Genomic DNA, 55966 nt, shown 5'->3' with positions numbered 1-55966 from the left:
AGCCGGGCGTCATCAGCGTGGGAACGAAGCTCGCCGCGCGCTTGGACGTTTCGTCCGCGTCCACGGCCACGACGGGCCGTAGGTAGGGCCCAGGAGCCCGCCGGTTGGCGATGAGCACGGGCAGGTCTCCGCCGCGGATGACGTTCTCCGCCGTGGAGCCCAGGAACATGTTGCGCAGCGGCTTGTCGCCATGCCGGCCCAGGACGATGAGCTCCGCGCCAAAGGCCCGGGCCCGGCGCAGGATGGCCTCGACGGGCTTGCCGCGAGCGATGTGCGTGTCGACCGTGGCGGAGCTGCCCTCGGCGCGCAGCATCTTGCGCAGCCGGCCGGCGACCCGCTCCAGCTCGCGCGCGGTGGCCTGGAGCGCTCGGGCGCCCACCTCCGCGGGCATGCGGCTGGGGAGGACGTGTGTCACCAGCACCTTCGCGCCGTCCGCGAGTGGCAGGTGTCCAGCCCTGCCCACCGCGTGGGTGCTCGCCTCCGAGAAATCAGTGGCGACGAGCACTCTGCGAAGTCGCCTCGGGAACGCCTGCTTTCGTGGTTTCACACACGAGAGTCTAGGAGGCCCAGACGCAGCAGGCACGGCAAACCCGCCTGAATGTCCTCAGGCGGATGTGCCGTGCCCGGATGAATCAGGCGCTCGCGGCGCCAGCCACGGCCGGAGTCTCACCCTCTGGCGGCACGTGGTTCTCCGCGGCGTCCGCGGCGGCGATGCGCTCATCCAGGTCCGCCGTCAGCCGTGCGAAGGCCTCCTTGCCAATGGTGGCGGACTGGTAGGCCTTGAGCAGCGCCGCCTTCTCCACGATGAGCACGCGGCGGACCGCTTCCTGGTGCTCCTCCTCGTGGAAGCGCATCGACTGCTGCTTCAGCGCCGTCAGCTCCTTCTCCGCGACGACTTCCTTCTCCTGGTAGTCCTTCTCCAGCTGCGTCACCACATCCCCGGGAATCTCCCGGGCGCGGCGCATGCCCTCCAGCGCGGCCTGCGCAGCGTGGATGGCGCCCAGGCGGCCGCGGGCCAGCTCGTACTGCTCCTGGAACGCGTCCTTGAGGCCGGTGATGCGCAGCTTGCGCAGCAGCGGCGCCATGGTGAGGCCCTGGAAGATGATGGAGAGGACCACCACGCCGAACGTCATGTTCACCAGCAGCTCGCGGTGCGGGAAGTCCGTGGGAAGACCGAGCACCAGCACCATAGAGATGGCGCCACGCAGGCCGCTCCAGGTGAGCACCGCGCTCCAGGTCCACGGCATCTTCTCCTTGGTGAAGCGGAGCAGCGCGGACACGCCGTAGACGACCACGGCGCGGGCCACCATCACCGCCACATAGGCCGCGAGGATGGGCTTCCACGAGGCCAGCAGCGAAGAGAGCTGCACCTCCAGGCCGATGAGGAGGAACACCACGGAGTTGAGCGCGAACGCCAGGTACTCCCAGAAGCTCTCCACCGCGATGCGGGTGGCGGGGCTCATGCCCTCGTGCGTGGCCCAGTTGCCGCACAGCATGCCGGCCACCACCGACGCGATGACGCCCGAGTAGTGGAAGTGCTCGGCGAGCACGAACGAGCCGTACGCCGCGATGACCGTGAGGGTGATTTCCACCATGGCGTCGTCCACGCGCTTGATGACCTGCGCGACGGCGAAGCCCACCGCGCTGCCCAGCAGCACGCCCATGCCGAAGACCTTGATGAAGTCGAACAGGGCGCCGCCCACCGTGAACTGGCCACCCGTGGCGACCGCGACGATGAGCGTGAAGAGCACGACGGCGGAACCGTCGTTCAGCAGGCTCTCTCCCTCCACCAGGATGAGCAGCCGCTTGGGCGCGCCCAGTGACTTGAAGAGCGCCACCACGGCGATGGGGTCCGTGGACACGATGACGGACGCGAACACCAGCGCGGACAGCATCCCGAAGCCATGGACGAAGTCCAACCCATCCACCACGCGCGTGAGGATGAAGGCCGTGAGCCCCGCGGAGGCCAGGAGCCCTGGAATGGCCAGGGCATGGATGGCCATCTTGTTCTTCCAGAACTTGCGGAACTCGACGTGGAAGGCCGCTTCGAAGAGCAGACCTGGGAGGATGATGGCGAAGAGCAGCTCCTTCGTGAGGTGCGGCGGCTCGAACGCCTTGAACGTACCCAACAGCAGACCCGCGACGACCAGGGCAACCGTATAGGGGATTTTGAAGTACCGCGCGGCGATGGCCACAGCGGTCGCGATGGCGAAAATCAGTACGAAGGCCAACTCGAAATGCATTCGTCCTTACCTGTCTTGACTTAAAGCGCGGGACGATAGCGCAGTTGAGCTGGACAGAGACGCACTCGATGTTGGTCTTGCTCGTACGGAGGGCATCGCAAATTGCCAGGGTGAGGCGGAATGCAAGGTGTCATCGCTCGCCTGGCTGCTCTTGCCTTCCCGCGTGGGGCTTCCCAGCTTTGAGCCATGTCCAAGCACCCTCGCTCCAAGGGAGGACGGCTGAGCGCGGGCCTCAAGCTCATCGGACCGCTCTGCATCTCCGTCGGCTTGCTCGTGGGGCTGCGGCTGCTGGGGCCGCAATACCTGGATCAGCAAACGCTGTCGGGCTGGCTGAGGCCCCTGGGCGCGTTGGCGCCCTTGGCCTTCATCCTGCTCCTCGCGGTGCGCCCGGTGACGCTGCTTCCCGGGCAGCTCTTCACGGCGGTGGGCGGCATCCTCTTCGGCATGGCCGCGGGCACGGCCTACGCGCTCGTCGGGACGCTGCTGGCCTCGGGCCTCATCCACTTGCTGGCGCGCAGGCTGGGCCGCAAGCCCATGCGGCGGCTGGCCGGGGACAAGCACCCGGTGTTCGAGCGCGCGGCGCGCGAGCATGGCTTCCAACTCGGCTTCCTGGCCTGCATCAATTCAGTGATTCCGGCGGATGTGATGCTGGCGACGGCGTCCGCGTCAGGCGCCCGCTACGTCCCGCTGGCGCTGGGCGCGGTGGTGGGCACCCTCCCCGGGACGCTGCTGACGGCGCTCTTCGGCAGCTCGCTGGGGCAGGGGAAGACGTGGATGACGGCCGTGTCCGCCACCGGCATGGGGGTGAGCCTGCTGCTGGGGCTCGTCCTGGGACGCAAGCTGATGCGGGAGTTGCTCGCGAAGGATGCGGCCGTTGCGAGCGGGGGGCCTGGACGCGTGCGCCCAGGCCCCAGGGACGCGCGGCCTACGGGTAGCAGGCGGCCTGGCGCAGCGCCGTGTCTTCCGGCAGCCCCAGCGCGACGTTGAAGTTCTGCACCGCCTGGCCGGCCATGCCCTTCACCAGGTTGTCGAGCGCCGCCATGACGGCCACCGAGCGGCCCTTGGTGGCCACTGCGATGTCGCAGAAGTTGCTGCCGGCCACCGCGGCGATGCGCGGCGTGCCCTCGACGATGCGCACGAACTTCGAGCCCTCGTAGTAGCGGCGGTAGCGCTCCATCAGCGACGCCGTCACCACGGCGCCGCCGTGCTCCGGCCACTCGAACTGCACGGTGGCGAAGATGCCGCGCACCATGGGCGCCGAGTGCGGGACGAAGGCCAGCCGGTGCCGCTGCGCGCCGTGGGCCACCAGCATGACCTCCACCTCGGCCTCGTGCTGGTGCTCCAGCGGCTTGTACGCGCGGAAGTCTTGCGCGCGCGTCGGGTGGTGCGTGCCCTCACCGGGCAGCGAGCCGGAGCCGGACGAGCCCGTGACGCCGGACACCGCGAGCAGCCCCAGGCCCGGCGTGGAGGCGATGGGCAGGAGCGCCAGCTGCACCGCCGTGGCGAAGCAGCCCGGGTTGGCGATGCGCTTGGCCGTCTTCACCGCGTCGCGCTTCCACTCGGTGAGGCCGTAGGTGAAGGTGCCCAGCAGCTCCGGGGACGGGTGGGGCCGACCGTACGCGCCCGCGTAGCGGCCCGGGTGGTCCAGCCGGAAGTCGGAGGACAGGTCCACCAGCAGCAGGCGCTCGGCGATGCCGACCTCCGCCCACTGCTTCTCCAGGCCCGCGAACTGCTTGGCCAGGTCGCCGTGGCCCAGCGCGCTGAAGACGACGGGCTGCTCGCAGTCCGCCAGCCACTTCCAGTCGGGCTCGCCCTCGAAGCGGCCCTCCACCAGTCCGCGCAGGTGCGGGTGCACCTTGTGGATGGGCTCGCCGGCGTGGTGCCGCGACACCGCGCGGATGCTGCCCACCGCGGGGTGGCCGGAGAGGATGCGCAAGAGCTCGCCGCCGCCGAAGCCGGAGGCACCCAGGATGTAGATGTTGACCTGCGTCATGACTTCCTCCCCGCGCCCAGCTTGGGGGCGATTTTTTCCAGGATGAGTCCGCCCAGCGCCGCCGCGTCCGCGCGGGCGTTGCGAGCGGGGATGCCCACCACCTGCTCCACGAAGCGCACGCCCACGGCGTTGTCCGTGGCCGGTCCGGCCACCACGTCCACTTCGATGCCGTACGCCTCGCGCAGGTGCCGCACGCCGCCGGATGCGCCCACCGGGTCGTTGGCGCACAGCACCCACGCCCCCGCCAGGCTCTTGAGCTCCGGGTCCGCGAGGATGCCCTGTACGCCGTACTCGCCCATGATGCCGTCGCCCGTCTCCGCGACGATGACGTCCACGTTCTCCGCCGCCAGCTCGGAGAAGAGCACCCGCGCCACGCGCGCGCCCGTGCGAGGGCCCGTGCAGACGATGCCCGCGTCCGTGAAGTCCATCACCACGTCCGCGCCGGAGTCCTGCATGCTCAGCGTGTCGCGCATCAGCGACACCCCCGTCAGCTTGGCGCCGCCCACGCGGAAGCCCGCCTGTGCCAGCTTGCGCACCATGGCCGCCGCGGCGAACGTCTTGCCCGAGTTCATGCAGGTGCCCACCACGTAGACGACGGGGCACTTCACCGGCGACGACGTGCCCTTCAGCGCGCCGGAGGACACGTGCGCTGGCTGCCCGGTGCGCGACATCAGCTCCGGGAACTCCAGCACCTGGCCCAGCACCTCCGCCTCGAAGGGCAGGCCCACGCCGTGGTTGTGCGACGTGCACTTGCCGATGACGCCGCCCATGTTGAGCACGTGCAGCCGCTCGCCCACGGTGACGGACGCCGGCACCACGCCTTCATAGCCGTGCAGCGCGTTGCGGTGACCCAGCGCGCCCACGACGATGTCACCGGCGTGCAGCGTCACCAGGCGCCCGTGCACGTCCTCGAGCTGGTTGTACGTGCTCTTCTCTCCGTGGATGCGCACGGCCACCACCGCGCCCTCCTCGGCCTTCACCTCGGACGCGAGGTGGACGGTACGGCCCAGGCCGAGGTTGCGGGTGACACTGCCTACCTTGTCGACGAAAACCTTCATGGCACCCTCACTTCGCGCGATGCGAGAGCATCTGCGCGACGCCGTACAGCTTGGCGAAGCCCGCGGCTTCCGAGCCGTTCCACAACACGTTGGCCTCTCCGTACGTCGCCACCTTCGCGTCCATCAGCGAGTGCGGCGAACGCACGCCTTCCACCACCTGCGTGCGCGGGTGCAGCACCAGCCGCACGTCACCCGTCACGCGCTCCTGCGACGAGGTGAGGAACGCCTCCAGGTCCTTCACCAGCGGGTCGAAGAAGTGCCCCTCGTGCAGCAGCGAGCCGTAGAGGTTGCCCATCGACTCCTTCCAGAAGAGCTGCTTGCCGGAGAGCACCAGCTTCTCCAGCTCGCGGTGCGCGGTGACGAGCAGGTGCGCCGCCGGCGCCTCGAAGCCCACGCGGCCCTTGATGCCCAGAATCGTGTCACCCAGGTGCACGCCCCGGCCGATGCCGTAGGTGCGCCCCAGCGCGTTGAGCGCCTCCACCAGCTTCACGGGGCCCAGCTTCTCGCCGTCCAGCGCCACCGGGACGCCCTTCTCGAAGGAGACCGTGAGGGGATGGGGCTTGAGGTCCTGCGACAGCTCGCCGCCGGGGAAGGCCGCCTCGGGCAGCGCCTTCCAGGAGTCCAGCGTCTCGGCGCCGCCCACGGAGGTGCCCCACATGCCCTCGTTGACGGAGTAGGAGCCCAGCTTCGGCGGCATGTGCACGCCGCGCTCGGCCAGGTAGGACAGCTCCTGCTGCCGGCTCAGGGACAGCGTGCGGATGGGCGTGAGCAGCTCCAGCTCCGGCGCCAGCGAGCGGAAGGCCACGTCGAAGCGCACCTGGTCATTGCCCGCGCCCGTGCTGCCGTGCGCCAGCGCCTGGGTGCCCTTCTCGCGCGCCACGCGGACGACCTCCGCCGCCTGGCAGGCCCGCTCCGCGGACACGCTCAGGGGGTAGACCTGGCCGCGCAGCACGTTGCCCGCGATGAGGTAGCGCAGGTAGCCCTGGAAGAGCGTCTCGCGCGCGTCCACCGTCACGTGCTCCACCGCGCCCAGCTGCTTGGACAGCGCGGCGATGCGCTCCAACTGCTCGGGCGGGAAGCCGCCGGTGTCCACCGTGACGGTGGTGACGTCGTAGCCCTGCTCGCGCAGGTAGACGGCGCAGAATGCGGTATCGAGTCCGCCGGAGAAGGCCAGCACCACGTTCTTCTTGTTGCTCATGATTCGCTCCTCACGGGGATGCGGTTCAAACCGTCCAGACGCGCCCGGCGGCATCGGCCACCAGGCGGTGCGTCTCATCGAGCCAGGCGCGCGAGGCGGCCAGCTCTTCCCGGGCCTGGGGCAGGCCCAGGTTTCCGGCGCCACCCAGATGGGTGGCCGTCAGGGCGCCGCGGTCTGGACGGAACGTTCCTTCCACCAGCTCGCGGCCCACCTGCTTGTAGGCGTCACGGAAGGCCTGTCCCTGGGCCACCAGCGCATAGGCGTGGTGCGCTGCGTACAGCGTGTCGTCGCTGGCACGCGCCGCCGCGTCCGCCTTCACCTGGAGCGCGGGCACCAGCCGGGTGAGCACGTCCAGCAGCTCCCGCGTGGAGCCCAGCGCCGTCAGGGTGGGGGACTTCAGCAGTTGGAAGTCGCGGTGGTAGCTGGAGGGCAGTCCGCCCGCGACGGCTTCCACCTGATGCGCCAGCCCGCGCAGCTCGCGGCAGCGGCCCCGGGCCAGCTCCACGACGTCCGGGTTCTTCTTCTGCGGCATGATGGACGAGCCCGTGGTGTACGCGTCCGGCAGCCCGAGGAAGCCGAACTCGTCCATGCTGTAGAGCTGCACGTCCCACAGCCACTTCTCCAGCGTGCCCGCCACCGAGCAGGCCCAGCCCAGCACCGCAGACTCGTGGCGGCCGCGTCCGTTCTGCACGTCGATGGGGCTGCGCTGCACGCGCGAGAAACCCAGCAGCGCCGCCACGTACTCCCGGTCGATGGGCAGCGGCACGCCGAAGCCCGCCGCCGCGCCCAGCGGGCAGCGGTCCAGCCGAGCCCACACGCCGCGCAGCGCCTCGAACTCCTCCAGCAGCCCTTCCGCGAACGCCATGCCCCACAGACCGAAGGTGGAAGGCATGGCCCGGCGCAGGTGCGTGTAGCCCGGCAGCGCCACGTCCTTGTGCGCCTGCGCGAAGTCCAGGAAGGCCCCCGCCAGCTCCGCCGCCCGCGCGCCCAGCGTGAGCACTTCTTCACGCAGCAGCAGGCGCAGGGCCAGTTGCACCTGGTCGTTGCGAGAACGCCCCAGGTGGATGCGCTTGCCCGGCTCGCCCACGCGCTCCACCAGCGCCGCCTCCAGGGCGGTGTGGCCGTCCTCCTGCTCGGGACGGATGACGAACGTGCCCGCGCGGGCCTCGTCGTGCAGCGCCTTGAGCGCCGTCACCAGGGCCTTGGCCTCCGCGTCCTTCAGCAGGCCCACGCGCGCCAGCATCCGCGCGTGCGCGGCCGAGCCGAGCGCGTCATGCGGCGCCAGCGCCAGGTCCACCACCGGGTCGTTGCCCACCGTGAAGCGGTGGATGGCCGCGTCCAGGGGAAGGCCCTTGCCCCACAGCGTGTCAGCCACGAGCCACCTCCTCGAAGTAACCCCGAACCAGTTGCGTGTAGAAGGCGGCGCCGGCTTCCAGCTCCGCCCGGGTGATGAATTCGTCCGCCAGGTGGCTGCGCAGCGTGTCGCCAGGGCCCACCTTCACCGCGGGGATGTCCCCCAGGAAGGCCCAGTCCGACGCCGTGCTGGAGCCCACCGGCTGCGCGCCCGACGCGGCCACCGCCGCGCGGACAATGGGCTGCTCCGCCGACGTCGCCTTCGGCAGGTAGCGCTCCGAATGGACCTTCACTTCGCTCCTCAACGCGCCCGCCACCTGCCGGGCCACCAGCGCGTGCTCCATGCCCGGCGTGGTGCGCAGGTCCACGAAGAACTCGCACTGGTCCGGCACCTGGTTGCGCGCCAGGCCCCCCGACACCTGCGTCACCTGCGCCCGGGCCTCGCCCAGGAGCGGGTGGGGCGGAAAGCGCAGCTCGGCCAGTACCGCGATGTCCGTCGCTGCCAGGTGGATGGCGTTGACGGCCCCCGTGGCGTGCGCGTGCGCGACGTGCGCGCTCTTGCCGTGCGCGGTGCAGCGAAGCAGCAACATGCCGCGCTGGGCGGTGCAGGGCTTGAGGCTGGTGGGCTCGCCGACGATGGCGGCGTCCAGCGGGCCCAGCTTGGGCAACAGCGTTCCCAGTCCCTGGCCTCCCGTTTCTTCCTCCGCGGTGAACGCGAACACGACTTCCGCGCCCGTGGGCGCGCCTTCGGCCAGCAGGGTCCGCGCGGCGAGCAGCATGCCCGTCACGCACCCCTTGGCGTCATTGCTGCCCAGGCCGTACAGGCGGTCCTCGCGCCACACGGGCGCGTGGGGCTCGTACGTCCACCCGGCGCACGGCTTCACCGTGTCCAGGTGCGAGTTGACGAGCAGCCGGCGCGGCCCGCTCCCCACGGAGAACCACACGTTGTGGCCCTGCCGCTGGACGCGCGCGCCCCAGCCTTCCGCCCACCCGGACACGGTGTCCGCGATGCGGCCCTCGTCACCTGACACGCTGGGGATGGCCACCAGCGCCTGGAGCAGCTCCGCCGCCGTCATCCCACCGCCCCCGCGGGCTTCTGCGCGTTCTCCCGCACGACCATGGTCCCGCTGCCCTCGTTGGTGAAGACCTCCTCCAGGAGCGCGTTGGGCTGCACGCCGCTGACCAGGTGCACGCTGCCCACGCCGCCCACGAGCGCGTGGCGGATGGCGTGCGCCTTGGGCTTCATGCCGCCCGCGATGGCGCCAGTGCTCTCCATGGTGGCCAGGTCCGTGAGGTTGGCCAGCGTGACGAGCGACGACGGGTCGCTCACGTTCTTCAGCAGGCCCGGAACCTGGACCAGGAAGAAGAGCTTCTCGGCGGACAGCGCCACCGCCAGCGCCGCGGCCACGGTGTCCGCGTTGGTGTTGTACACGGCGCCGTCCGTGCCACCCGACAGGGGGGCGATGACGGGCACGTAGTCGGCCGAGCGCAGGTGCTCCACCACGCGGGTGTCCACCTGCTCGATGTCGCCCACCAGGCCGTAGTCCACCAGCTTGCCCTCGGTGGCACCGGCTTCCGTCACCATGACGGGCGGGCGCTTGCGCGCCTTGATGAGGCCGGCGTCCACGCCGCTCAGGCCCACCGCGGGCACGCCCGCCGCCTGGAGGTCCGCCAGCAGGTCCGTGTGCAGCTTGCCCGCGAGCACCATCTTCGCCGCGTCCAGCACGGGCGCGGAGGTGACGCGGCGGCCGGCCACCTTCTCCACCGGCAGGTGGAGGGCGTCACACAGCGTGTCCAGCTCCGGACCGCCGCCGTGTACCACGACGGGGCGGATGGAGAAGGTCCACAGCAGGGCAATCTGCTCGCAGGCGGCGCGGCGCAGACGCGGGTCGCTGAGCATGGCGCCGCCGAGCTTCACCACGAACGTCTTGCGGCGGAACTGCTGCACGTACTTCGCCGCGTGGCGAAGCGCGGAGTAGGGGTCGGGCGAAAGGGGCACGTGAGTCCTCGAAGAAGTCAGAAAAGGAAGAATGCGGAGGGGCCGCTCAGCGCGAACGCATCCAGTGCAGCAGCGCCCGCTGGACGTGGTAGCGATTGCCGGCTTCGTCTACGACGCGGCTGCTCGGGTGGTCCAGAACCTCATCGGCCACTTCCACGTTCCGGCGCACGGGCAGGCAGTGGAGGAAGGCCGCGTCCTTCTGCGCGCGCGACATCGTCAGGCGGGTGGGCATCCAACCGGAATAGGACGCGAGCAGCGCGGAGACGTCATTGGGCGAAAACGCCGCAGCGGCCGTGGGGCCCCACGACTTGGCGTAGACGGCGCGGCTGCCGGCTAGGGCCTCGTCCTGGTCGTGCGTATAGGTGACGCTGCCGCCCGTGGCCTTGGCGTACGCCTCCGCCTCGGCGCGGACGGCCGGGTGCAGGTCGAACCCGGGAGGGTGCGCCACGCGAATCTCGCAGCCCGCCGCCGCCGCGCTCAGCAGGAAGGAGTTGGGCACGGCCTTGGGCAGCGGCTTGATGTGCGGCGCCCACGTCAGCGTCACCGGCAGCTTCTTCGTGCTGCCGAACGTCTCACGCAGCGTCAGCATGTCCGCCAGACCCTGGCAGGGGTGCTCGCGCGCGGACTCCATGCTCACCACCGGCACGGTGGACCACTTGCGGAACGCGTTGATGACGGGGTCGAGCTCGTCCTCCTCGTCACCGCCACCCTGCGAGAAGGTGCGCACGCCGAGCATGTCCACGAAGCGCGACAGGACGGGCGCGGCCTCCTTGAGGTGCTCGGCCCGGTCCGCGTTCATCACCGCGCCCTCGCGGTGCTCCAGCTTCCAGACGCCAGCGCCCACGTCCAGGATGATGGCGTTGCCACCGCCGCGCAGCATGACGGCCTCGAACGAGGTGCGCGTGCGCAGCGACGGGTTGAAGAACACCATCCCCAGCAGCGTGTTGGCGAAGAGCGCGTGCTCCGGGCCCTTCTGCTTCCACGCAAACGCCTGCGCGAGCACCGCCTCCACGCCTTCGGGCCCCAGATCCTTGATGTGCGTGACGTGCTTCATGGGCCTGTCCTCCCCGGCAGCGGCTACCTGCATATTCGTGATGAATATGCGTGAAAATGCGTGCATTGCCGCGAAAAGGCGGCGGATATTATGCAGAAAGACGCGCCGCGCAAGCGGATTATTCGCAACAGGCGCATGCATGTTCTTGCATGAATATTCACGGGGATGCATGTTGGTGGGAATGAATCTGGACGAGGCCATCCTGCGGCTCATCGCCGAGCGGGAGATCGGCGATCAGGCCGTGCTGCAACAGCTACTGGAGGCCGAAGGCCAAGCGCCGAGCCAGTCGACGCTGTCGCGGCGCCTGAAGAAGCTGGGCATCTTGAAGGTGGGTGGGCGCTATCAGCGCGCGCCGACCACGCCCGCGGTGATGCCGGAGCGGCCCCGCGTCACCATCCTGGAAGCGCCGCCCAACCTGCTGGTGATTCGAACGGCGCCGGGGTTCGCGCCGGTGCTCGCGCTGGCGTTGGACAAGGAGCGGGAGCTGCCGGGGCTCGCGGGGACGGTGGCGGGGGATGACACCATCTTCGTTGCGGTGACGGACCCGGCGCTGCTGCGCGACGTGCGCGCGGCGGTGGAGCGGCTCCTGTCGCTGGGGGCGTGAGAGGCGCGCCCCGTCAGGGGACGCTCGTCATGGGGCTGCGTCCCTGGCGCAGGCGCCGTCTACACGGCCTTCGTTGCCGGCGACCGTTGGACCGCGCCGGGCATCACTTGGAATCACCTGTTCGACGCGTCGAAGCGCCCCGGAGCGCGAGAGCTCACTGGATGGCGAAGACGTAGTTCTGCCCGTGGCGCGAGTCCCACTGCTGGCAGCCCTTGCGGTCCTGGGAGGAGAACCACAGCTCCAGCGTCGCCGGGCCGGGCGGCAGCGGAATGAAGGCGGGGATCTGCCTCCAGAACTCGGCGTCCCATTCACCCCAGCTCGCCGTCAGGCTGAGCATCGTCACCGGGCCGCCGTTGATGCGGTAGTACGCCGTGGTGCCCCAGGCCTTGTAGTTCAGGTACTGCGCCCGGCACTGGGCGATGCGGCCGATGTCGTAGTCCACCATCAGCGTGGTGCCGCCCTGGAGCGTGCCGTGGACCGTGTACGTCCACGCCGGCGCGGGGTGGAACGAAATCGTCGGGTTCTGCGTCACCCACGTGTGGAAGTTGTACTGGAGGTTCGAATCCCAGTGGGAGCAGCCGGTGGCGTCCGTGTTCTGGAACCACAGCTCCAACGTGCCGCCCTGGGCCAGGGCCAGCTGCGTCTGCGCGATGGCGTCCACCGTGGTGGCATCCGCCACGGGGAAGCTCTGCACCGGGCCCCGGTTCGACATGGCGAAGCCGGTGACGGTCCACCCGGTGCCCCGGCACAGCGGCAGGCGCGAGGTGTCATAGGCGATGTCCAGCGCGCCGCCCGCCTCCGGCTGGCCACTGAGCGTGACGCTCCAGTCCGCGGCGAAGGTCAGCGTGGGCGGTCCGGACAGGAAGGCCAGGTCGGACTGCACGGCGACGGGCGCTTGCGGCGCTGCGGAGGCGGAGGAGGCAAGGCACAGCAACGGCAGCAGGGCGGACAGCAGCGGCTTCATGGCGACTCCCGGGCTCGGAGGGTGGTGGCGCCCGGACGGAGGGTGTGGCCCGCCGGACGCGAGCGGCTCGCTAGCACGACCCGGGGAAATACCGGAATGCCCTGCTTCCGCCGTGCCTGCGGGTGCGCCTCGGCCTGACGTCAGCGGGTGAACGCCTCCCACTGTAGGACACTGTCGTTTCCCAGCCCCTCCGGACGGGGGAATCGTTGCACCGTGAGGGGTATCCGCCCCAGTTTTCCAAGATTTCTCGTTGAGAGCGTAGTTTCTGTGAGGGCGGCGAACCCGTCTGGCCTGGAGGTGAATGTGGGCATGTCGGAGCTGACAGAGCTGCTGGACCACGCGCGCAAGGGCGAGCAGGGCGCGCGGGATGCGTTGACGGCGGCGGCCTACCGGGAGCTGCGGGACATGGCGCAGCGGGCCATGTCCGATGCGGCGTCGACGCCGTCACTGCAACCCGCGGTGTTGGTGAAGGAGGCGTGGCTGCGTCTGTTCAGCGCGGGGGCCCCAGTGGAGGCGCGGCGTCACTTCTTCAGCGCCGCGGCGCAGGCCATGCGGCGGGTGATGGTGGACCGGGCGCGGCTGCGCAGGGCGCAGCTCCGCGAGGCCCGGCTGGAGCGGGTGAGCCTGGGGGACGTGGCGGCGGATGTCCCGGCGGGTTTGAGCATGGAGGTGCTGGAGCTGGACCGCGCGCTCTCGGAGCTGGACACGTTCCAGCCGCGGCTCGCGCGCATGCTGGAGCTGCGCTACTTCGTGGGCCTGGACCTGCTGGACACCGCCGCGGTGCTGAGCGTGTCGCCCGTCACGGTCAAACGCGACTGGGCCTACGTCCGGGAGTGGCTGCTGACGCGGCTGGGCAACTGACGGCCCGCGCGTCCACGCGGGCCGGGTTGGAATCAGGGTGCGTCGGGCTCAGCGCTTGCGGCGGGCTCGGCCCATCAGTGCCAGCACCGCCAGCCCCAGTGCCTGGGCGCCCGCGCCGCCGCCGCTGCAACCACAGCCGCTGGGCGCGTCGCCCTTGTCGTCAATTGGAGGAGGCGGGGGCGCGATCTGCAGCGACACGCTCCGCGCCGCCGTCTGGTTCGCCGAGTCCGTCACCCGCACCGTCAGCGGGAAGGTGCCGCTGGCGGTCGGAATCCCGCTCAGCACGTAGGCGCCGTCGCGCTGCTGAATCGTCAAGCCTCCGGGCACGGTGCCGCCGTCCAGGCTCCACGTATACGGCGCCCGGCCGCCCTGGACGGTGAAGCGCGCCTCATACGCGGTGCCCTGGGTCGCGGACGCAATCGCGCCGCTGGAGATGCTCAGGGTGCCCACCACGTCCACGCTGTACGTGCGCGCCGCCACACCGCCGCGCGCGTCGCGAACCCGGACGGTGACGGCGCTGCTGCCGGACTGCGCGGGCGTGCCGGTGAAGGTACCCGTCGTGGGGGAGAACGTCAGGCCCGAGGGCAGCGTGCCCTCCAGCTCGAACGTCAGGGTGCCCGAGCCGCGCGTGCTCAGTTCCACGTTGGCGGCCGAGCCCAGCCGGAACGGGGGCAGCGTCTCCGTGAGGAGCTCCGGCAGCGGCCAGGGCCGGCGCGAGGCCACCAGCAGACGCCGCTGGCTCACCGCGACCACGGAGGTGTCGCCCGTGGCGAAGGCCGTGGACGCATAGTTGCCGCCCGCGCCCGTCGGGTGCGCCGTCCATTCCTTGCCATCCGCCGACACCTGCAGCTCGAACGAGGGCAGCACTCCCACGACTTGCGGGTCGACGGCCGTCCAACTGACGACGAAGCTCTGGTCCACGAACGTCATGAGCGGGGTGGGGAGCGGAGCGTCGGCGGGGAGCCGGAGGCTCTCCACGCGCGTCCAGGTGCCGCCGAGGTCCTCGGAGAGGAAGAATCCGCTCGTCGGGTCCACCGCCTGGGGCGCCAGAGGGGGCAACTGGTTGGGCCGGGCGAAGGCGAGGAAGCGACCATTGCCGGCGACGAGCTGGGCGATGGTGAGCCCGGACAGCGTGGCGGGCTGGAACACCTCCCAGGCGGCGCCAGCGCCCTGGGGCCGCACGAGGACAGGATGCTGGGAGGGCGCGCCCGCCATCGGGTTGGCCACGGCGAGGAAGCTGCTCTGACCGGCCACCAGCGTCACGACGTCATAGGCGCTGTTGATGCTCTCATCGGTCCATCGCTGGCCGTCCGTGGAGCTGGCGATGAGGCCCGCGGTGCCCACCGCGACCATCCGGTTTCCGCTGAGCGCGAGCTCCAGGAAGCGCCGGCTCCCGGGCGCCGGGTCCTGGTAGGCGGGGGCCCAGGTATGCGCGTTGTCGGACGAGACGACGATGCGCCCGTTCGACAGGCCGAACCACTTGCGCTGGGAGTAGACCAGCCGCTCCAGCGGGAGGGGCGACGTGGTCCCCTCCGCCACGGGAACGAAGCCCGTCCACTGGCGACCGTCCGAGGAGCGAAGCAGCTCCGGGTTGCCGGTGGCCGCCGCCAGGAACGTCCCGTTGCCATGCCAGGCGCGCGTCACGGACGGCGTCACCAGGATGCCGGTGGCGACGCCTGCTTGCCAGTCGTCGAAGGTGGTGGCGGGCGCCACGTTGACGTGGAGCAGGCGCTCCAGGCGTCCCGAGAAGTCCGTGGGCTGGTAGGTCGGAGCCTGCCCCCCTCCGACTGGAGGCGTCATCTCGCGGAACCCGCTCTGGTACCGCACCCGGTAGGCCCCCTGGGCCGCCGCGGGCACGGGGAGCGTGAGCTGCGCGGTCGTTTGGACCTCCTGGTTCGTCGTGGTCACGTTTTCCGACACCAGGCAGTGCCAGGTGGCGCCGTCGACGGGCCAGGCGGACTGGGCCTCGGCGGAGAGCGCCGCGGCGCCCGGCTGCGCGGCGGTGGCCGCCGAGCCGGCATGCGTGTAGCTGCCGCCCGGCGCTTGCCAGCCCACGGGCAGGGCGATGCAGGCCACCAGCTGACCGGTGCGCGCGGAGGTCTGGCCAGGCCCGGAGGAGACCTGGAGGCTCAGCGAGACGGAGGTTCCACTGCGGACCGTGCCTTCGTGACTGACGATGGCCTCGGACTGGAAGCCGGAGACGACCCACCACAGCGAAGCCCCCAGCAGGGCTCGCAGGGAACGATTGCGATTGAGCAAGGGGGACATCCTGTCGCGATGCGAGAGGAGCCCTGTCTACGGTTTCGCATTCCCCCGAGTCAAATCAGCGTGGGCGTCTCGCGAACCCCGCCGCCGAACAGGTGCCGGCCCGGGGGCAAGGCGCTGCGCGCTCCCCGGCCATCACGGCTTGTCGAGCAGCTCCAGGGCGGCGGTGGTCAGCGTGGTGACGCCCGTGCGCAGCGTGCGCTCGCGGTCCGGCGCGAAGAGGGGCGAATGCATCGACGGCAGCGCGGTCCCCGCGGACATGGCCTGGGCGTATTGCCGCGGCTCGGTGGAGCCGAGCCAGAGCATCACGGCGGGAACGCCCGCGCGCCCGTACTCGGAGAAGTCCTCGCCGCCCATGACGGGAGGCGCCTCCTGGAGGTTCTTCTCGCCCAGGACGCGGGACACCGCGCCCACCAGCCGCTTGGTGAGTGCCGGGTCGTTGAAGGTGGAGGGCGTGCCCTCGGTGATGGCGATGTCGGGTGGACGGGGCGCGCCGGAGGCCATGGCCTCCGCCTTGGCGATGCGCTCGATGCCGTCCAGCAGGGCCTTGCGGACCTCGGGCTTGTACGAGCGCACGGAGAGGTGGAGCTTCACGTCATCGGGGATGATGTTGTGCTTGGCGCCGCCATGAATGGAGCCGACCGTCACCACCGCGGGCTCCAGTGGGTTCTTCTCGCGGCTGACGAGCGTCTGGAGCGACAGCACGACGCGCGCCGCCATCACCACCGGGTCCACGGTGGTGTGGGGATAGGCGCCATGTCCCCCCTTGCCATGCAGGGTGATTTCAACGCTGTCCACGCTCGCCATCGCATACCCGGGTGTGAACTCCACCGTGCCCGCCGCGGCGGTGTTGACGTGGAGCGCCACCGCGAAGTCCGGCTTGGGGAAGCGCTTGAAGAGGCCGTCCTGGAGCATCTGCCGGGCGCCCGCGCCCACCTCTTCCGCCGGCTGGCCCACCAGCAGCAGTGTGCCTCGCCACCGGTCCTTCGAGCGGGCCAGCAGCGTGGCCGTCCCCAACAACGACGTCATGTGCACGTCATGGCCACACGCGTGCATGACCGGGTGGGTCGCGCCCGCGGCGTCCTTCGCCTTCTGCTTGCTCGCATAGGGCAGGCCCGTCTTCTCCTCCACGGGCAGCGCGTCCATGTCCGCGCGCAGCATCACCGTGGGGCCCTGGCCGTTGCGGAGCAGGGCCACGACGCCGTGCCCGCCCACCTTGGACGTCACCTGGAAGCCGAGCTTACGCAGCCGGTCGGCCAGCTTCGCCGCCGTCTTGGCTTCCTGGTTGGACAGCTCCGGCGTCTGGTGCAGGTCGCGGTAGAGCGCGTCGAGCTCTGGGTAGATGGCATCGAGCCCACCCAGGACGGGCGGCGTCTCCGCGGCGAGCGCGAGGCCGCCGGGCGCGGCCAGGGAGATGAGCAGCAGGGAAAGCAGAGGGGAAATCTTCACGGGGCGGACTCCTGTCCGTCGGGGAGCGGGGTGCCACTACAGCACACCCGCCGTGTCAGGAGGGGTAAGCCCGCATGTCCCGCCACCCTCGAAGGGGCGGGATTGACGGCCAGGAGGCAGAGCGCGTCTGCTTCACGCATGTCCCAATCTGGTTCTCCCGTGGCGGACGACCTGCCCATGGCGCGTCCGGTGGATGCCTCCGAGCGAGTCGTCTTGCTGGACGCCCTCCGTGGCTTCGCGCTCTGGGGCGTCTTCGTGTCCAACAGCCTCATGTGGCTGAGTGGACGGGCCTTCATGCCCCGTGAGGCTGCGACCGCGCTGGATGCGCACCTGCTGGAGCAGGTGATTGGCGCCATCTATCAGCTCTTCGTGACGCAGAAGTTCATCACCATCTTCTCGTTCCTCTTCGGCCTGGGCTTCGCACTCCAGTTCTCGCGGGCCGAGGCACGTGGCGTCTCCGGCGCGCCGCTCTACCGCCGGCGGCTGCTGATGCTCTTCGGCATCGGCCTGGCGCACGCCCTTCTGTTGTGGACGGGCGACATCCTCCACACCTACGCGATGGTGGGCTTCCTGCTGATGGCCTTCCGGGCCCGCTCCAACCGCACGGTGCTGTTCTGGGCGCTGGGGCTCGTCACCGTGATGCCGTTCCTGGTGCCCGCCGCCATGCGCTACACGCCCATCCTGCTGCACGGCGCGGAGGCCGCGGCCGAGGCCGCGAAGGCCAGTCAGGCCAGGGATATGGCCTTGAGAGCCGACACCCTGGTGGCGTTGTCGAGCGAGTCGTTCTGGACGGCACAGGTGGGCAACGCACGCTTCTTCCTGGAGAACCTCGGCGGCGGCTTCCGGCGCGTGCTCTGGATGAGCCTCATCCTGGGGCGCTTCCTGCTGGGGTTGCTGGCGGGGCGTCTGCTCCTGTTGCAGGACGTGGAGCGTCACCGGGCGTTGCTGCGCCGGATTCTCGGCTGGGGGCTGAGCGTGGGCCTCGTCCTCAATGGCGGTGGGTTGCTGCTGTTCCGCCTGCGCAAAGCCGGCGTGCTGGAGTGGGACCCGAAGGGGCCCTGGATGATGATCGTCAACGGCTTCCAGGAGCCCGGCTTCATCGCCATGGGCGCGGCATATGTGGCGGCCTTCGCGCTGCTCTTCCAGCGGGAGCGCTGGAGCCGCTGGCTTGGCGTGCTGACGCCCGTGGGACGCATGGCCCTGACGAACTACCTGATGCAGTCCGCGGTGAGCATCTGGATTTATAGCGGTTGGGGCCTGGGCTTCATCGGCAAGCTGCCGGCGTCGCGCATCGTCGTCATCTGCTGCGTCATCTTCGCGGCGCAGGTGGTGTTCAGCCGTCTGTGGTTGGCGCGCTTCCGCTTCGGTCCCGCGGAGTGGCTGTGGCGCTCGCTCACGTATGGAAGGGTCCAGCCCATGCGGCGGCTCGCTGGCGACGGAGGCGTCTCCGGCGTCAGCGCTTCTTGAGTGGGTGAGGGCTCAGAGTGAGTTGAGGAACGCGAGCAGTGCCTGCCGGTCCACGAGCGGCAGGCGCGTGTAGCGCTCCTGGGCCGGCGCGGCCTCGCCGCCATGCCACAGCACGGCCTCTTCCAGGTCGCGAGCCCGCCCGTCATGCAGGAAGCGGGTGTGCCCGTTCACCGCTTTCACCAGGCCCACGCCCCACAGCGGCGGGGTGCGCCACTCGGTGCCGGTGGCGAGCCCGTCCGGACGGGCATCCGCGAGCCCTTCGCCCATGTCGTGGAGCAGCAGGTCCGTGTAGGGGCGGATGCGCTGGCCGGACAGTTCGGGGAAGCCGGGCACGCCTTCCGTCTCGAAGACGGTGGCCACGTGGCACCCCGCGCAGCCGATGGCGCCGAACACCGCCTTGCCGCGCAGGACGTCGGCGGCTTCCCAGTTCCGGCGCTTGGGCACGGCGACCAATCGCGCGTAGATGAGCAGCGCGTCCAGTTCCTGGGGGCTGACCTCGGGTGGGGCGGCCTCGCCGGCCTCGCGTCCCTGCTCGCGGGGATACAGCTCCGTCGTCAGTCCCATGTCGGTGACGAGCGCGTGTGCCACCTGCTGGTGCAGCGTGGGTTGGTTGGCCTTCCAGCCGAAGCGCCCCAGCCGCGTCTGTCCCGTCGCCGCGTCCCGCACACGGTTGGCCCGGCCGGAGATGCCATCCTGGTCACGGTCCTCCGAATCCTCGTGGGCCAGGACCGCCGCCTCGGGGATGGCCTCGAGCAGGCCGAGGCCGAAGTTCGCGGGCGCGACACGAGGAGAGAAGCGGGTCTCTTCTCCGAGGGGCCCCTTCGACAGTTGGGTGAATCGGTAGCGGGGCCGGTGGAGGACGTAGGTCTCGCCCGAGGCGAACCGGCCGGTGACTTCTTCGTACGTCACCTCGACGCTGCCTTCCGCGCCGGTTCCGTCGACATGGCGAACGTCGAGCTGCGCGCCATACACCGGATGCGGCCCACGGCCGTCTGGCCCGCTCAGTTGGAACGCGAGGGAGATGGGCGTCTCGCTCGGGGAGGCGGGGGGCTGACCGCGTCCATCCTTTACGTGGCAGGTCATGCACGAGGGGGCGTTGAACAGCGGCCCCACTTGGATGGGGCCGTCCACGTCCGTCCAGTCGCGGCCGAAGACGCGCTTGCCCGCGTGGAAGTCCTCCCAGCGCGTCCGCGGCATGTTCATGGGGGCGCGGCCGAAGGCATTGCGTCCCGGGTCCGGCACGGAGCCCTGTCCGCCAGACAGCTCCTCTCCAGGCTCCGTCGTGGCGGGCAGTGCGCCCAGTTCGAGAGGCCGGGGCAGCCGGGGCGTGCTCGCCCAGACAGCGGCGATGGCGATGGCTCCGACGGGAATGCCTAGAAGGTACAGCCGCCTGCGCATCAGAACGTCTCCCGAGGGAAAGCCTACTCGCTTCCCGTGACGCGCTTCGAGGCGAAGCGCCATCCGCGGCCGTGAGGTGTGCACCCATCGCGCCACGGGGCGCGCAGCCATGCTGCTGCTGGGAGAAGCGGCGTTCGCGAGGACGAGGCGCGTGGCCGTGTAGCGCGTTCCGCTACAGGGCGGAGGCGTGTGTGTCGTTCAATGCTACAGACGCGGTGTTTCACGCTCCTCCTGGGAGGAGGGCGCGAGCGGTGCTTCAGGCCGGCTGCGCCGCTTCTGCCTCGGCGAGTCGCTGGTGCGCCTGCGCAGTCAGCTCGAAGGAGCGCAGCCGCGCGGCGTGGTCGTAGACCATTCCCGTCACCATCAGCTCATTGACTCCCGTGAGTCGAATGAACGCCGCCAGGCCCTGCTGAACGGTGTCGGGCGCGCCGATGATGGAGTACTTCAACGCGTGGTCGGCGCTCGCGCGGTCCAAGGGCGAAGCCACGGAGTCGATGTCATCAACCGGGGGCGGGAGCTGACCGGGCGTGCCGCGGCGCAGGCGGATGAACTGCTGCTGCACGGACGTGAAGAGGCGCTGCGCCTCCGCATCCGTATCCGCCGCGAAGACATTCACACAGGCCATGGCGTAGGGCCGCTCGAGCGACTCGGACGGCTTGAAGCGCTCCCGGTAGATGTCCAGGGCCTGAAGCAGGGCATCGGGCGCGAAGTGGGAGGCGAAGGCGAACGGCATGCCCAGCATCGCCGCGAGCTGCGCGCTGAACAGGCTGGAGCCGAGCAGCCAGATGGGCACCTTCAAACCCGCGCCCGGCACCGCCTGGATGAGCTGCCCCGGCTCGGTGGGCTCGAAGTACGACTTCAGCTCCACGACGTCCTGGGGAAAGGTGTCCGCGCTCGCCGCCAGGTCCCGCCGCAGGGCGCGCGCCGTCAGCATGTCCGTGCCCGGCGCCCGGCCGAGCCCCAGGTCGATGCGCCCCGGGTAGAGCGTCTCCAGCGTGCCGAACTGCTCCGCGATGATCAGCGGCGCGTGGTTCGGCAGCATGACGCCGCCCGAACCCACCCGGATGCGCTTCGTCCCCCCGGCCACGTAGCCGATGACCACGGACGTCGCCGCGCTGGCGATACCCGTCATGTTGTGGTGCTCGGCCAGCCAGAAGCGCTTGAAGCCCCAGTCCTCCGCGTGCCGTGCCAGGTCCAGCGTGTTCCGGAGCGCGTCGGCCGCGGTGGAGCCCTGCGTGACGGGCGAGAGGTCGAGGACGGAGAAAGGAATCATGGGGCCCCTACTAACGCCGTCCCTGGGGCCTCCGCTTGCCCATGAACAGGGTATGCCGCGTCCCCTTGGTGCCATGCGCCGCCGGGTGCAGCACCTGGACGGTGAAGCCCGCTTGCTCCATGCGGCGTTCGAAGGCGGGGGAGGGCCCGGCGCTCCACACGCCCAGTACGCCTCCTGGCCGCAGCGCCTGGACGGCGTGCGCCAGCCCCACGCGCCCATAGAGGCCGTGGTTGTCGGGGTGGGTGAGGGCGGTGGGGCCGTTGTCCACGTCGAGCAGGATGGCGTCATAGGTCCCGGACTGCCGGGCCATGTGCTTGCCCACGTCGAGCTCCACCACGGTGACGCGCGGGTCCTCCAGTGGCGCTCCGGCCAGCGGCGCGAGCAGCCCCCGGTTCCACGTCACCACGACGGGGAGCAGCTCCGCCACCGTGACACGCGCGTCGGGACCCAGCCGGTCCAGCACCGCGCGGGCGGTGTAGCCAAAGCCCAGCCCGCCCACGAGCACCCGGACGCCGCTTCGGCCCGCCAGCCCTTCACAGCCGGCCTCCGCCAGCGCTTCCTCGGAGCCGTGCTGCCGGCTGGACATCAGCGTCTGGCCCCGTACGCGGAAGACGTACTCGTCCCCGCGCCGGGCCAGGGTGACTTCCCCCACGTCCGGGACTTCTGCGCGCTCCAGCGTCTCCCAGGGCTTCATGGCCGGGCTCTTCGCGCGGAGGCGGCCCGGCGTCAAGCCATGACGCCGGGCCGGGGCACATCCGTGGACGCCCGGGCTAGGCCGAGCGCTTCACGTCCTTCGAGGTGTCCACCAGCACCTTGGCGAAGGTGAGCCCGTCCGGGCCCGCATCCGCCTGGATGTGGTCGCCCGGGACGAACTCGCCGCCCAGGACCTTGAGGGCCAGCGGGTCCAACAGGTTCTTCTGCACCGCGCGCTTCAGGGGCCGCGCGCCGTACGTCGGGTCGTAGCCGCGCTCGGCGAGCAGCTCGCGCGCCTTCTCCGTCAGCTCCAGCGTCAGCCGCTTGTCGGCCAGCAGCTTGGACAGCCGCGCCAGCTGCAGGTCCACGATGCGGTAGATGTCCTTCTTCCGCAGCGGCTCGAAGATGACGACCTCGTCCACGCGGTTGAGGAACTCCGGCCGGAAGTGCGCGCGCAGCGCGTCCATCACCTCGTTGCGCGTGCGCTCGTCCAGCTCCTCCTTGCCCGCCATACCGGCCTGGATGTCCTGCGAGCCGATGTTGGACGTCAGGATGAGCACCGTGTTCTTGAAGTCCACCGTGCGGCCCTGGCTGTCCGTCAGCCGGCCCTCGTCGAGAATCTGGAGCAGCACGTTGAAGACGTCGTGGTGCGCCTTTTCGATTTCGTCGAAGAGGACCACCGTGTACGGCCGCCGGCGCACCGCCTCGGTGAGCTGGCCGCCTTCCTCGTAGCCGACGTACCCCGGAGGCGCGCCCACCAGCCGGGCCACGGAGTGCTTCTCCATGTACTCGGACATGTCGATGCGGACCATGGCCGAGTCGTCATCGAAGAGGAACTCCGCCAGCGCCTTGGCCGTCTCCGTCTTGCCCACGCCCGTGGGGCCCAGGAAGATGAACGAACCGATGGGGCGGTTGGGGTCCTGCAGTCCGCTGCGCGCGCGGCGCACGGCGTTGGACACCGCCTCGATGGCGCTGCGCTGGCCAATCACCCGGTTCGCCAGCCGGTCCTCCATGTGGACCAGCTTCTGGACCTCGCCCTCCATCAGCCGCGAGACGGGGATGCCCGTCCACTTGGCCACCACCTGGGCGATGTCCTCCGCGTCGACTTCCTCCTTGAGGAACTTCTGGTTCTTCTGCAGCTCGGCCAGCTTCTCGTTCTGCGCCTTCAGCTCCTTGTCGAGCGAGGGGATGACGCCGAACTTCAGCTCCGCCGCGCGGTTCAGGTCGCCCTGACGCTCGGCCGTGGCCTGGTCGTTCTTCGCCTTCTCCTGCTTCTCCTTCAGGCTGCGGATGGCGCCAATGGCCGTCTTCTCCGCGTCCCAGTGCACCTTGAGCGCGTTGAACTTCTCGCTCAGGTTGGCCAGCTCCTTCTCAATCTGGCCCAGGCGCTCCTGCGAGTGCGGGTCCGTCTCCTTGCGCAAGCCCTCCCGCTCAATCTGGAGCTGCGTCATCTTCCGGCGCACGTCGTCCAGCTCCGTGGGCATGGAGTCGATTTCGATGCGCAGGCGGCTGGAGGCCTCGTCGACCAGGTCGATGGCCTTGTCCGGCAGGAACCGGTCCGCGATGTAGCGGTGGCTCAGCGTGGCGGCGGCCACCAGGGCGTTGTCCTGGATGCGCACGCCGTGGTGCACCTCGTAGCGCTCCTTCAGGCCGCGGAGGATGCTGATGGTGTCGTGCACGCTCGGCTCGCCCACCAGGACGGGCTGGAAGCGCCGCTCCAGCGCGGCGTCCTTCTCGATGTGCTTGCGGTACTCGTCCAGCGTGGTGGCGCCGATGCAGTGCAGCTCGCCGCGCGCCAGCGCCGGCTTGAGCATGTTGCCCGCGTCCATGGCCCCTTCGGCCTTGCCCGCGCCCACCAGCGTGTGGAGCTCGTCGATGAAGAGGATGACCTCGCCCGCGGCGTCGGCAATCTCCTTGAGGACGGCCTTGAGGCGCTCCTCGAACTCGCCGCGGTACTTCGCGCCGGCCACCATGGCGCCCAAATCCAGGGACACCAGGCGCTTGTTCTTCAGGCCCTCCGGCACGTCGCCATCGACGATGCGCCGCGCCAGTCCTTCCGCGATGGCCGTCTTGCCCACGCCGGGCTCGCCGATGAGCACCGGGTTGTTCTTGGTGCGCCGGCTCAACACCTGGACGCACCGGCGGATCTCCTCGTCACGGCCGATGACGGGGTCGAGCTTGCCGGAGCGCGCCGCCTCGGTGAGGTCGCGGCCGTACTTCTCCAGCGCCTGGTAGGTCGACTCGGCGTCCTGGCTCGTCACGCGCCCGGAGCCCCGGACGTCCTTGAGTCCGGACAGCACGCGCTCCCGCGTGACGCCCGAGGACTTCATCACCTCGCCCACCGCGCCCTTGTCGTGCGTGAGCGCGAGCAGCAGGTGCTCCGAGGAGATGAACTCGTCCTTGAGGGACTTGGCCTCGTCCTCGGCCTTGTCGAAAGTCTTGAGCAGCCGCTGGCCGAGCATCGCGCTCTCGCCCCCCTGCATGCGGGGCAGCTTCTGGAGCGCTTCGCCAAGCCGCGCGGCGAACAGCTTCACGTCGGCCCCGATCTTCCGGAGCAGGGGGTCGACGATGCCGTCCTTCTGGCCGAGCAGCGCAGCGGCCAGGTGCTCGGGTTCGTACTGCGGATTGTCCGCCCGACGGGCCAGGGCCTGACCCTCGTGGATCGCCTCCTGCGCCTTCACTGTGTACTTGTCGAGTCGCATGCCTCCAACGTAAGAGTCGGCCACCCCTTGGCAAGCAGCGCACGTGGCGCGACGTTTCCGTTTGCCTGAAATTGTTTGGACTCCTGGTAGCCACCTGCTTTTCAGGGTGCCGGAGTTGCCAGCGGGTATGATGCCGGGTATAGGCGGCGCCCAATCCCCTGGGGGGCTGAAACTGAAAGCACACGGCGGATATCTCCTACGACTCGAAAGCTTCGGCGGCCTGGAGCTGCTCCGGTTGGCGCGTGAAGCGCTGGCGCTGGACGGTGCGATGGGCGCGACGGGGCTGAAGGTGTCCGTCAACCGGCGCCGCAAGGTGGTCCGTCTGGCGTACGTGGCTCCCTTCACGGAGGGACGGCAGGGCGCACACTGGTATGCGGCCCACCATGCGCTCCCCCGGCTGCTCTCCCGGGCGACGAACGCCGCCGTCCAGGCCTACGTCTATGATCCAGACGAAGGCGAGCAGGTCATCGCGTACGGCAATGGCCGGCGCGTGGGCGGTGAGCGGGTCGTCTACGAGGACGTGGAGCTCCCGGTGCCGCTGGACCAGATGGACGACGCGGCCTTCAAGCACATGCAGGAGCGCTGGCCGGTGGGCCACCTGGCGTACGTGTTCGGCCTGACGCGCAAGGAGCTGCTGCGGCTGCCGCGCGTGGCTCCGGGCCAGGAGCTGGCGCTGGAGGGGCGTGACGCAGAAGGGGCCGCCATCTTGGAGGCCCTCCTACCGACCTGCCAGGTGACGCTGCCGGAGTCCGACGCCCTCTGAGGAGGGCTACTCCGCCTGCGGCCCGTCCAGCACGGCCATGGCCTCGCGGACGCGCTGGCTGCGGAAGTACTGCCCCAGAATCGCGAAGGTGCCCGCCACCACCACGGTGCCGAAGATGGCGCTCCCCACGCCCATCGCGCTGAGGATTTCGCGAGAGGCATCGACGGTGATGTCCGGTGGGAACTCGGGCATCTTGCTCATCGGCTCCGCCAGCGCCGCGAAGAGGCGCTGCTTGGCCACGGACATCTGCGCGCCGTCGATGGTGCGCAGCCCGGCGGCGATGATGGCCGCGCGGCTCAGGACCCGGCTCATGGCGTCACGGTGCAGGTTCTCCGGACGCAGCATGCGCGCCGCGGACACGCTGACAAAGGCGCAGGCAACGGCTAGCAAGCCGAGCAGCACCGCGCGCGGCTCCCGCATGGGCTCCAGCGCCGCGTAGTAGACCTCGAGAATCTTCGGGTCGAGTGCCGGGGCGCCGGGAATCCGAGGCAGCTCCTGCTCCATCCGGAGCGAGCGCGCTTCGTAGAAGTTCGCCATCTCGACGGCTTCCATCAGCGCTGCCCAGCCCGTGAAGATGGAGAGCACCAGGCCCACGATGGCGGCGAAGCGGATGCCGCCGGGCAGGCCCTTCCTACTGGAGTGCTTCACCGCTTGGTCGCCTCCACGTAGCGCAGGCGGAGGTCCGCGAGCAGCCCGTCGAAGAGCTTCTCTTCCTCGGCCGTCAGGTTGCCCCGCGTCTTCGCGCGCAGCATGGACAAGAGGTCCAGGTTCTGCCGGGCCAGCGGCAGGTCCTTCTCCGTCTGACCCGTTTCAGGATTGGGCGCACCTCCCAGGTGGATGAGCACCGCGGTGCCCAGCCCCACGATGAAGGTGCTGAAGGAAATCGACTCCTCGGACGCGGAGCGCGCTTCCCCCCGCATCACGAAGGTCTCGCCGCGCTTCTCGTCCCCGGAGCTCATGCGGAGACCGGCCCCTCGTCGTCGGAGGTCTCGTTCGAAGCGGTGGCGGCCTCGTCGTCGCTCCCGGCCTCGTCGGCCTCGGCGGCGTCACCATCCGTCGACTCGGCGGCGGCGGAGGTCTCGGCCTCATCGCTGTCGTCGGACGTATCGTCGCCCTCGTCCTCGTCCTCGAAGTCATCCTCTTCGTCGTCGAAGTCGTCGGCGTCGTCGAGCATGAGCGTCTCAACGGGGACGGACTTCTCCGCCACGTCGGGCAGGCCCTGGAGGTGGCGCTCGTACTCCGCCTCGTCGAGCTGGCCTGAGCGCACGTACCGCTCCGCGGTGCGCTTATCGAGGTACTTCGGGTCCGCCGAATCCGCCATGGTTCAAATCCTCAGAATTGCTTGGAAAACAGCGCGGCACCTTATAGCAGGGTGGCCATCTGTCAACGCCGCCGTCCCGCCTTCCAGAGCCGATGAACGCACCGTCCCGCCCGTACCTTCCCCGCGGTCCCTACCTGCTGTGCGACGACTCCGTCCTGCCGGAGATTTCACTGGTGGACAAGGCGGCTCGCCTGGTGGCCGGCGGGGCCCGGGTGGTGCAACTGCGCATGAAGCGCACCCCGGTCCGTGAGGCGCTGGCCGCCACGCGGCAGGTGGTGGCGCTGTGCCGCCGGGAAGGCGCGCTGTGCCTGGTGAACGACCGGGTGGACCTGGCGCTGTTGGCGGACGCGGACGGTGTGCACGTGGGTGACGAGGACGTGCCCGCCGAGGATGCGCGCGCGCTGCTGGGGCCTGGCCGTCTGGTGGGCGTCACGGTGCGAGACGTGGTGGGCGCGCGGGCGGCGCAAGCGGCGGGGGCGGACTATGTGGGGCTGGGGCCTGTCTTCCCCACGTCGACGAAGCAGGTGCCCGCGCCAGTGCTGGGTCTGGAGGCCTTCGCGTCCGTGGTGCGTGACAGCCCGCTGCCCGTGGTGGGCATTGGTGGGGTGGGGCTGGTGAACATCGCGAGCGTGGCGGCGGCCGGGGCGCACTGCGCGGCGGTGGTGTCCGACGCGCTGCTCGCCGCGGATATCACCGAGCGTGTGAGGCGGCTGGTGGCCGCGTTTGAACAGGGGCGCCCCGGGGCATAGCCTCGAAGCCAGGAGCTTCCATGAACAACCATTCGCGTCACCATGGGCCGGCGCCGCGCCGCCCCAACATCGGCATCACCCCGGACTGGAGTCCGGCCGGAGAGCAGCCCTTTGCCCGCTATGAGCTGAAGGTTCCGTACGCGGACGCCGTCCTCCGCGCGGGCGGGCTGCCCTTCGTGTTGCCGTATTCGGACGAGCCGGCCTGCGTGGAGTCCTATCTGGACCGCATCTCCGGGGTGCTCGTCACGGGCGGCGCGTTCGACATTCCTCCGTCGGCCTACGGCGAGGAGGCGCGCGAGGGCTTGGGGGCGCTGAAGGAAGGGCGTACGGCTTTCGAGGCGGCGCTCATGCGCGGCGCGCTCAAGCGCAACATGCCGGTGCTGGGCATCTGTGGCGGCATGCAACTGCTCAACGTCATCCTGGGGGGCACGCTGTACCAGGACATCGGCCGTGAGGTGGAGGGCGCTCGCGAGCACGAGCAGAAGCACGACCGCACGCACCCGCAGCACCCGGTGGACGTGAAGAGCGGCACGTTGCTGGCGGAGGCGGTGGGGTATGGCCAGTTGATGGTCAACTCCACCCACCACCAGTCGGTGCGCGGCGTAGGCAAGGACGTGACGATTACCGCGGTGGCGCCGGATGGCGTGGTGGAGGCCATCGAGTCCTCCGTGCACACCTTCGCCGTGGGCGTGCAGTGGCACCCTGAATACATGTCCACGACCATTCCGGTGCACGTGGGGCTCTACAAGGCGTTCGTGCAGAAGGCGCGCGAGCATCGCCGGTGAGTCCCCGCGTCCTCCTGCTGGCGGGGTTGGAGCCCACGGGACGGGCGGGGCTCTTGGCGGATGTCTCCGCGGTGCGCGCGCTGCGGGGCCAGCCGGTGGCGGTGCCCACCGCGCAGACGGCGCAGGGTGTCCGCACCTTCACCTGGACGGCCTCGCCGCCGCGCGTGCTGTCCGCGCAGGTGGCCGCCGCGCGCGAGCTGGGACCGGTGCACGCGGTGAAGTGCGGCATGGTGCCCTCGCGCGCGCAGCTCGACGCCGCGCAGCGGGCCCTGGAGGACACGGGCGCGTGGTGGGTGGTGGACCCGGTGGTGCGCACCTCTCGGGGCGAGCCACTGACGCGCCTGTCCGCACGGGCCTACCTGTCCCTGGCCGGGCCGCGCGTGGTGCTCACACCAAACCTGGATGAAGCGGGCTGGCTGCTGGGACGCCCCGTCGCGCGCACGGTGGAAGAGGCTGTCGAGGCAGCGGAGGCACTGGCACAGCACGGCTTTGGCGCGGTGCTGGTGAAGGGCGGGCACTTGCCGGACACGCAGGGGTTGGCGGACGTCCTGGCCACACCGGCCCGCGTGCGAGTGCTGGAGGGCAAGAGGCTGGCACGTGCCCCCGGACGCCGGGGCACCGGGTGCCGGCTGGCCTCCGCGCTGGCCACGGAGCTGGGACGGGGCCGCGCGCTGGAGACGGCGGTGCGTTCGGCCCGGGCGCTGGTGGTGCGCTACCTGCGGACCGGCGTGGAGTAGGGCGGGCCCGCTGCTCCCTGCGAACCGGCAGGGGCGGGTGCGAGGTGCACCGCGCCCGCGCGAACACGGAGGGCTGCTACTCGCTCCGAGACCGGCTCTCGAAGCGGGTGTACTCGGCCAGGAACACCAGGTCGATGGAGCCGATGGGGCCGTTACGCTGCTTGGCGACGATGAGCTCCACGGGGATGACGGTGTTCGACTGCTGCGCCGGCTGCCCGTCGGGGCCCGCTTCGTCAGATGTCTCACGGTGGATGAACATCACCACGTCGGCGTCCTGCTCGATGGAGCCGGACTCACGCAGGTCTGACAGCAGGGGCTTGCCGTCCTTGCGGTCCTCCACCTTTCGGCTGAGCTGACTGAGCGCGATGATGGGCACCTCCAGCTCCTTGGCGAGCTGCTTCAGCGCGCGGGAGATTTCGGCGACCTCCAACTGGCGGCTCTCCACCTTGCCCTTCTGATGCATGAGCTGGAGGTAGTCGATGACGATGAGCGACAGGCGCGGGTCGCGCTGCTTCACGCGGCGGGCCTTGGCGCGCAGGTCGAATGGGGACAGACCGCCGGAGTCGTCGATGTAGATGGGCGCGTTGTAGAGCGCGCCCGCCATCTCCTGGAACTTCTCCTCGTCGTGCGGCGTCAGCCGGCCGCCGCGCAGCTTCTTCATGTCCACGCGTGCGGTGGAGGCCAGCAGACGCATCAGCAGCTGGTCGGCGGGCATTTCGAGGCTGAAGATGCCGACGGCCTTGTTCTCCTTCAGCGCCGCGTGCACCGCGATGTTCATCGCGAAGGACGTCTTGCCGATGCCGGGACGCGCCGCGAGGATGATGAGCTCGCCGGCGTGCAGGCCGGTGAGCTGGTTGTCCAGGTCGATGTAGCCGGTGGACAGGCCCGTGATGCCCGTGGCCGCCGCCTTCATCTTGTCGAGCAGGTCGAGCGTATGCTCCATCAGCTCGCTGACCGGGCGCAGGTCGCCCTCGCGCTTCTTCTCCGCGAGGAGGAACACCTTGCGCTCGGCCTCGTCGAGCAGCACCTCCAGCTCGCCCGTCTCCTGGCTGGCGAGGTCCTGAATCTCCCTGCCCGCCTGGGCCAGGCGGCGGCGGATGGCCTGGTCCTTGACGATCTGCGCGTACTGGACCGCGTTGGACGCGATGGGCACCACCTGGTCCAGACGCATCAGGTAGGCCGGGCCGCCCACCGATACCAGGTGGCCCAACACCTTCAGCTCCTCGGCCAGCGTCAGGTGGTCCACCTGTCTCGACTGGCCGTCGAGCTTCAGCATCGCCTCGAAAATCTGGGCGTGTGCGGGGCTGGAGAAATCCTCTGGGTGGACGACCTCGCCTACCGCGGCGATGAGCGTGTTGTCCGCCAGCACGGCGCCCAGCACGGCGCGCTCCGCGGCGAGGTCCTCGTGGACCTTCCGACCCTCTCTGAACTCGTGGACGTTCTCCATGGCAGCCCGCCCACTCTACAGGCAGGGCTGACACAACCAAATTTGCTGCCACAGCCCTGTAGCAGAGCCGCTTACCCCTCCAGTCCCCACTTCTGGAGGAACGCTTCACGCCAGGTGCGGCTGAGTACGACGGAGCTCCCGTCCCTGAGGACGAGGATTCCATCCCCGTGGCTCCACGGCTCCAGGCGGGCCACCGCGTCCAGATTGACGATGTCGCCCCGGTGCACCCGGACGAAGCGTGAGGGGTCCAGCCGCTCCTCCAGGGCGCGGAGCGTCTGTCGTACCAGGTGCTCGCCCTGGCCCGTGTAGAGCCGCACGTACTTGTCCTCGGCTGACAGGCGCCAGACGTCCGCCAGCGGAAGGGGCACCCAGGCCTCGCCCATCTTCACCACCAGCCGCTCCAGCGGGCGGCCCGCGGGGGCCCGCCCAACCGCCGCCAGCAGGGACTGGAGCCGCGCGGTGTCCAGCAGCCCGCTGCGGAGCACCGCGTGTGCCTTGTCGAGCGCCCGGCCGAAGCGCTCCGCATCGTAGGGCTTCAGCAGGTAGTCCACCGCCTGCGCTTCATAGGCCGCCAGCGCGAAGGTGTCGTACGCGGTGGAGAAGATGACGGCCGGACAATGCTCCGCGCCCAGGGCCTCCAGCACCTCGAAGCCGGTGAGGCCCGGCATCTGCACATCGAGCACCAGCAGGTCCGGACGCAGGGCGCCCACCTGCCGCAGCGTCTGCGGGCCGTCCGTCGCCTCGCCCGCCAGCGCGAAGCGGGCGTCCTCCACTTCCAGTCGAGGCCGGCCTGGGGCGGAGAGGGTGTCATGGGCGTCGTCAGGCAGTATGCACTGGGGCGGCGGCGTGGATGGGCGCGGCCCGTTTCGAGCGAGCCGGCATCCCGAAGCACGCTCGCAGCCAGGGCACCCGGGCCACTCCTTCACACAGTCCCCAGGTAAGACCGAACGTCAGCGTGAGCACCGCCAGGAAGAGGCCCAAGGGGCGCACGGGCCAGTCCACGACCGCGAAGCCGACGACGACGATGACCGTCTGGTGGAGGATGTAAAACGGGTAGGCCCGCTCGCGCGCGTACCGGAGCCAGGGGCGGCGGACGTGGATGCAGGCCCGCGCCCACGCCAGGGCCGTGAGGATGAAGAGCCACTGCAGCGCCGTGCGGCCCAGCGTCTCCAGTGGGAAGGCGTACTCGTTCGGCGGCACCATGACGGCGAAGAGCAGGCCGCAGGAGCCCAGCAGCGCCTTGCGCCGGGTCACCAGGTGCTCCATGACGCGAGGACACCGGCCCAGCAGGTGTCCGCCGATGAAGAAGAGGCCGAAGTGGATGAAGGCTCGCGCGTCGTCGAGCAGCGCGTGCGTCTGGGGAAAGCGGCGCAGCAGCACCTCGTTGAGCGCGAGCGGCAGGAACAGCGACGCCACGTTCCAGCCCCGGCTCAGCCACGCCTCGGCGCGCTGGAGCCAGGCCTGGCCGCTCGCCGTGCGCAGCGCCGCGAAGAGGGGCAGCGCGAGCAGGCAGTAGACGAAGAGGTACGCGACGAACCACAGGTGGTGCCAGCTGAAGCTGCCGGCGGGGTAGGGCACGAAGCCGAACACGGACGGGTAGAAGTCCGCGTAGCTGCCCTGGAACGTCCCTCGCTGGAGCCGCTCCAGGTAGATTTGCGGCGGCACCACGACGAACATTCCGAAGACCAACGGGCCCAGGAGCCGCTTCGCGCGGTCCCCGGCGAAGGTGCCCAGCGAGCGCCGCCGCAGCGCGAACGCCGTGCCCAGGCCGGAGATGCACATCAGCAGCGGCATGCGGAGGTGATGCAGCACCTCCATGGGGGGCTCCAGCCACGGCAGGGCCTGGACGCTCTTCACGTGCCAGTCCCAGGTGTTGAACATCATCCCAGTGTGGAACAGGTGCAGCAGGAAGATGGCCACCACGCGGAGCCAGTCCAGGTCCGGGCGGTGCTCATCGGTGAGGTGCGGGATGGCGGTGGTGCTCATGCGCGAGCCTCCTTCCGCTCCGGGATACGCACCGCGCCTCGAGCGCTCCACGCATCTGTCGCCAGCCGGTTTCTCGGGGGTGTGAGCCGGACGGGCGGGGTGGGGCGCAAAGGAAAAGGCCGCCCGGGTTGCCCCGGACGGCCCTCTCTCACTTCAGTGAAGCCCGCGGAGGATTACTCCGGCAGGACCTCGAGCTTGATCTTCGCGATGACGTCGCGGTGCAGGCGCAGCTCCACCTCGTAGTTGCCCAGGGCCTTGATGGGCTCGGGCAGGTGGATGTGGCGGCGGTCGATGCTCTGACCCTCGGCGGCAACCGCCTCCGCGATGTCCAGCGCCGTGACGGAGCCGAACAGCTTGTCCTGATCGCCCACGCGGCGCTTGATGGCGACCTTGATGGCGCCAATCTTCTTCGCCTGCTCCTCGGCCGCGCCCTTCAGCTTGGCGTTCCGAGCGGCGATGACCGCCTTCTCGTGCTCCAACTGGCGGAGGTTCTGCTCGCTGGCCAGAACCGCCTTCTTGCGGGGCAGGAGGAAGTTGCGGCCGAAGCCGTCCTTCACGGTGACGAGTTCCCCGGACTTGCCCAGGTTCTCGATGTCCTCACGCAGAATGACCTTCATGTTCAGTCTCCTGTGCGGACCGGCGGACTAGCCGACCACCGCGTTGTAGGGGAGGAGCGCGATGCCACGGGCGCGCTTGATGGCCACCGCCACCTCGCGCTGGTGCTTGGCGCAGTTGCCGGAGATGCGGCGGGGGATGATCTTGCCGCGCTCGGTCACGAAGTACTTCAGCGTCGCCTGGTCCTTGAAGTCCACCGACGCGTTCTTCTCCGCGCAGAAGCGGCAGACCTTCTTGCGGCCGAAGCCGCGGCCACCACCGCGCTTGTCGTCGTCGCCGCCCAGCCCGCCGCCGCGGTCGCCGCGATCACCACCGCGGTCACCCCGGTCACCACCACGCGAACCACCACCGCCGAAGCCACCACCGCTGCGGGCGGGGGGGGCAGAGGCCGTCTTGCTATCCGTTCCGTTGCTCATGAGCGTTCTCGTATCCTGGAATGGTCTCTAGCGAATTGACCCAGAAGGCCCTCAGGCCTCCTCGGACGACTCCTCCTCGGAGTCGCCGCCCTGCTCCTCGGAACCCTCGGAGCGGAAGCCACCCTCGCGCTCCGCGGGAGCGCCCGGACGGGTCTCCTCCACGTCGCCGGCCAGCTTCACGTCCTCGAGCACCGGACGCGTCTCGGGGTCCACCTCGTCCGCGATCTTCACGGAGATGTAGCGGGTGACCTCGTCCAGGTTGCGGAGGTTGCGCTCGATTTCCGCCACCAGCTTCGCGCCACCCAGGAAGTGGGTGTGCACGTAGATGGCGCGGGGCTGCTTCGCCACGGGGAACAGGGTCTTCTTCTTGCCCCACACCGTGAAGCGGATGACCTTGCCACCCTCACGGGAAACGATGCCGCGGACGCGCTCCTTGAGCTTGTCCACGTTGTCGTCCGTCAGGTCCGGCTTGACCAGGAAGATGGTCTCGTACTCACGAAGCCGCGTCGCGGCCTGCGTCTCAGCCATTGTTTTCTCTCCCCTTGGGGTCGAGTGCCCTCCGGTGAATCCAGAGAGCGGGGAAACGGCCAGCGGACCTGAGAGGCCCACCGCCGGGGACGGGAAACCGCGCGCCCGTCACCCTCGCGCTACGTCCCGTGTACCAACACGGGAAGCTGGAAAAGAACATCCCACCGGGTCATCCCCGATGAGGGAAGGGGCCTTCTATGGGGGCCCCCCCGCCAAGTCAAGCGGCCGGGCGCCCCGTCCGCCAGCCCCTGGGGGGGCCTGGGGGCCCGCCTCAGGCCTTCCGGTTGAACCGGTTCATGGCCACTGACAGCCCTTCGCGAATCCACAGCTCCGTCATGTCCATGGCCCGGTCGATGAGCGCATCCATCTCCCGGCGCTCGCCGTCGTCGAAATTGGACAGGACGTAGCCGGACACGCGCTCGCGGGCGTTGGGGCCCTCCGGCTTGCCAATGCCGAAGCGCAGGCGGATGAAGCCCTCGTCGCCCAGGCTGGAGACGATGCTCTTGAGGCCGTTGTGGCCGCCGCTGCCGCCGCCGGCCTTGAGCTGCAGGCGGCCCAGGGGCAGGTCCAGCTCATCATGAATGACGAGCACGTCCTCGACCGGCACCTTGAAGAAGCGCGCCGCCTCCGCGACGGAGCGGCCCGACAGGTTCATGAACGTCTGGGGCTCCACGAAGAGGACGCGCTCGCCCGCCAGGGTGCCCTGGCCGACCTTGGCCGCGAACTTCTCCTGGTTCAGCTCCGCGCGCGCCCGCGACAGCAGCGCCTCCACCACCATGAACCCGATGTTGTGCCGGTGCCGCTCGTACTCGCGCCCCGGATTGCCCAGCCCGACGATGAGCTTCATGACGTGGCTCCCGAAACGAGAAACGGGGCCAGCCCCTTACCGGGCCGGCCCCGCTCCAGAAGGACCGCTGAAGGCGACAGACTACTTCTTCGCCGGGGCCTTCGCGTCCTTGGCGGGAGCCGCCTTCGCGTCCTTGGCCGGAGCCGCCGCGGCAGCCGCCGCGCCCGGACCCGCCTCCACAGCCTCCGGCGCGCTGATGACGGCCAGGGTGTAGTTGACGTTCGTCTTCACCGACACGCCCTCGGGCAGCTTCAGATCGTTGATGTGGAGCACCTCAGCGATCTTCATCGGCGTCACGTCCACTTCGAGCTTCTCGGGGATGGCGCCCGGAAGCGACCAGACCTCAATCTCACGGCGGGCCTGGGTCAGCAGACCGCCGTCCGCCACACCCTGCGCGCGGCCGGAGAGCACCAGCGGCACGTTGACCTTCACCTTGTCGGTGGGGCGCACGTCCAGGAAGTCGGCGTGCAGGATGGCGCGGGTGACGGGGTCCATCTGGTAGTCCTTCAGGAGCACCTGGCGGTCACCGCCCTCCACCTTGATCTGGATCAGGGTGTTGAACTTGTGCGGGGTGTTGATGGCCTGGCGGACCGCCTTGGGGTTCACGGAGATGTGTACCGGCTTCTCCAGGTGCTTTCCGTAGACGACGGCGGGAATCAGACCCTCGGCGCGCAGGCGGCGGGCAACGCCCTTGCCGGAACCCTCACGCGGCTTGGCCTCGAGGGTGCTCGTATTGACGGACATGGAATCCTCACGGATGGGACTGCGGGTGCCACCGGCGGCCCTGGCGCCCTCGGCATCCCGCCCCAGTGGCGGGCCCCGAAGACGGCGCCTGTGAAGGCCTCCGATGGAGGGTGGTGCACATGCCAGCCGGAGGGCCTGGAGTCAAGCCGCCCGGCAGGCAAGCGCGCGCCGGCTCAGACGAACAGCGAGCTGAGCGAGTCCGCGCGGTGGATGCGGGCAATGGCCTCGCCAAAGAGGCGCTCGGTGGTGAGCAGGCGGATCTTCGAGCAGGCCTGCGCCGCCGGAGACAGCGGCACGGTGTCCGTGAAGACGACCTCTTCCAGCACCGAGTCCTGGATGCGCTGGATGGCCGGGCCGGAGAGGATGGGGTGGACCGCGTACGCCACCACGCGCCGTGCGCCCTTGGCCTTCAGCGCGGCGGCCGCCTGGGCGAGCGTGCCGGCGGTGTCCACCATGTCGTCCACCAGCACGGCGTCCTTGCCGCTCACGTCGCCGATGAGGTTCATCACCTCCGACGCGTTGGGGCGGGGACGGCGCTTGTCGATGATGGCCAGGCCCGTGTTCAGCCGCTTGGAGTACGCGCGGGCGCGCTCCACGCCGCCGGCGTCCGGCGAGACGATGACCAGCTCCTGCGACTCCGGGAAGCGCTTGCGCAGGTCTTCCAGGAACACCGGCGAGCCGTAGAGGTGGTCCGAGGGGATGTTGAAGAAGCCCTGGATCTGCCCCGCGTGCATGTCCATGGACACCACGCGCCCGGCGCCCGCGGACTCCAGCAGGTCCGCGATGAGCTTCGCGGTGATGGGTGTACGCGGCGCCACCTTCCGGTCCTGACGGGCGTACCCGTAGTACGGAATGACGGCGGTGATGGAGCCGGCGCTCGCTCGCTTGAGCGCGTCACACATGATGAGCAACTCCATCAGGTGATCGTTCGCAGGCGGGCAGGTCGACTGGAGGATGAAGACGTCGTGGCCGCGGACGTTCTCGCCGATCTCGACGTGAATCTCCCCGTCAGAGAACCGACCGACCTCCGCCTTGCCTAGAGGGCGCTTGAGGTACTCGCAGATGCGATGCGCCAGGCCGGGATTCGAGTTCCCGGCGAACACCTTGAAGTCACGCGGCTGCATGGTGGGGCCGCTGACTAACCTGGACGCGGACGGAAGGAAAGAAGTCGTTAGTCGAGGTCCGCTGGCGCTGCGACGAGCATCCCGGCTTGCGCCTGATGGAGGTGTCGCTCGTACTCCATCAGGATGACGCGTTCCATTTGACTCCGCGTATCCGCGTTGAGCGGGTGGGCAATGTCCTTGTACGTCCCATCCTTCCGCTTCTTGGCTGGCATCGCGATGAAGAGCCCGGTCGAGCCGTGAATGACCTTCAAATCGCGAATGACGAAGCAGTGGTCCAAGGTGATGGTGACGTACGCCTTGAGCTTGTCCTCTTCGACCGGAAACACCCGGACGTCGGTGATGTTCATGGTCCCCCCCCGAACCCGAAAGGTCGGAGCTGAAGGGAAGCCTGGGACATACCGGGTGCCAAATGCAAGCGCGGGCGCGAGAGAGATTTGCGCCACTGTTCAATGCACCCACAGTCGGCCGCTGCGAGTGGAGGCTAGGTCAGCATTTGCGGCCAGTGCATGACCAGGTGGGTCAGGAACGCGAGGTGGTAGACCACGATGACGGCATACACGGCGGCGCCCAGCCGGATGGCGATGCGGCTGGCCTTGAGGTGCCGGTGGATGCACAGCAGCCACAGGCCCGCGTTCACGATGACCAGCTTGGAGAACATGAAGAAGAGCGGGGACTGCTCATAGGCCTCCCGCATGATGGGGTTGAGCTCTTCGGCCACGCCCAGTTGGAGGAAGAAGAGGGTGAACAGCCCGTCCAGCAGGTTCAGCATCAACAACGCGACGGACGCCGGTGACAGGTAGAAAGAAGCCCTGTTGCCCCACGCCCCACCCCGCATCTGTCCGATCGTCGCCGCCACGCCCATCCCCCTTCGCCAGTCCGTAGCCAATGCTCTTCAAGAGCCTTGCCAACGCCCGCGGGGCCCGGTGACGAGCAGGCGAGGAAGCGGGCGACATCCGGGGACGATTCGGCTATGGGACGGGCGTGGCGGGAAGTTGACTCCCCTGGGGTCGTGGCAGACTATCCGCGCCCTTTCCGCCCCCGGCCCGTGAGCGTTCCTTGCACCAATTCCCCAAAGATATCGGGTGGATAGAGGTCATCTGCGGTTCGATGTTCTCCGGCAAGACGGAGGAGCTGATCCGCCGCGTCCAGCGCGCCGTCTACGGCAAGCAGAAGGTGCAGGTCTTCAAGCCGCGCATCGACAACCGCTACGACGAATCCGCGGTGGTGAGCCACTCGCAGCACAAGGTGATGTCCACCGCCATCGAGCGGGCTGAAGAGATTTTTTACAGGCTCGCGCCCGACACCCAGGTGGTGGGTATCGACGAGGTGCAGTTCTTCGGTTCAGAAGTCGTCGCCGTGGTGGAGGCGCTGGCCAACAAGGGCCTGCGCGTCATCTGCGCGGGACTGGACCAGGACTACCAGGGGCGCCCCTTCGAACCGATGCCCCAGTTGATGGCGGTGTCGGAGTACGTGACGAAGGAGCTGGCCATCTGCGTGGTGTGTGGGAATCCGGCCAACCGCTCCCAGCGCATCGTGTCCAGTGGTGAGCGGGTGGTGGTGGGCGCGGCGGGCGCGTACGAGCCGCGCTGCCGCAAGTGTCACGTGGCGGAACCGGCGGAGGGCACGCCGCCGCAGACGTTGGAACTGTTCGACTGAGCGGGAGCTGAACGGATGCGCGACACCCTGTACTCCAACGTTCCCTTCAAGCTGAACGAGATGCCCCACCACTATGGGCCTCACGTCCACCTGGTGGGAAATCCCTTTCTCCTGACCCAGCTGGCCACGCTGTGTTCGAAGGGCGTCATCCAGCCGCAGATCAACCGCCTGGTGGAGACGCTGTACGTCGACCTGGTGAAGACGGTGCTCAACGCGGAGTTCCCGCGGAAGAACGTCAGCCTGCCCACTCGGATGATCGACTCCACCCCGCAGGGGCTCTACCAGGGCGAGGTCATCGACCCGCAGGTGCGGGTGGTGACGGTGAACATCGCCCGGGCGGGCACGTTGCCGTCGCAGGTGACGTACGACCTGATGAACGCCACGCTGGACCCGACGGTGGTGCGCCAGGACCACATCATCATGAGCCGCATGATTGACGCCGCGGAGGCGGTGGTGGGCTCGGAGATTGGCGGCGCGAAGATTGGCGGCGACGTGGACGACGCCTTCGTCCTGTTCCCCGACCCCATGGGGGCCACGGGGGGCAGCCTGTCCACGGCGATTTCGCTCTACAAGAACAAGGTGCCCGGGACGCCCCGGCGCATCATCACCCTGAACCTCATCGTCACGCCGGAGTACCTGCGGAAGATGACCACGGACCATCCGGACGTCATCATCTACGCGCTCCGGTTGGACCGGGGCCTGTCCCCGCCGGAGGTGTTCGGCACCGAGCCGGGCGCGCTCTGGGAGAAGGAGCGGGGCCTGGATGACCGGCAGTACATCGTCCCCGGAGGCGGCGGCTTCGGGGAGATCATGAACAACGCGTACGTGTAGCGGAGGAATCCTTGGCGTTCTACGAGCAGGAAGTCGGTGTCCTGATTTCCGAGGACAAGTTGCAGGCGCGCGTGCGCGAGCTCGCGGCGGAGATTACGCGCGACTACGCGGGCAAGGACCTGACGCTCATCTGCGTGTTGAAGGGCTCGGCGTTCTTCGCCATTGACCTGGCGAAGTACATCGACCTGCCGGTGAAGTTGGAATTCCTGGGCGTCTCCAGCTACCAGGGCGGCACGGAGTCCACAGGCGAGGTGCGCATCACCACCGACGTCAGCAAGCCGATGGCTGGCAAGCACCTGCTCATCATCGAGGACATCATCGACACCGGGCTCACCATGCAGTTCCTGCTGGAGAACCTGCGCGCCCGGCACCCCGCGTCGCTGAAGGTGTGCACGCTGCTGGAGAAGCCCTCGCGCGCCCGGACGAAGGTGGACATCGACTACAAGGGCTTCGTCATCGATGACCTCTTCGTCGTGGGCTACGGGCTCGACTTCGGCGAGGTGTACCGGAACATCCCCTTCATCGGGGTGATGAAGAACAAGTAGTGCCTTGCTGGTGCGGGCGCCGCCCACTGCGCGCGGCGCCGCACCCAGGTCACGACGTCTGGCTAGAGCGGGCAGACCGTTCCGCTGGGCGTCGGGCAGCGGCGCTCCACGCCGTCGCACCGGATGGAGCAGCTCGTCCACTCCATGCAGACCTGCGTCTGCGTCGGGCACCGGAGGATGGTGCTGCTTCCCGGGCAGTGGAGCGTGAAGTCGGCGCACGGACCGGGCGGCGGAGGCTGCTGGCAGTAGGTGTACTGGCCATCACAGACGACGTAGTTGCTCGCGGACGAGCAGGAGTTGCCCGTACAGCTGATGGACGGGCCTCCCGTGGCTGAACAGCTGTTGGTGCAGGTGTGGAGCTCCGCGGTGCTCTGGCCCAGCTCCTCGGCGGCCTCGCCGGGCGCCGGCGCGTCCACGGGGCCACACGCGGCCATCAGCAGCATCGTCGTCACGGCGAACAGCAGCGTTGCAGCCTTCATGACAAGTCCTTTCCAGGTGGGGACGGCCTATCCAGGCTGTCTGCCCTAAACCTGAAAGTCAAAGAGGGTCTGGCTTTGCGCATCAAGGGAGGCGGAGGGCCTTGGGCCGCGCACAGGGGCCGCTCAGCGGCCATGACGCGGTGCTTCGCGTTGTCGTCTCCGGGTCCATGCACAGCGTGCCTGGAAGAATTCGCTGAAGCGCGGCGTCTGGCCGCGCGAATCGAGGCTGACCATGGATGCATCCAGGGACAGGGCCGCGCTGGCTCGGGCGGGCAACCCCCGCAACAACGACGCCGTCCGGAAGTACGTTGCGGAGTTCATCGGGACGTTCGTCCTGGTGTTGGGAGGCGTCGGGGCGGCCGTGCTGGCGGGCGACCACATCGGCTTCCAAGGTGTCGCGCTCGCCTTTGGCCTGTCACTGCTGGCCATGGTGTACGTGATTGGCCCCATCTCGGGCTGCCATGTGAATCCGGCGGTGACGCTGGGCCTGCTGCTGTCGGGGAAGATGGAGGGCAAGGACGCGGTCGGCTACGTGGTGGCGCAGTGCGCGGGGGCCATCCTCGGCGCGGGCGTGGTGCTGCTGATTGCCAAGGGCATGCCCGGAGGATACTCGGCGGTGACCGAGGGACTCGCGACCAACGGGTACGGCGCCGCTTCACCTGACGGCTTCAACATGGGAGCGGCCTTCCTCACGGAGGTGGCGCTCACCTTCCTGCTCGTGCTCACGGTGCTGGGCGCGACGGATGCGCGCGCCCCGGTGGGCTTCGCGGGGCTGGCCATTGGCCTGGTGCTGGCGCTCATCCACCTGGTGGGGATTCCGGTGACGAACACGTCGGTGAATCCGGCGCGCAGCCTGGGGCCGGCGGTGTTCGCGGGGAGCGTGCCCATGGGGCAACTGTGGCTGTTCATCGTGGCGCCGCTCCTGGGAGGCGCCACCGCGGCGGCGGTGTATCGCACGGTGTTCCGGCCTGCCGTGCCCATCAGCGCGGAGGAGGCCGAGCGGGCCCTGCGGCGCGAGCGCGAGGCGCGAATCGCGGAGGATCGGGCGGGCACTCGCGCGCCCGTCTGATGCTGTGGGGCGCTTTGCTCGGCGCGCTCCGGCGGGTACGGTGACCGGCAATCGGGGGCAGTCGTGCCCCCACTGGAGCCGTCATGTTCTTCGACCCGACGCGCCTCACGGCCTACTTCCTGGCGGTGCTCGCGCTCATCCTGACGCCCGGGCCGGACACGATGTTCGTGCTGGCCCGGAGCATGGGGCAGGGGCGCAAGGCGGGCATCGTCTCCGCGCTGGGCATCTTCGTCGGCTGCCTGTTCCACATCGCCGCGGCGGCGTTCGGGCTGTCGACGTTGCTGGCGACGTCGGCGCTGGCCTTCTCCGTGGTGAAGTGGGGTGGGGCGGCCTACCTCGTGTGGATGGGCGTGCAGATGCTGCGCAGCAAGGACACTGCGGCCGAGGCGGTGCATGCGCTGCCACCCGCTGGCCTGTGGCGCATCTTCCGCGACGGCGTCGTCACCAACGTGCTGAACCCGAAGGTGGCCGTGTTCTTCCTGGCCTTCCTGCCGCAGTTCGTGGACGCGTCCGCGGGCTCGACGGGGCTCCAGTTCCTGGGGCTCGGGTTGATGTTCTCCGTCACGGGGACGTCGTGGCTGGTGCTGCTGGCGGCGTTCGCGGGTGCCTTTGGGGGCTGGATGCGGCGCAATCCGCGCGTGGCGGCGTGGCAGAAGCGCGTCACCGGTGGCGTGTTCGTCGCGCTGGGGGCCCGGCTGGCGTTGCAGCGCCAGGAGTAGGCGTCAGACGAGCGCCTTGATGACCACGTAGAGCACGTAGAGCACCCACGGCACGGCGGCCAGCAGCCCGAGGATTCCGAGCAGGCCGGCCCAGACGGGGTAGCCCTTGCGCCACGGCAGGAGGAGGAAGGTGCCTCCGGCGAGCGCGGGCAGGGGCAGCAGGTTGAGGGCGGCCAGCTTCGCGCTCATCAGGCCCCAGGCGCGCAGCAGGTCGCCGTCCCGGAGGAGCGCGAGGAAGCGCTCCACGCGGCCGGGGAGCAGGGAGGGCTCGAAGGGCACGGCGAAGCCGCTTACGAACTGGCGCAGGGCCTCCGTGGACCCCAGGCAGGCCATGGCGATGGCGACCTGCACGGCCCAGGGCAGGAGGATGACGGCGGCGTGGAGGGGCGGGGAGAGCTGGAGGAGGCGGCTCTTGGCGGGGGCGCCCTCGACGGGCTCGTCGAAGCTCACCGCGCTGCCGAGCGCCAGGGGGCGGAAGGCCCACAGGATGCTCCCCAGGCGGGCGGAGAGCAGGGTGGGGCCGTAGCCGAGGACGACGGATACCGGCCGTGCCCCCAGGGTGCTGGCTACGGCGGTCTGCGCCAGCGCCCAGAGGGCGTTGACGGCGAAGAAGAGCATCCAGAGCCAGAGGAGTTGGGACAGGCGGTCCATGCAGTGCGTCCCTGTCTACCATGACCCGGGGTGGTATCCGTGATCGGGCGGGGCACCAATCACCCTGGAGCGTGGCGCCGCGTCTCAGGTAGGCATCCTCGCGCTGCCGAACTCACCCTCTTTGAGGTACTGCCTGAACTCGATGTCGCCTATCGAAGGACAACACGGATGTCGTCAGGCGCTGCGTAGGGAAGTGGTGAGGCGTCCACACAGTGTATGAGTCCTTCCCGGCATCAGGTTGCTGCCGCCAACGCCTGAGGTACTCGACTGCTTTAGCAGGGGATGCTGAAATGCAATGATGGGACGGCTGCACGGGGCATAGGCAACCCTAAACGCATCGCCGGCGCTGACAGGGGGGGAGTCAAGGGTGCTTGGGTGCGCCGACATTGGTTGGTTTCAACAAGAGCACACGGTCGGGCTGATATCTCGACACTGATGCGGCGGGCGCGTGTTGGTCGCGCGCGAGGGCAATCGCGCGACTCCGTGCATGCAAGGTAAAGTGCGGCATTTCACCCATTGGCTCCAGGGCAGCTCGGCGAGGGGGGGAATTGAAGTGATGCCCATGATGAGGATGGATGTCTTCGAAGAGCACTTTTCCGAGGCGGCCTTTCTATATTTTCAGTGGGAGCGGGCGCTGCGGGGGCTGCACTACAACCTGGAAGAGACAGCGCAGTTAGAGGAGCGACTGCTGGCACACCTGGATGGACTGGTGCTTGGTGGCGAGTCCGTCGCCGAGGCGTTGCTGCGACCTGCGCTGGAGGGCGAAGAGCCTGGAGAGGTGTTCTGCTCCGTGTTCGCCTCCATCGCCGAATCTCCATCTTCCACCTTGGAAGCAGTCCTCGCGCTGGCGCCGGTCGCGTCTCCTGTTGTGCAGGCTTCGTTGCGGCGTGCGCTGGAGGTCAGCAGGCGCCTTGGGTTGGAGGCCGCACTGGTTCCGTTGCTGAATTCATCCGAGGCATCCATGCAGGCATTGGTATTAGAAGTGCTTGCCTTCCGCGGAGCCGTGCCTCGGGACGCGGCGCTGGAGTTGCTAGGTCATGAGGATGGTCGGGTGGTGGTGGCGGCACTGAAAGGTCTTGGCGTGTTGGGAAAGGCGCTCGGTCTTCGGGAGCTGACTCGACTGCTGAACGACAAGCGCCCGAAGGTGAGGCTGGCAGCCATCGAGTACGGCCTCATGGCGGGTGTGCGCGCGGCATGGGACGCGTGCCGCCAGGAGGCGCGCGGCCGCGGAGATGGCGCATCGGCGGCCCGGGTTCTTCAGGCGATATGTGGTGATGACAACGACGTTGAGCATCTGGTGAAACTCACGGCTGACGGTGTCATTCGCACGGACGTACTGTGGGCGCTGGGGTTTACAGGGCGGGTTGCCGCGGCGGAAGCGTGCCTGGAATTGATGGGGCAGGTGCCGTCGGTGGCACGGCTCGCTGGCGAGGCTTTTAGCGCGATCACCGGACTGACGCTGATCGACACCTATTCCGTGGAGGTGGAGGAAGAGGAGTCGCTCCCACCATTGGAGGAAGATGACCTCGACGCCGACCTGACCCCAAGACATGAGGACGAACTGCCGGTGCCGGCGCGCGCATCAGTCGCTGATTGGTGGCTGCGAACTCGCCAGGATTACTTGTCGAGTGCGCGCTATCTGGGCGGTAAGCCGTTCAGCGGCACGGCACTCTTGGCTGCGCTGGCGAACGGGTCCATGCGTCGGCGGCACGTCCTCGCACAGGAATTAGCGTTGAGGACTCAGGGAGCGCACTGCGTTCAGACGCTGGCGCTCACAGCTCGGCAGGTTGCGGAACTAGCCGGAGCAGCGCGTGTAGCCGCGACTGTGCCGACACGTCCACTGGCGCGCACCTTTGGGGAGTGACGTCCCATGTGGGCACTGCAGAATCGTACAGCATACGCCGCAGAACGAAACTGGACGCGCGACAAGGACGGAGTCCACTGGTGGCTTGTCGCGGTCAAGGCGACCTTTGACATCATACCTGGGGGGCGGCTCCGATTGGCGGATGAGCAGCCGCCTCCCGTGCTGATGCCTGAGTACTTCGGAAAGCCTGGCCAGTCGAGCTTGCGCTATGACTCGGACCTGCTTGCAGTAAAGCCGGGCACGGAGGTGCTGCTCGACGCTTGCGCGCATGCTCCTCGCGGCAAGCCTGCGGAGACGGTACCGGTCTCGCTGAGGCTCGGGCAGATTCACAAGGTACTGCTCGTTCACGGGCAGCGCACCTACGCTCGGGGGATGTTCGGGATGACGACGAGCAAGCCCCAGCCCTTCACCACGAGCCCCATTCGTTATGAAGCCGCGTTCGGAGGCTACGACCAGGCGGGCTCCGACCCCGGGAAGCATCGGCTCGACGAACGGAATCCCATTGGGCGCGGTTTCTCGACACGTGATGGGCACCTGACGGGCAAGCCCGCCCACACCATCGAGTATCCCAGCGGGGACCCGGCTGCCCGCGGCCCCGCTGGGTTCGGCCCCATTGACGCGGCCTGGATGCCTCGGCGCAAGTTCGCGGGGACGTATGACGCCCGGTGGGCGCGCACGAAGAAGCCCCTGCTCCCTGATGACTACGATCCCGTCTTCGCCCTGAGCGCCCCCGAGGACCAGCGGCTCGACAGCCAACTCAACGGCGGCGAACGGGTCGAGTTGGTGAACCTGACACCCGAAGGGGTCCTTCGCTTCGAGTTGCCTCGCATCCTGCTCGGCTTCACCACGCATGTGGGACGGCGGAGCGAGGAGCATGGAGCACGCCTGACTACCGTCCTCCTGGAACCTGACGCCATGCGACTCTCGTTGGTATGGCAGGGCACGCTGTGCGTGCCTGCTCCGGATGCGGACTACCTCGACGAGACGGAGATCGTCGAGTTGAAGGAGGGGGAATGAGCGCCTCGCTCTCAGTCGTTGCGGTCGGCGCTCGGACCCCCGTTGGGTACACAGCGGAGAGCAGTGCGGCTGCTATTCGTGCCGGCATCTCTCGCTACGCCGAGTACCCCTTCGCCGATGCCCAAGGCGAGCCTGTGGTGATTGCTTCGGACGGGCTGCTTGATCCGAAGCTGGAGGGACGGGAGCGGGTCCTTCAGCTGCTGGAGAGTGCATTGGGTGAGGTCGAGGCCAAGCTGGGCGCTGAAGTGCTCTCGCTGTGCCAGCTCAGCTTGTTGCTAGCGTGTCCGGAGTTCCGCCCCGGATTCTCCGAGGACGACGAGGGGTGGCTGCTCAACGCCGTGGACGCGCGCTATCGTGCAAGACGATCCGGCGCGCGCGTCGTGATTGCTGGGAGAGGCCACGCAGGAGCGCTCCGGGCGGTGGAGCAGGCCCAGCGGGAGTGTGCGGAGGGCAAGGACCACCTGTTCCTGGTGGCAGGTGCCGACAGCTATCACCACACGGAGACTTTCCTATGGCTGGAGCGGGCTCGTCGGTTTGCGCAGCCAGGGATTCGCAGCGGCTTTACGCCCGGCGAGGGCGCTGCTTGTCTCGCGCTGATGAGCGCCGGCCTGCGGCGCCGCCTGAGGCTGCCAGGGCTGGCTGTCGTGCGGGGAGCACGCACCGCTCAGGAGCGCCAGCTTCGCGACAGCAACACGGGTTCGCTCGGTGTTGGGATGACCGAGGCTGTCGAGGGCGCCGTGATGGGGCTCAAGTTACCCCAGGAAGGGGTTGACGACCTGTACACGGACATCAATGGCGAGCGCTATCGAAGCGAGGAGTGGGGCTTCGTCGTGCTGCGAACACCTTCCGTCTGGAAATCCACTGGCTACAGTGCCCCATGCAGTTGCTGGGGCGATGTCGGTGCCGCCTCTGGCGCGCTAGGGTGCATCCTGGCGGTCCGGGCATTCGCACGGGGGTATGCGCGAGGCCCACGGGCTCTGGTGGTCGCGGGCTCCGATGGCGGCCTGCGTGGAGCGATGTTGCTGCAGGAACCTCGGGAGTCCTAGGAGACAACTTCATGCCGAAGGTCTCAATCAACGCACCCAAGACGCCCGTGACCGAAGGGAGCAGTGGCATCGCTGCGGCGACGCTCCCCAACGTATGCAAGATGCCGGGACCTCCGGCGCCGTTCGTTCCGACGCCGTTGCCCAACATCGGTAAGAGCGGGCAGGACCCACGAAAGTACACCAAGTCGGTGACCATCGCAGGGAAGAGGGTCGCAATTCAGGGCGCCACCTTCGGCTCCATGGGGGACATCGCCAGCAAGGGCACCGGCGGTGGGATTATCTCCGCCAACGTGGAGGGGCCTACCAGTTTCGTGGGACCTGGGGCCATGGATGTGAAGTTCGACGGAAAGAACGTCCAGTTGCTCGGTGACCCCATGCTCAACAACTGCGGACCAAGCGGGAGCCCTGCCAACGCGGCGACGATGTTGGGGGTGGTCCAGGCCGCCGGGGCCGTTGTCTTCGTCACCGGAGATGACAAGTGCCCGCTGTGCAAGAAGTCGCATGGCAGGCAGGGCTCCATCAAAGAGACGAAGGCGACCAAGGTCAACGCTGAACGGCTGGCCAAGAAACTCGCCAAGAAGGAGTACCCGAACGCTACGATGATCGGGGTCGTCCAGTGCAGGTGCAAGGCGAAGCACTATGCCGAGCGCTCTGGTGAGACCGACAATGACTTCTGTGCCAGCGCGGAAGCGCTCGGATGGCACCACGCCCAGGTCCCAAAGGGCGAAGATCAGGAAGAGAACGAGGGGAGCGATGCTGACGGCTTCTCCAATCGCAACGGGGTCCTTGCGTTCCTCAAGAGCCGGTTCAAGGAGCGAACGGATGCCGTTGAGGACATTTGGGTGGATGCCGATAATGAGTTTCAGAAATTTCGTCGCAATCAGCAACTCCCCGCAGCCTATCCGCCGGGACGCTGTGCTGCGCCGAAAGCGCTTGTGCTCGTAATGCAGGACAAGGCCTTCCCTGGCGGCATCACCGAGCAATGGTTCCATCCGGAGGGCAAGCCGACCCGCGGGCAGATCAAGTTCCGGGACAGGGTGAGCGGTACAGTGGTCGCCGGGCCATTCGAGCATGGGACGACGGTCCCGCCGTGCGGCACTTGTTGTGTCCTCCTCCCGATGATGATCTGCCCGGAAGTACAGGAGCCGCGATGCCACCACACGAAGAAATAGAGCCCCAGATGGAGCGGCTGCTGCTGCGGACCGTTCCTCGGCTCAAGGAGCAGTGGCGGGGCGCAGAACCTTCCACGGTCGAAAAAATCGAGCGGATTGCCGGCCGCCCGCTTCCGTCGTTCTATCGCTGGTTCCTGCGCCGCATGGGCAACAGCATGGGGCCCCTGGCATACCCCACGCTGGACTTCTCCGCTGCGCGCGTACTGTCATGCTACGGCAATAAGCTCGTCCAGCCCGATCCTCGCTTTCTGCTCATCGCCTATGAGTCCGACGAGATGATGCCGCTCCATCTCTTCTACGACTTCAATGCGCCCGCGAGAGATGATGCCATGGTCACCTCGCGTGAAGCCCGAGGCAAGGAGCTGACCGATTCTTTCGAGACGCTTCGGGAGATGCTGGCTTGGGGCGCACTCTCCCTTTTCCGGGTCGACACGGCGGCGCACACCAGCAGTGGCAGTCTGAGGGGCAACACCCCTGATTTTCTGACGAACCTCGATCCTGTGATGAGCAGCCTTGGCTTTGAGCAGCCGATTTCCACGGGCCGGTTCTGCAGGCTGTATGAGCGGCCCGATGCGGTCATGGTGTGCAGGGGGACGCCAAGATCGGGAACTGGGAACAGGAGGGCATTTGACCTCGGGGGAGCCAGTCTCGGAAGCCTGCGGAGGATCCTGGGGGAGATTGCATCCGCGCGCGTCGTGGAACTGCAGGTGAAGAAGTAGGCCTCGTGCCCGGCTCGTTCACCATTCCCACCACGTGGGCTCCAGGCGAAGCGGATGACGGCGGCGCAGGGCATCCTGAACCAGAAGGGTTGGGCCGGTCCGGTTCATGCGGTGCGTCCCTGTCGACCATGACCCGGGGTGGCTCCATGGAGGAAGAGGGCTCCAACGGCCTGGAGCAGGGCGGTGCGTCTCTGGTAGGCATCCGGGCCGAGGAACTCATGGCCTACGGCATCGCAAATCACCTCTGGATTCATGGGAGCCCGGACCGGTCCAGGGTTCGTCAGTGGATGGACGCCGCACTGGGGACGTCGTTCGGGGAGCAGCCTCAAAGCGACATCGTCGTCGCGGACGTCTTCCAGTTCGGGCCGGCGCTGACGCTCATCGACGTGCAGGTGCTCGGTGCGCCGCGCGTCGAAGGCGAGGCGGAGGCGGCGGAGCAGGACGGCTTCCTGACGCGCGTGGCCAGCCTGGCGAAGGAAGCGGGCTTCAAGAGCACGCGGGTGTGGATGGGCGACGTGGGCACCATGGCGTGGGAGCTGGAGTCCCAGGGCGAAGAGGGCGTGCCCGTGGGTGCGAAGCGGGAGGACGAGGCGCTGCGCACGCTGGGGCCAGACGGATGGACCGTGGACCCGCTGGCGCCCGTGGTGGCGCGCGAGGTGATTCGGAGCATCGTCAAGCTTCCGCTGGAGGAGGTGCACCACTACATCGACTGGGCGGTGAGCTGCCGCAGCGCGATGGCGGCGGGAACTCCGGTGGAGGGCTTCAACCTGACGCGAGCGTCGAGGCTGATGGCCACGCACTACCTGGTGTGGAAGGGGAAGGTGCTGCCGAAGCCGACTCCGGTGAGCGAGATGGCGCCGAAGCTCGGGAGGGCCCGGAGGATGCGCAGGGCGGCGACGTTGGTGCCCGCGGCGCGCGTCTGGGGACTGGTGCTGCTGGTGGCCTTCGTGGTGCCCGCGGTGCTGTACCACTTCATCTTCGCCCCGCCGGTGGAGAGCCCGGTAAAGGGCTTCGTGCTCAGCGGCGTGATGACGCTGGTCTGGGCACTGTTCGCCCTGGTGCGGTTTGATGACTTCCAGGGGCGGCCGGTGCGGTTACCGTGGAGGCTGGCGCTGTTCGTCGGTGGCCAGCTCGCGGTGGGGGCGTTGATGTGGTGGCTTCATGGGATGCCGCGCTGACAGGGCTGCCCTGTTTTCTTCCCTGATTTTCGGACCCGTTGAGGCGTGCCGTTTGAGCTTTCTAACTCCATAGTTGCCTTGCCGCTCACTGTTGCTTGCTTCTTCTGATGAGGACTGCATTTACATGGAGTGCCACCAGATTGGTTGGACGACGCTCCTGGCAGCACAGACCTTTTGCGAGATGGCTTCAGCATCGGACGTAGCGAGCCCGTACTGCGTGCGGAGCACGACTAAGAATCCGTGAACGGATAGGACGCGTCCCCGGAGTTCCTCCACTGCTCGGTGTAGCGCTTGGCGGTCGAACAGGACGCCTGTGACATCTGGATGCTGCGAAGCATACGCAATAAGGGAATGCTCGCCTGCATTTTCTGCGTCTGCGCCAGGGTGGATGCGCACATAAGCCTCGCTCTCGGGAGTGGCAGGTTCCATTTGCGTTGGAGAGCCGGCGATAGAAACAAGCATTTCTCGCATTTCAACGAGGGTCGTAGACCGGACCTTGCCGGTTCCTTCGGCCACGATGGTCAGTTCATCCCAGACAGTGTCAGTCACAACTACGGGAAGCCGACCCAGTCGGGTCAGTGTCTTTGCGTGACCCGCACGCTGAATTAGGGCGAGAACATCTGAATCGAGGGCATAGCTTTTCATGAGAGGAGTGTGTCGTACGGCAGATTGAGGAGTTCGCGATAGCGCGCTTCGGAAATCAGGTCTCCATAGAGCGCGGTTTCTGCGCGCCGATCGAGGCCATCCATTTTTGTGTCAGTCTCAAAACCCGCCACTTCATCCTGGTCAGGCGCCTTCAGTGGCAGGACGCTCGCCCCTGGTGGCCGTCACGAGCTTCAGACTGGATGGAGGGGTGTGGCTCCCAACCTGTGTCCTCTCCGAGGGAGCTTGCCGCCTGCTCTGCCTCCGACCGTAGCGTGAGAGGCTGAAATTACAAGGAGGCTCCTGGCTGCTCAGGATGAAGGCCAACGCGTGCGTCACGCTGAGATTGGAGCTTCGCTCACCATCGCATGCTGAGTTCGCGCTATGCTTCCCGTGCCCGATATGGATGTCATCTCCGCCACTGAGTCGTTGCGCGACTTGCTCGAAGCTCACGATGTCCCATGTCATGTCGAGGGAGAGTGGCTTCGACTTGGCAAGTCGGGGCCCCGTGTGCAGGGGTGGTACATCTACAGGCCAAACGCTAACACCGAGCGGTCTGTCCGGCTGGACGTGGTGTTCGAGTTATGGCCGGGCAGGGTGATTACCGAGTCGTTCAGCTGTCAGGGGGACTCAAGAGATGATGCCCAGCGGAACGTGATTGAGAGCTTCTCGAGGAGCTCGCTTCACGTCCTGTTGAGTGCATTCCTGAATGTCGGCAGTGAGTACATTCAAGTAGAGGAGTGGGGTGTTGGCGGTAGCGCCCGACAGGTCTTCCTCGGCGAGGTTGTGGCGCTCAGTTCGAACCCCTCGGATGTCCCGGAGCCTGCCTGGCTCACGTTGTTCGAAGATGCTGTCAAGTCACTGCCGCTCGCTCCAGGGACCCACTGGGTGCGAATCTATTTCGCGCAGCTTGATGCGCGGATTCTGGCCCTTGAAGTCCTGCTCGACAACGAAGAGTGGCCAGAACTCAAGGCGGGACTTGAGAGGGCTCCCTGGCCTCGGGCTCAGGGGCTACTCAGTAACCGCCTGTTCCTGGTCCTCCAGGGCGGCGTCGATGTGAGCAGGGCGGTCGCGACTTTCGTTGAGCATGCAGACCAGCCGGTCGACGTCATTCAGCGTGAGATTCAAGCTCAAGGTGCATCGCTGCTTGAGGCAGAAAAGCTCGTGGCCTACATCCCTGAGGCTTTTGGCGCAGCCTGCGCTACGAACGTTGGCGCGAAGGTCCCAGAGTCGGTTCAGTTCGTCGAGTGGAACGGCTCGGCGACATATGACGTCGTACTGGCCCAGGACCCGCTCTGGCTTGAGGCGAGCCGCCTTGCGAAGCGCACTCTCGACGGTCGGGGTCTCAGCGAAGATCAGCTCGACGCGATCATCAACCGGAGCGTCCTGCTGGATAAGCTCGACGCCGCCATCGCAGCAGGGGCCAAGCCCGAAATTGTCGTGTTGGGCCCATTCACCATCGCGCTCACCGAGGAGGGAACGCAGGCCATGAGGCTTGAGGCCGCGGAGAGGGCCTCGCTACAGAACCGCGACTGAACCGCGCGCTGACCTCAACCGGGGCGCCTGAAGCCGCGCCCCGGGACACAGCGCACAGCCGCTCAGAACGCCGCGTCGAGCACGACGTCCGTGGCCGCGCCCACGCCCACGGCCACCTGGTACGACGACACGCGGCGCTCGAAGAAGTTCGTGAGCTCCTGCACGTCCTGCAGGTCCATGAAGTGCAGCGGGTTCTTCGTGCCGAACACCGGCGTCATGCCTAGCATCTGGAGCCGCTGGTCCGCCACGTACTCCAGGTAGCCGCGCATGTCCTGCACGGACAGGCCCATCACGCCGCCGCTCAGCAGGTCCTGGGCGAACTGCGTCTCGCACTCCACGGCCTCGCGGAGCATGGCCACCACGTCGCGCTCCATCTGCGCGTCGAAGAGGTCCGGCTCCTCCTTGCGCGCCACCTGGATGGCCTCGAACGCGAACGCCATGTGGGCGCTCTCGTCACGGAACACCCAGTTGGTGCCCGCTGCCAGGCCGTTCAACAGGCCCTTGCTGCGCAGGAAGTACACGTAGGCGAAGGCCGCGAAGAAGAAGAGGCCTTCGATGCAGCCCGCGAAGCAGATGAGGTTCAGCAGGAACTGGCGCCGGTCCTTCTTCGTCTGCAGCGTGTCCAGCCCCTGGATGCTGTCCATCCACTTCATGCAGAACTGCGCCTTGCGCTGGATGGAGGGGATGTTGTCGACGGCGGCGAAGGCCATCGCCCGCTCCGCCGGGTCCGGCACGTAGGTGTCCAGCAGCGTCAGGTAGAACTGGACGTGCAGCGCCTCCTCGTAGAGCTGGCGCGACAGGTACATCCGCGCCTCGGGGGCGTTCAGGTGCTTGTAGAGGTTCAGCACCAGGTTGTTGCCGACGATGCTGTCACCCGTCGCGAAGAACGCCACCAGTCGGTGGATGAGGTGGCGCTCCGCGTCCGTCATCTTCGAGCGCAGGTCCACCAGGTCCGTGGAGAAGTCCACCTCCTCCACGGTCCAGGTGTTCTTGATGGCGTTCCGGTACATCTCGAAGAACTGCGGATACGCCATCGGGCGCAGCGTGAGATTCAGGCCAGGGTTCAACAGCATTGCTTCCGTGCTCCTCGCGCTGCGGCGCGGTGTCTCAGTCGTTCTTCAAAAAGCGAAACCGCCAACGTCCCAGACCTACTGGCAGGCCTCGCACGCTTCCGGGTTCTCCAGCGAGCAGGCCACTGCCTCGGCCTCGGTCGCCTTCGCCGCCGGGGCAGGGGCCGCCTGCGCCACGCTGGCGCCGCCACCCGCGCCCACCGTGGCCTTGGCAATCCGCGTCGCCGGACGCGAGCGCAGGTAGTAGGTGGTCTTCAGGCCCTTCTGCCACGCGTAGAAGTACATCGAGGACAGCTTCCCGATGTTCGGCGTCTCGACGAAGAGGTTGAGCGACTGGCTCTGGTCGATGAACGCCCCGCGGTCCGCGCCCATGTCCAGCAGCGAGCGCATCGGCAGCTCCCACGCCGTGCGGTACACCGAGCGCAGGTTCTCCGGCAGCTCCGTGATGTCCTGCACGCTGCCTTCCGCCATCTTGATGCGGTTGCGGATGTTCTCGTTCCACAGCCCCAGCGCCTGGAGGTCGCGCACCAGGTAGCGGTTCACCTGGAGGAAGTCACCCGACAGCGTCTCGCGCTTGAACAGGTTGGACACCTGCGGCTCGATGCACTCGTAGCAGCCCACGATGGACGCAATCGTCGCCGTGGGGGCAATGGCAATCATCAGCGAGTTGCGCAGGCCGTGCTTCATGATGCGCTGGCGCAGCGCGTCCCAGCGCGCCGTGTCCTCGGGCACCACGCCCCAGTGGTCGAACTGGAGCTCGCCCTTGGCCGCCCGCGTCTCCGCGAAGGACTCGTGGGCGCCGTACTGCTCGGCCAGCTCGCAGGACGTGGTCAGCGCCGCGAAGTAGATCTCCTCCGAAATCTTCTTGGAGAGCGCACGCGCCTCCGCCGAGTCGAAGGCCAGCTTGAGCTGGAAGAAGACGTCCTGGAGTCCCATCAGGCCCAGGCCCACCGGGCGCCAGCGCTTGTTGGACGAAGCCGCCGTGGGGATGGGGTAGTAGTTCAGGTCGATGACGCGGTCGAGCTGCCGCATCGCGAGCTGGGCGTTGGCGCGCAGCCGCTCGAAGTCGAACTTCCCGTCCACCAGCATCCGGCTCAGGTTCAGCGAGCCCAGGTTGCACACCGCCGTCTCACCCTGGCTCGTCACCTCCAGGATTTCGGTGCACAGGTTGGACAGGTGGATGACGTTGCCCGCCTTGCCCGTCTGGTTGCTCTTGCGGTTGCTGATGTCCTTGAAGGTCATCCAGCCGTTACCCGTCTGCGCCAGGCACTTCATCATCCGGGCGTAGAGGTCACGCGCCTTCACCTTGCGCATGGCCAGGCCGTCGGCCTCGGCCTTCGCGTAGGCCTGCTCGAAGGCGTCGCCGTACAGGTCCGTGAAGTGGGGGACGGACTTCGGGTCGAACAGGCTCCAGTCGCCGTCCGCCTCCACGCGCTTCATGAAGAGGTCCGGCACCCAGTTGGCCAGGTTCAGGTTGTGCGTGCGGCGCGCGTCGTCGCCGGTGTTCTCACGCAGCTCGAGGAAGTCCTCGATGTCCGCGTGCCACGTCTCCAGGTACACGCAGCACGCGCCCTTGCGCTTGCCGCCCTGGTTCACCGCCGCCACGGAGGCGTCCAGCGTCTTCAGCCAGGGGACGATGCCGTTGGAGTGCCCGTTGGTGGACTTGATGAGCGAGCCGCGCGCGCGCACCCGGTGGTACGCCACGCCGATGCCGCCGGAGAACTTCGACAGCATCGCGATGTCCGAATACTTCTTGTAGATGGCGTCCAGTTCGTCCGCGGGCGAGTCCAGCAGGAAGCAGCTCGAAAGCTGCTCGTGGCGCGTGCCCGAGTTGAACAGGGTGGGGGAGCTGGGCAGGTACTCCAGCGAGCTGAACAGCCGGTACAGCTCGATGGCCTCATTCACATTGTCGCCGCTGAGCGCGCTGGCCACGCGGAGGAAGAACTCCTGCGGCGTCTCCAGCACCTCGCGCGTCTGCGGGTTCTTCAGCAGGTACCTGTCGTAGACGGTGCGCAGGCCGAAGTACTCGAAGAGGTCGTTGCGCGACGGGTCGATGGCCGCGTTGAGCTTGCGCGCGTTGGCCTGGACGAACTGGAGCAGCCGGTCCGCGATGAGCCCGTGCTTGTGGCCCGCGGCCACGGACTGGCTGAAGGAGTGGATGTCCTGGTTGCTGACCTCCTTCTGGATGAAGGTGGCCAGCAGGCGCGCGGAGAGGCGGCCGTACTCGGGCTCTTCGACGATGAGGGCGGCGGCCGTCTGGATGGAGAGGCTGTCCAGCTCGCGTGTCGTCGCGCCGTCATACAGGCCGGAGATGGTCTTCGTGGCCACGCGCATCGCGTCCACGCGGGGCAGGCCCACGCAGGAGCGGCCCACGGCGCGCACAATCTTGTTGAGGTCCACCGTCTCCGTGCCGCCGTTGCGCTTACGCACCCGCATGGAGGTGGCGCTGAAGTCGCCCGCCGTGGGCTCGGAAGCAACCGCGCCCGAGGCAGCGGCGCCCGTCGGCGCTGTCGTCGTCGCCGGCGTGGACGGACCGGAGGCGACGGGCGGGACAGACATGTTGGCGGACGGCTTCACGGGCGTATCGAAGTTCACGAGCGGCTCACTCCAGACAAAAGCAGGGCGCTTCGGGCAGACACGAGGCCTGTCCAGGGAAGCGGACTTCCCCACCACGTTACTGGAAAATTGTTCAGGTAAGTCCCGTTCCGGCGGGACGGGACTAGCGACTGGAGTCGACGGTGTCTCTGGGGGGATTTATGGGCCAGACCGATGTTGTAAGCAAGAAACCCACAGTCCCTCCTCTTCCCCGCTCCCAGCCACATCGGCTGGTGGGGCGCCATCGACCAGCCACAAGCTATGGGGGGGTACCCAACCTGTCAACGCGAGATCTAGTGCTCGGCCCGGCATGGCCCGTGCAATCTATGATCGATCTCCGAGACGATCTCGCAGTCATTCCGTGAACACTCGGTGACCCCACTCAGGAACGTGGAGTGTGGGCCACCTGGAATCCACCGTGGACGGTCAGAAAGGGCCCTACGGAGGGGTTGGAACCACACCGCCCGCATCCGTCCCGGCGGGGGCCTGGGGGGCTCCGTCCAGGGCCTCCCCGGTGGTCTCCGGCTGCGGCGTGGGGGCC

At 68.3% G+C, this 55966-nt stretch carries 54 protein-coding genes (1 of these 54 cut by a window edge); 20 read left to right on the top strand and 34 right to left on the bottom strand.

Going from position 1 to position 55966, the window contains the following annotated elements; translation table 11 throughout:
• Together FL344_RS04080 and FL344_RS04075 are read right to left on the bottom strand one after the other, a co-directional pair.
• Positions 1-505, bottom strand: partial view of a universal stress protein gene (locus FL344_RS04080; RefSeq protein WP_228564767.1) — the 5' portion only. 362 nt of this gene lie to the left of the window's left edge; only the first 505 of its 867 coding nucleotides appear in the window; its start codon is at positions 503-505; its stop codon lies off the left edge, out of view.
• Between the two features lie 127 nt (positions 506-632).
• The gene (locus FL344_RS04075; RefSeq protein WP_141590220.1) at positions 633-2243 is read right to left on the bottom strand and encodes a Na+/H+ antiporter; all 1611 of its coding nucleotides are present in this window, start codon (positions 2241-2243) and stop codon (positions 633-635) included.
• Positions 2244-2429: 186 nt separating this feature from the next.
• Here FL344_RS04075 and FL344_RS04070 point away from each other — a divergent pair, with 186 nt between their 5' ends.
• A complete protein-coding gene (locus FL344_RS04070; RefSeq protein ID WP_141590221.1) occupies positions 2430-3230 on the top strand; it encodes a TVP38/TMEM64 family protein in 801 nt (266 codons plus the stop codon).
• On the opposite strand, the gene argC is transcribed toward FL344_RS04070, so the two are convergent.
• The 7 genes from argC to FL344_RS04035 are packed head-to-tail and all read right to left on the bottom strand — an operon-like array spanning position 3169 to position 10898.
• Complete coding sequence (gene argC, locus FL344_RS04065) at positions 3169-4236, bottom strand: N-acetyl-gamma-glutamyl-phosphate reductase (RefSeq protein ID WP_090491578.1); 1068 nt, start codon at positions 4234-4236, stop codon at positions 3169-3171. The two genes, FL344_RS04070 and argC, sit on opposite strands and share 62 nt — an antisense overlap.
• A complete protein-coding gene (locus tag FL344_RS04060) occupies positions 4233-5294 on the bottom strand; it encodes a DUF1611 domain-containing protein (RefSeq protein ID WP_141617593.1) in 1062 nt (353 codons plus the stop codon). Before FL344_RS04060 ends, argC begins: the two co-directional genes overlap by 4 nt.
• A 7-nt stretch (positions 5295-5301) precedes the next feature.
• Entirely contained in the window at positions 5302-6492 is a 1191-nt protein-coding gene (gene argG / locus FL344_RS04055; RefSeq protein WP_141617592.1) for an argininosuccinate synthase, read from the bottom strand.
• Positions 6493-6517: 25 nt separating this feature from the next.
• Positions 6518-7867: an argininosuccinate lyase gene (argH, locus tag FL344_RS04050; protein ID WP_141617591.1), complete on the bottom strand. Its 1350-nt coding sequence runs from the start codon at positions 7865-7867 to the stop codon at positions 6518-6520.
• On the bottom strand, positions 7860-8921 hold the full coding sequence (locus tag FL344_RS04045; protein ID WP_141617590.1) for a M20/M25/M40 family metallo-hydrolase: 1062 nt from the start codon (positions 8919-8921) through the stop codon (positions 7860-7862). The genes argH and FL344_RS04045 overlap by 8 nt, the downstream gene beginning before the upstream one ends.
• A complete protein-coding gene (gene argB, locus FL344_RS04040) occupies positions 8918-9844 on the bottom strand; it encodes an acetylglutamate kinase (protein ID WP_011555079.1) in 927 nt (308 codons plus the stop codon). Before argB ends, FL344_RS04045 begins: the two co-directional genes overlap by 4 nt.
• A gap of 46 nt (positions 9845-9890) precedes the next feature.
• The gene (locus tag FL344_RS04035; protein WP_090491573.1) at positions 9891-10898 is read right to left on the bottom strand and encodes an N-acetylornithine carbamoyltransferase; all 1008 of its coding nucleotides are present in this window, start codon (positions 10896-10898) and stop codon (positions 9891-9893) included.
• Between the two features lie 169 nt (positions 10899-11067).
• Between FL344_RS04035 and FL344_RS04030 the strand changes: the two genes are divergently transcribed.
• On the top strand, positions 11068-11502 hold the full coding sequence (locus FL344_RS04030; protein ID WP_141590225.1) for an arginine repressor: 435 nt from the start codon (positions 11068-11070) through the stop codon (positions 11500-11502).
• Positions 11503-11656: 154 nt separating this feature from the next.
• Here the strand turns inward: FL344_RS04030 and FL344_RS04025 are convergent, their stop codons facing one another.
• A complete protein-coding gene (locus FL344_RS04025; RefSeq protein ID WP_141617589.1) occupies positions 11657-12466 on the bottom strand; it encodes a DUF6209 family protein in 810 nt (269 codons plus the stop codon).
• A 309-nt stretch (positions 12467-12775) separates the two neighbouring features.
• Between FL344_RS04025 and FL344_RS04020 the strand changes: the two genes are divergently transcribed.
• Positions 12776-13327, top strand: a complete 552-nt coding sequence (locus tag FL344_RS04020) for a sigma-70 family RNA polymerase sigma factor (RefSeq protein ID WP_141617588.1) — start codon at positions 12776-12778, stop codon at positions 13325-13327.
• A gap of 48 nt (positions 13328-13375) precedes the next feature.
• Here FL344_RS04020 and FL344_RS04015 read toward each other — a convergent pair whose 3' ends face one another.
• Positions 13376-15595 (bottom strand): Ig domain-containing protein, encoded by a 2220-nt coding sequence (locus FL344_RS04015; RefSeq protein ID WP_141617587.1) that lies wholly within the window; start codon positions 15593-15595, stop codon positions 13376-13378.
• A 132-nt stretch (positions 15596-15727) separates the two neighbouring features.
• Positions 15728-17041, bottom strand: coding sequence for an amidohydrolase (locus FL344_RS04010; protein ID WP_141617586.1), 1314 nt, complete (start codon positions 17039-17041; stop codon positions 15728-15730).
• A gap of 138 nt (positions 17042-17179) precedes the next feature.
• Between FL344_RS04010 and FL344_RS04005 the strand changes: the two genes are divergently transcribed.
• Positions 17180-18508 (top strand): DUF418 domain-containing protein, encoded by a 1329-nt coding sequence (locus FL344_RS04005; RefSeq protein WP_141617585.1) that lies wholly within the window; start codon positions 17180-17182, stop codon positions 18506-18508.
• Between the two features lie 12 nt (positions 18509-18520).
• On the opposite strand, the gene FL344_RS04000 is transcribed toward FL344_RS04005, so the two are convergent.
• From FL344_RS04000 to clpB, 4 genes are all read right to left on the bottom strand, one after another.
• Positions 18521-19906 (bottom strand): di-heme oxidoredictase family protein, encoded by a 1386-nt coding sequence (locus tag FL344_RS04000; protein ID WP_141617584.1) that lies wholly within the window; start codon positions 19904-19906, stop codon positions 18521-18523.
• A gap of 256 nt (positions 19907-20162) precedes the next feature.
• Positions 20163-21179 (bottom strand): LLM class flavin-dependent oxidoreductase, encoded by a 1017-nt coding sequence (locus tag FL344_RS03995; protein WP_141617583.1) that lies wholly within the window; start codon positions 21177-21179, stop codon positions 20163-20165.
• A gap of 10 nt (positions 21180-21189) precedes the next feature.
• The gene (locus tag FL344_RS03990; protein WP_141590233.1) at positions 21190-21873 is read right to left on the bottom strand and encodes a hypothetical protein; all 684 of its coding nucleotides are present in this window, start codon (positions 21871-21873) and stop codon (positions 21190-21192) included.
• Positions 21874-21949: 76 nt separating this feature from the next.
• Complete coding sequence (clpB, locus tag FL344_RS03985; protein ID WP_141617582.1) at positions 21950-24574, bottom strand: ATP-dependent chaperone ClpB; 2625 nt, start codon at positions 24572-24574, stop codon at positions 21950-21952.
• 235 nt (positions 24575-24809) lie between these two features.
• Between clpB and FL344_RS03980 the strand changes: the two genes are divergently transcribed.
• Complete coding sequence (locus tag FL344_RS03980; protein ID WP_141590235.1) at positions 24810-25337, top strand: hypothetical protein; 528 nt, start codon at positions 24810-24812, stop codon at positions 25335-25337.
• Positions 25338-25343: 6 nt separating this feature from the next.
• Here FL344_RS03980 and FL344_RS03975 read toward each other — a convergent pair whose 3' ends face one another.
• The 3 genes from FL344_RS03975 to FL344_RS03965 are packed head-to-tail and all read right to left on the bottom strand — an operon-like array spanning position 25344 to position 26658.
• On the bottom strand, positions 25344-25985 hold the full coding sequence (locus FL344_RS03975; RefSeq protein ID WP_141617581.1) for a hypothetical protein: 642 nt from the start codon (positions 25983-25985) through the stop codon (positions 25344-25346).
• Entirely contained in the window at positions 25982-26296 is a 315-nt protein-coding gene (locus FL344_RS03970; RefSeq protein ID WP_011555063.1) for a DUF1844 domain-containing protein, read from the bottom strand. The genes FL344_RS03975 and FL344_RS03970 overlap by 4 nt, the downstream gene beginning before the upstream one ends.
• Positions 26293-26658: an RNA polymerase subunit sigma gene (locus FL344_RS03965; RefSeq protein WP_141617580.1), complete on the bottom strand. Its 366-nt coding sequence runs from the start codon at positions 26656-26658 to the stop codon at positions 26293-26295. Before FL344_RS03965 ends, FL344_RS03970 begins: the two co-directional genes overlap by 4 nt.
• Before the next feature lie 92 nt (positions 26659-26750).
• On the opposite strand from FL344_RS03965, the gene thiE reads away from it, so the two are divergent.
• Genes thiE through FL344_RS03950 form a run of 3 tightly spaced genes read left to right on the top strand, consistent with a single transcriptional unit; the run spans position 26751 to position 28929 of the window.
• Positions 26751-27407: a thiamine phosphate synthase gene (thiE, locus tag FL344_RS03960; RefSeq protein WP_141590238.1), complete on the top strand. Its 657-nt coding sequence runs from the start codon at positions 26751-26753 to the stop codon at positions 27405-27407.
• 20 nt (positions 27408-27427) lie between these two features.
• The gene (locus tag FL344_RS03955) at positions 27428-28192 is read left to right on the top strand and encodes a gamma-glutamyl-gamma-aminobutyrate hydrolase family protein (protein WP_141617579.1); all 765 of its coding nucleotides are present in this window, start codon (positions 27428-27430) and stop codon (positions 28190-28192) included.
• Positions 28189-28929: a bifunctional hydroxymethylpyrimidine kinase/phosphomethylpyrimidine kinase gene (locus tag FL344_RS03950; RefSeq protein ID WP_141617578.1), complete on the top strand. Its 741-nt coding sequence runs from the start codon at positions 28189-28191 to the stop codon at positions 28927-28929. The genes FL344_RS03955 and FL344_RS03950 overlap by 4 nt, the downstream gene beginning before the upstream one ends.
• Before the next feature lie 76 nt (positions 28930-29005).
• On the opposite strand, the gene dnaB is transcribed toward FL344_RS03950, so the two are convergent.
• The 11 genes from dnaB to FL344_RS03895 form a co-directional block, all read right to left on the bottom strand.
• Positions 29006-30376, bottom strand: a complete 1371-nt coding sequence (gene dnaB / locus FL344_RS03945; RefSeq protein ID WP_141590240.1) for a replicative DNA helicase — start codon at positions 30374-30376, stop codon at positions 29006-29008.
• Between the two features lie 71 nt (positions 30377-30447).
• Positions 30448-31149 carry a LytTR family DNA-binding domain-containing protein gene (locus FL344_RS03940; RefSeq protein ID WP_228564766.1) on the bottom strand — a complete coding sequence of 234 codons (702 nt, stop codon included), beginning with the start codon at positions 31147-31149 and terminating at the stop codon, positions 30448-30450.
• 46 nt (positions 31150-31195) lie between these two features.
• Positions 31196-32362: an acyltransferase gene (locus FL344_RS03935; RefSeq protein ID WP_141617577.1), complete on the bottom strand. Its 1167-nt coding sequence runs from the start codon at positions 32360-32362 to the stop codon at positions 31196-31198.
• A gap of 173 nt (positions 32363-32535) precedes the next feature.
• Positions 32536-32979 (bottom strand): 50S ribosomal protein L9, encoded by a 444-nt coding sequence (rplI, locus tag FL344_RS03930; protein ID WP_141590242.1) that lies wholly within the window; start codon positions 32977-32979, stop codon positions 32536-32538.
• Between the two features lie 27 nt (positions 32980-33006).
• The gene (gene rpsR, locus FL344_RS03925; RefSeq protein WP_141590243.1) at positions 33007-33393 is read right to left on the bottom strand and encodes a 30S ribosomal protein S18; all 387 of its coding nucleotides are present in this window, start codon (positions 33391-33393) and stop codon (positions 33007-33009) included.
• 51 nt (positions 33394-33444) lie between these two features.
• Positions 33445-33921: a 30S ribosomal protein S6 gene (gene rpsF, locus FL344_RS03920; RefSeq protein ID WP_090491551.1), complete on the bottom strand. Its 477-nt coding sequence runs from the start codon at positions 33919-33921 to the stop codon at positions 33445-33447.
• A 271-nt stretch (positions 33922-34192) separates the two neighbouring features.
• Entirely contained in the window at positions 34193-34768 is a 576-nt protein-coding gene (pth, locus tag FL344_RS03915; protein WP_141590244.1) for an aminoacyl-tRNA hydrolase, read from the bottom strand.
• A gap of 81 nt (positions 34769-34849) precedes the next feature.
• The gene (locus FL344_RS03910; RefSeq protein WP_141590245.1) at positions 34850-35512 is read right to left on the bottom strand and encodes a 50S ribosomal protein L25/general stress protein Ctc; all 663 of its coding nucleotides are present in this window, start codon (positions 35510-35512) and stop codon (positions 34850-34852) included.
• A 173-nt stretch (positions 35513-35685) separates the two neighbouring features.
• Entirely contained in the window at positions 35686-36636 is a 951-nt protein-coding gene (locus FL344_RS03905) for a ribose-phosphate pyrophosphokinase (RefSeq protein ID WP_011555049.1), read from the bottom strand.
• Positions 36637-36683: 47 nt separating this feature from the next.
• Positions 36684-36983: a septation regulator SpoVG gene (spoVG, locus tag FL344_RS03900; RefSeq protein WP_002634160.1), complete on the bottom strand. Its 300-nt coding sequence runs from the start codon at positions 36981-36983 to the stop codon at positions 36684-36686.
• A gap of 134 nt (positions 36984-37117) precedes the next feature.
• On the bottom strand, positions 37118-37498 hold the full coding sequence (locus FL344_RS03895; protein ID WP_171452260.1) for a DUF5658 family protein: 381 nt from the start codon (positions 37496-37498) through the stop codon (positions 37118-37120).
• A gap of 194 nt (positions 37499-37692) precedes the next feature.
• Between FL344_RS03895 and FL344_RS03890 the strand changes: the two genes are divergently transcribed.
• From FL344_RS03890 to hpt, 3 genes are read left to right on the top strand one after another with little or no spacing between them, the layout of a single operon-like run.
• A complete protein-coding gene (locus tag FL344_RS03890) occupies positions 37693-38292 on the top strand; it encodes a thymidine kinase (protein WP_141590246.1) in 600 nt (199 codons plus the stop codon).
• Positions 38293-38307: 15 nt separating this feature from the next.
• Positions 38308-39123: a uracil phosphoribosyltransferase gene (locus FL344_RS03885; protein ID WP_011555046.1), complete on the top strand. Its 816-nt coding sequence runs from the start codon at positions 38308-38310 to the stop codon at positions 39121-39123.
• Positions 39124-39134: 11 nt separating this feature from the next.
• A complete protein-coding gene (gene hpt, locus FL344_RS03880) occupies positions 39135-39668 on the top strand; it encodes a hypoxanthine phosphoribosyltransferase (protein ID WP_011555045.1) in 534 nt (177 codons plus the stop codon).
• Between the two features lie 62 nt (positions 39669-39730).
• On the opposite strand, the gene FL344_RS03875 is transcribed toward hpt, so the two are convergent.
• Positions 39731-40147 carry a hypothetical protein gene (locus FL344_RS03875; protein ID WP_141617576.1) on the bottom strand — a complete coding sequence of 139 codons (417 nt, stop codon included), beginning with the start codon at positions 40145-40147 and terminating at the stop codon, positions 39731-39733.
• A gap of 232 nt (positions 40148-40379) precedes the next feature.
• Here FL344_RS03875 and aqpZ point away from each other — a divergent pair, with 232 nt between their 5' ends.
• The gene (gene aqpZ, locus FL344_RS03870; protein WP_011555044.1) at positions 40380-41216 is read left to right on the top strand and encodes an aquaporin Z; all 837 of its coding nucleotides are present in this window, start codon (positions 40380-40382) and stop codon (positions 41214-41216) included.
• An 83-nt stretch (positions 41217-41299) separates the two neighbouring features.
• Entirely contained in the window at positions 41300-41935 is a 636-nt protein-coding gene (locus FL344_RS03865; RefSeq protein ID WP_141617575.1) for a LysE family translocator, read from the top strand.
• Positions 41936-41938: 3 nt separating this feature from the next.
• On the opposite strand, the gene FL344_RS03860 is transcribed toward FL344_RS03865, so the two are convergent.
• Positions 41939-42586, bottom strand: coding sequence for a hypothetical protein (locus tag FL344_RS03860; protein WP_011555042.1), 648 nt, complete (start codon positions 42584-42586; stop codon positions 41939-41941).
• A gap of 487 nt (positions 42587-43073) precedes the next feature.
• Here FL344_RS03860 and FL344_RS03855 point away from each other — a divergent pair, with 487 nt between their 5' ends.
• The 7 genes from FL344_RS03855 (at position 43074) to FL344_RS03825 (ending at position 51760) form a co-directional block, all read left to right on the top strand.
• Entirely contained in the window at positions 43074-44450 is a 1377-nt protein-coding gene (locus tag FL344_RS03855) for a TIGR02270 family protein (RefSeq protein ID WP_228564765.1), read from the top strand.
• A gap of 6 nt (positions 44451-44456) precedes the next feature.
• Complete coding sequence (locus tag FL344_RS03850) at positions 44457-45467, top strand: DUF2169 domain-containing protein (RefSeq protein WP_141617574.1); 1011 nt, start codon at positions 44457-44459, stop codon at positions 45465-45467.
• Positions 45464-46513, top strand: coding sequence for a hypothetical protein (locus FL344_RS03845; RefSeq protein WP_141617573.1), 1050 nt, complete (start codon positions 45464-45466; stop codon positions 46511-46513). The genes FL344_RS03850 and FL344_RS03845 overlap by 4 nt, the downstream gene beginning before the upstream one ends.
• 11 nt (positions 46514-46524) lie before the next feature.
• Positions 46525-47685, top strand: coding sequence for a PAAR-like domain-containing protein (locus FL344_RS03840; RefSeq protein WP_141590253.1), 1161 nt, complete (start codon positions 46525-46527; stop codon positions 47683-47685).
• Positions 47686-47693: 8 nt separating this feature from the next.
• Positions 47694-48404: an SMI1/KNR4 family protein gene (locus FL344_RS03835; protein ID WP_141590254.1), complete on the top strand. Its 711-nt coding sequence runs from the start codon at positions 47694-47696 to the stop codon at positions 48402-48404.
• A 128-nt stretch (positions 48405-48532) separates the two neighbouring features.
• A complete protein-coding gene (locus tag FL344_RS03830; RefSeq protein WP_228564764.1) occupies positions 48533-49582 on the top strand; it encodes a hypothetical protein in 1050 nt (349 codons plus the stop codon).
• A 1044-nt stretch (positions 49583-50626) separates the two neighbouring features.
• On the top strand, positions 50627-51760 hold the full coding sequence (locus FL344_RS03825) for a DUF6348 family protein (protein ID WP_194862982.1): 1134 nt from the start codon (positions 50627-50629) through the stop codon (positions 51758-51760).
• A 62-nt stretch (positions 51761-51822) separates the two neighbouring features.
• Here FL344_RS03825 and FL344_RS03820 read toward each other — a convergent pair whose 3' ends face one another.
• On the bottom strand, positions 51823-52833 hold the full coding sequence (locus FL344_RS03820; protein ID WP_141617570.1) for a ribonucleotide-diphosphate reductase subunit beta: 1011 nt from the start codon (positions 52831-52833) through the stop codon (positions 51823-51825).
• Positions 52834-52908: 75 nt separating this feature from the next.
• Entirely contained in the window at positions 52909-55425 is a 2517-nt protein-coding gene (locus FL344_RS03815; protein ID WP_141617569.1) for a ribonucleoside-diphosphate reductase subunit alpha, read from the bottom strand.
• Positions 55426-55966: the final 541 nt, after the last annotated feature.

Origin of the sequence: Myxococcus sp. AB036A (genome assembly GCF_006547355.1) — a bacterium.
Lineage (GTDB): Bacteria > Myxococcota > Myxococcia > Myxococcales > Myxococcaceae > Myxococcus > Myxococcus virescens.
This window is presented reverse-complemented; position numbering and strand designations above follow the sequence as displayed.

What these genes read in the sequence shown, in the direction of transcription:
- FL344_RS03965 (WP_141617580.1), bottom strand. Translation starts at nt 26,658, where the DNA reads ATGGCGGATTCGGCGGACCCGAAGTACCTCGATAAGCGCACCGCGGAG.
- FL344_RS03860 (WP_011555042.1), bottom strand. Translation starts at nt 42,586, where the DNA reads ATGGACCGCCTGTCCCAACTCCTCTGGCTCTGGATGCTCTTCTTCGCC.
- FL344_RS04015 (WP_141617587.1), bottom strand. Translation starts at nt 15,595, where the DNA reads ATGTCCCCCTTGCTCAATCGCAATCGTTCCCTGCGAGCCCTGCTGGGG.
- FL344_RS03875 (WP_141617576.1), bottom strand. Translation starts at nt 40,147, where the DNA reads ATGAAGGCTGCAACGCTGCTGTTCGCCGTGACGACGATGCTGCTGATG.
- aqpZ (WP_011555044.1), top strand. Translation starts at nt 40,380, where the DNA reads ATGGATGCATCCAGGGACAGGGCCGCGCTGGCTCGGGCGGGCAACCCC.
- FL344_RS04020 (WP_141617588.1), top strand. Translation starts at nt 12,776, where the DNA reads ATGTCGGAGCTGACAGAGCTGCTGGACCACGCGCGCAAGGGCGAGCAG.
- argG (WP_141617592.1), bottom strand. Translation starts at nt 6,492, where the DNA reads ATGAGCAACAAGAAGAACGTGGTGCTGGCCTTCTCCGGCGGACTCGAT.
- FL344_RS03995 (WP_141617583.1), bottom strand. Translation starts at nt 21,179, where the DNA reads ATGATTCCTTTCTCCGTCCTCGACCTCTCGCCCGTCACGCAGGGCTCC.
- FL344_RS03855 (WP_228564765.1), top strand. Translation starts at nt 43,074, where the DNA reads ATGCAAGGTAAAGTGCGGCATTTCACCCATTGGCTCCAGGGCAGCTCG.
- FL344_RS03955 (WP_141617579.1), top strand. Translation starts at nt 27,428, where the DNA reads ATGAACAACCATTCGCGTCACCATGGGCCGGCGCCGCGCCGCCCCAAC.
- pth (WP_141590244.1), bottom strand. Translation starts at nt 34,768, where the DNA reads ATGAAGCTCATCGTCGGGCTGGGCAATCCGGGGCGCGAGTACGAGCGG.
- FL344_RS04045 (WP_141617590.1), bottom strand. Translation starts at nt 8,921, where the DNA reads ATGACGGCGGCGGAGCTGCTCCAGGCGCTGGTGGCCATCCCCAGCGTG.
- FL344_RS03905 (WP_011555049.1), bottom strand. Translation starts at nt 36,636, where the DNA reads ATGCAGCCGCGTGACTTCAAGGTGTTCGCCGGGAACTCGAATCCCGGC.
- FL344_RS04070 (WP_141590221.1), top strand. Translation starts at nt 2,430, where the DNA reads ATGTCCAAGCACCCTCGCTCCAAGGGAGGACGGCTGAGCGCGGGCCTC.
- FL344_RS04075 (WP_141590220.1), bottom strand. Translation starts at nt 2,243, where the DNA reads ATGCATTTCGAGTTGGCCTTCGTACTGATTTTCGCCATCGCGACCGCT.
- FL344_RS04025 (WP_141617589.1), bottom strand. Translation starts at nt 12,466, where the DNA reads ATGAAGCCGCTGCTGTCCGCCCTGCTGCCGTTGCTGTGCCTTGCCTCC.
- FL344_RS03910 (WP_141590245.1), bottom strand. Translation starts at nt 35,512, where the DNA reads ATGTCCGTCAATACGAGCACCCTCGAGGCCAAGCCGCGTGAGGGTTCC.
- FL344_RS03845 (WP_141617573.1), top strand. Translation starts at nt 45,464, where the DNA reads ATGAGCGCCTCGCTCTCAGTCGTTGCGGTCGGCGCTCGGACCCCCGTT.
- FL344_RS03820 (WP_141617570.1), bottom strand. Translation starts at nt 52,833, where the DNA reads ATGCTGTTGAACCCTGGCCTGAATCTCACGCTGCGCCCGATGGCGTAT.
- FL344_RS03825 (WP_194862982.1), top strand. Translation starts at nt 50,627, where the DNA reads ATGGATGTCATCTCCGCCACTGAGTCGTTGCGCGACTTGCTCGAAGCT.
- FL344_RS03840 (WP_141590253.1), top strand. Translation starts at nt 46,525, where the DNA reads ATGCCGAAGGTCTCAATCAACGCACCCAAGACGCCCGTGACCGAAGGG.
- FL344_RS03990 (WP_141590233.1), bottom strand. Translation starts at nt 21,873, where the DNA reads ATGAAGCCCTGGGAGACGCTGGAGCGCGCAGAAGTCCCGGACGTGGGG.
- FL344_RS03865 (WP_141617575.1), top strand. Translation starts at nt 41,300, where the DNA reads ATGTTCTTCGACCCGACGCGCCTCACGGCCTACTTCCTGGCGGTGCTC.
- FL344_RS03970 (WP_011555063.1), bottom strand. Translation starts at nt 26,296, where the DNA reads ATGAGCTCCGGGGACGAGAAGCGCGGCGAGACCTTCGTGATGCGGGGG.
- FL344_RS04000 (WP_141617584.1), bottom strand. Translation starts at nt 19,906, where the DNA reads ATGCGCAGGCGGCTGTACCTTCTAGGCATTCCCGTCGGAGCCATCGCC.
- FL344_RS04005 (WP_141617585.1), top strand. Translation starts at nt 17,180, where the DNA reads ATGTCCCAATCTGGTTCTCCCGTGGCGGACGACCTGCCCATGGCGCGT.
- rplI (WP_141590242.1), bottom strand. Translation starts at nt 32,979, where the DNA reads ATGAAGGTCATTCTGCGTGAGGACATCGAGAACCTGGGCAAGTCCGGG.
- rpsF (WP_090491551.1), bottom strand. Translation starts at nt 33,921, where the DNA reads ATGGCTGAGACGCAGGCCGCGACGCGGCTTCGTGAGTACGAGACCATC.
- argC (WP_090491578.1), bottom strand. Translation starts at nt 4,236, where the DNA reads ATGACGCAGGTCAACATCTACATCCTGGGTGCCTCCGGCTTCGGCGGC.
- thiE (WP_141590238.1), top strand. Translation starts at nt 26,751, where the DNA reads ATGAACGCACCGTCCCGCCCGTACCTTCCCCGCGGTCCCTACCTGCTG.
- FL344_RS04035 (WP_090491573.1), bottom strand. Translation starts at nt 10,898, where the DNA reads ATGAAGCACGTCACGCACATCAAGGATCTGGGGCCCGAAGGCGTGGAG.
- FL344_RS04060 (WP_141617593.1), bottom strand. Translation starts at nt 5,294, where the DNA reads ATGAAGGTTTTCGTCGACAAGGTAGGCAGTGTCACCCGCAACCTCGGC.
- FL344_RS04030 (WP_141590225.1), top strand. Translation starts at nt 11,068, where the DNA reads ATGTTGGTGGGAATGAATCTGGACGAGGCCATCCTGCGGCTCATCGCC.
- FL344_RS03895 (WP_171452260.1), bottom strand. Translation starts at nt 37,498, where the DNA reads ATGGGCGTGGCGGCGACGATCGGACAGATGCGGGGTGGGGCGTGGGGC.
- dnaB (WP_141590240.1), bottom strand. Translation starts at nt 30,376, where the DNA reads ATGGAGAACGTCCACGAGTTCAGAGAGGGTCGGAAGGTCCACGAGGAC.
- clpB (WP_141617582.1), bottom strand. Translation starts at nt 24,574, where the DNA reads ATGCGACTCGACAAGTACACAGTGAAGGCGCAGGAGGCGATCCACGAG.
- FL344_RS03830 (WP_228564764.1), top strand. Translation starts at nt 48,533, where the DNA reads ATGACCCGGGGTGGCTCCATGGAGGAAGAGGGCTCCAACGGCCTGGAG.
- spoVG (WP_002634160.1), bottom strand. Translation starts at nt 36,983, where the DNA reads ATGAACATCACCGACGTCCGGGTGTTTCCGGTCGAAGAGGACAAGCTC.
- rpsR (WP_141590243.1), bottom strand. Translation starts at nt 33,393, where the DNA reads ATGAGCAACGGAACGGATAGCAAGACGGCCTCTGCCCCCCCCGCCCGC.
- FL344_RS03850 (WP_141617574.1), top strand. Translation starts at nt 44,457, where the DNA reads ATGTGGGCACTGCAGAATCGTACAGCATACGCCGCAGAACGAAACTGG.
- FL344_RS03885 (WP_011555046.1), top strand. Translation starts at nt 38,308, where the DNA reads ATGCGCGACACCCTGTACTCCAACGTTCCCTTCAAGCTGAACGAGATG.
- FL344_RS03835 (WP_141590254.1), top strand. Translation starts at nt 47,694, where the DNA reads ATGGAGCGGCTGCTGCTGCGGACCGTTCCTCGGCTCAAGGAGCAGTGG.
- FL344_RS03935 (WP_141617577.1), bottom strand. Translation starts at nt 32,362, where the DNA reads ATGAGCACCACCGCCATCCCGCACCTCACCGATGAGCACCGCCCGGAC.